Genomic DNA, 57,671 nt, shown 5'->3' with positions numbered 1-57,671 from the left:
GCAGAGAACGAGCCCGAAAAAGCCGATCGCGAGGAGCGTGAGGATGCAGAAGAGACGATAGAGGAGGCGCAGGAGCGCCACGGCGAGGCGCCGGTCTGAGCAAGACGCCTGTCCTGACGAAGCACCTGTCGACGGCTGCTGCAGCCGATTGAACGCCACGCCGCGCCTTTCGACACTCTCGCGTATTCGTCAACGCCACCCGAAACGGGTGGCGTCTTTGTGTCGGTGTTACCGAACGGACATCACTCCGGGATGCCGCCCTCGGTGAGCTTGGCGGGATCGAGCAGCCGTTCCAGCTCCTCTCGGGAAAGATCGGTCTCCTCCTCGGCAACGTCGATGATCGGCCGGCCGGCCTGATAGGCCTTCTTCGCTACGGCCGCCGCCGCGTTGTAACCGATCACCGAGTTGAGCGCGGTCACCAGAATCGGGTTCCTGGAGAGCGGGCCTTCGATATTGTCGCGCCGCACGTTGAACGTGGCGATGGCACTGTCTGCCAGCAAGCGGCTGACGCTGGTCAGCAGCTGGATCGAGCCCAGCAGATTATGCGCGATCAGCGGCAACATGACATTGAGCTGGAAATTGCCACTCTGTCCGCCAATGGTGATGGCGGTGTCGTTGCCGATCACCTGCGCCGCCACCTGAGCGGCGGACTCCGGGATCACCGGATTGACCTTGCCTGGCATGATCGAACTGCCGGGCTGCAAAGCCTCCAGCTCAATTTCTCCCAGCCCCCCCAGCGGACCGGAGTTCATCCAGCGCAGATCGTTGGCGATCTTCATCACCGCCACCGCATAGGTCTTGAGATGACCCGACAGCTCCACCGCGGCATCCTGCGATGCCAGACTGGCAAAGAAACTGTCGTTGGGACGAAATTCGAGATGCGTATCGCTGGCCAGACGCTGAGCCACCTTCCCGGCAAATTCCGGATGTGCGTTGACACCCGTCCCTACCGCCGTGCCGCCCAGGGCCAACCGAGTGATACGTTTCAAGCCATCGTTCAGACGCTCGATCGACTGGCCGACCTGGCTGGACCATCCCCCCAGTTCCTGGCTCAGCCGCACCGGCATCGCGTCCATGAGATGCGTACGTCCGGTCTTGACCACATCGTCGACCGAGGCTGCCTTGTCATCGATGCAGGCGCGCAGGTAGGTCATCGCAGGCACCAGGCGCTCACGAACCTGAATCGCCGCCGCCAGATGGATGGCCGTGGGGATCACGTCGTTGCTCGACTGCCCCATGTTGACGTGATCATTGGGGCCGACCTCGAGTCCGTCTCGGCTCGCGAGATGCGAAATGACCTCGTTGACGTTCATGTTGGTCGAGGTGCCCGACCCCGTCTGAAACACATCGATCGGAAACTGGCCGGCGTGCTTGCCTTCGATGATCTCGTCGGCCGCCGCCACGATGGCCCGGGCTCTGGCATCGTCCAGCAACCCCAGCTCCAGATTGACCTGTGCCGCGGCACGCTTGATGTGAGCCACGGCGGCGATGAACGCCGGCGGCAGCGGCTGGCCGCTGACCGGGAAATTGTTCACGGCGCGCTGCGTCTGAGCGCCATAGAGCGCACGTTCGGGGACTTCCAGTTCGCCCATGCTATCGCGCTCGACTCGTGTCTGGGCCATGACCTTCTCCTAACAGTGACGGATGAAATGCGAAAGAGGTAGCCATCACGCTGGCTACCCCTTCGGGACTCCTTCAAGACTAGCAGTCGGTCCGCAACCTGCCCTACTCGAGACTCAGTCGAAATCGATGATCTGACGAATCGCCTCCCCATTGGCCAGGCGGTCGAAGCCGAGATTGATCTCGTCCAGTTTCAGCCGGTGAGTGAGCAAGCGATCCACCGGCAGGCGGCCGGATTGATAGAGCGCAATGTATTCGGGCACATCCAGCGACGGCACGTGACCGCCCAGGTAGGAGCCCTTGAGCGTGCGCTCCTCGGCGACCATGCGCGTCGGGCTGATGGCGAATCGCACGTCAGGATGCGGCAGGCCGGATGTCACGGTCGTGCCGCCACGGGCGGTCGATTCGTAGGCAAACTCCAGCGCCCTGGCCACACCTGCGAATTCGGCGGCGATATCCACCCCACCGCCACTGATCTCGCGTACCTGCTCCACCGCATCCGCGTCGCCGCTGTTGACGATATGGGTGGCCCCCATCGCCCTGGCCGTTTCCAGTTTGTCCTGCGCGATGTCCGCCGCGATCACCTGCCGCGCGCCGCCACCGACAGCACCCATGACCGCTGCCAGCCCGACCCCGCCAAGACCGACGACGAGTACCGACTGACCCAATCTCAGCCCAGCGGTGTGTACCAGCGCCCCGACACCCGTCAACACGGCGCAGCCGAACAGCGCCGCGATATGGAACGGAAGTTCGGGGTCGATCCTGGTCAGGGAGCGTCGAGAAGCCACCGTGTACTCGGCAAAGCCGGAGACGCCAATGTGGTGATAGATCTTCTTCCCGCCCTTGTGCAGGCGCATTCCGCCGCCCAGCAGATGTCCGGCAGTGTTGGCCGCCGCACCGGGCTTGCAGAGCGCCGCGCGTCCGGACAGACACGACGAACAGGCGCCACAACTGGGCGCAAACGAGAACACCACATGATCGCCCGGAGAAAGATCGGTCACGCCCTCGCCGACTTCGGCCACTTCGCCGGCAGCCTCGTGGCCCAGCACCATGGGCAACGGGCGCGGTCGATCTCCATTGATCGTGGACAGATCCGAATGGCAAAGCCCCGCGGCGCGCATCTTGACCAGCACCTCACCCGGGCCAGGCCCGTCCAGCTCGACCTCCTCGATCGACATCGGCCGCGATTCCCGATACGGACGCGGTTTCTTCATTTCATGAATCACGGCGGCATGGATTTTCATATCAGCATCCCATTTCACGGATCGCCCTGGCTCGCTTGAACGAGCCGGGTGTGGTTTACGTTCGTCTGCCTGGCGGCATGACCAGAGAGGAGTCGTGATGAAGAGCCATGATCACGAGTAGTATTCGGGCGCATGACGGAATGTCGGCCATGCCACCGGGTCATGCCCGGTCACCACGAGTGCGCCGGTCTTCTCCACCAGGGCATGCAATTTGCGCACGGATCGTACCGTGTCCACGGTCGAGGCTAGAAAGCCCGGCAAGGCCTTCTCCTCCCAGTGATCGGTGGTGTATGCCGCGTCCACGGCCAACAGCACCGGCCCGGTCTCGGGCAAGCGAAGCAGGAAACTGGCATGCCCGGGTGCATGGCCGGGCGTGAAGATGAAACGAACGGTGCCGTCGCCGAAGACGTCGTAGCCGTCGTCGCCATCCTCGAGCAGATGCCACTTCAATCCGGGGCGGTCGAAGTCCGCGCGAATATAGCCACCGGCGGAGAACCAGTCCGGGGCCATGGCATACTCGTATTCGCGACGTCTGACGATATGAGTGGCATTCGGGAATCGGCCCGTGGCACCGGTATGGTCCAGGTGCAGATGACTGTGCAGGACATAGCGGATGTCCTCGGGTTCGAGGCCGAAATTCTTCAGCGCCTGGACGCAACCTTCCTCCTCACGCATCACGGGCCAGTAGACCGCGGTGATATCGCCCCAGTGCTTCTCGGGATCGCTGGCGCACTCGACGGCACAGCCACCATCGATGACGACATTTCCCTCCGGGTGCGTGATGAGATACCAGGGCACGGGGATCTCGTACTCATCCAGCCCCGCATTCATCTTGATATTGCACACCCGGCACTTGAGCGTGCCGGTCTGGAACATGTAAAGACGAGGGGTAGTCATGACGCACTCCTGGTTTGTGCCACATGAAGACGACATTGACGCCGACTGCGGTGCGAGTACGGCGAGAGATGCAACATCCGCCAGCGGCCCCGACACTCGCAGCCGGGGGATCGGACATGTCAGAGTAGGACACCGCCAAACGGCGTGACCAGCGGACTTTGGTCCCAGACAGCCCCCGCGGCGTGTCGGCACCTCACCCAGTCCCGACCGGTCATGCCCACTTTCAGAAAACCGATCGAGGAGTCTCGGCCATGTGGCATCGTCAACCCTTCACGCTCACCGCGCGCCCGCGCGGCTTTCATCTGGTCACCGACGAGGTCCTGGCGGCCCTGCCGCGGCTGGCCGAGATCCGTATCGGCCTGCTCCATCTGCAGTTGATGCATACCTCGGCATCGCTGACGCTCAACGAGAACGCAGACCCGGACGTTCGGCACGACATGGCGCTGTTCGCCGGCCAACTGGCACCCGAAAACCTCTCCGGCATGAAACACACCTTCGAGGGTCCGGACGACATGCCCGCTCACGTGTTGGCCAGCCTGTTCGGGACCGAGCTGACCGTGGCGGTCGAGGACGGCAGGTTGCTCACCGGTACCTGGCAAGGCATCTGGCTGGGCGAACATCGCCAACATGGCGGTGCCCGAAGGATCACCGCCACATTGATGGGAGAGTAACGAAAGATTCTGCCAGCTCAATGCGAGTGCCGCGGCACCTCGGCGCCGCGGCAGCCGCGCAGGAAGTCGAAATCACAGCCCTCGTCGGCCTGCAGCACGCGTTCGATATAGAGCTGGCGATAGCCACCGGTACTGGCAATCTGGTTCGACGCCGCCATCGGATCGGCCGTGGCCAGGCGGCGTGCAATCTCGGCGTCGTCGACTTCCAGCTCGAGCTTGCCGCTGTCGCAGTCCAGGCTGATCCAGTCGCCGTTGTGGACGGCCGCCAGCGGTCCGCCGGCCGCGGCTTCGGGCGCCACGTGCAACACCACCGTGCCGTAGGCCGTGCCACTCATGCGGGCATCCGAGATCCGTACCATATCGGTGATGCCCTGCTCGAGAATCTTGGGCGGCAACCCCATGTTTCCGACCTCGGCCATGCCGTGATACCCCCGCGGTCCACAGTGCTTCAGGACCAGGATATCGTTGGCTTCGACCTCGAGTTCGGGGTCGTTGATCCGCGCCTTGTAGTCGTCGAAATTCTCGAACACGACCGCGCGACCGCGATGTTTCATCAGCTCGGGGCTGGCTGCAGAGGGTTTGAGTACCGCCCCGTTGGGCGCCAGATTGCCGCGCAAGATGCAGATCCCGCCGTCCTTGCGCAGCGGATTGTCCAGGGGACGAATCACCTCGTCGTTGTAGTGCGGCGCATCCTGCACGTTTTCCCAGAGCGTCTTGCCGTTGACGGTCAACGCGTCCTTGTGGGGCAGGCGATCCGCCTCGCCCAGCCGACGCAGCACGGCCGGCAAGCCTCCGGCGTAGTAGAACTCTTCCATCAGGAAGCGCCCGGAGGGCTGGAGATCGACGATGGTCGGCGTGCCGCGACCGATACGGGTCCAGTCGTCCAGCGGCAGATCGACACCGATGCGCCCGGCGATCGCCTTGAGGTGGATGACCGCGTTGGTCGAACCGCCGATCGCCGCATTGGTGCGAATCGCGTTCTCGAACGCCTCTCGGGTCAGGATCTTCGAGAGCTTGAGGTCTTCATCGACCATTTCGACGATGCGATTGCCGGAGAGGTGCGCGAGAACGTAACGGCGGGAATCGACAGCCGGAATCGCCGCATTGTGGGGCAGGGAGACGCCCAGCGACTCCGCCATGCAGGCCATGGTGGATGCCGTACCCATGGTGTTGCAGGTGCCGGCGGAGCGAGACATTCCGGCTTCGGCGGCCATGAAGTCATGGATCGAGATCTTGCCGGCCTTGACCTCTTCCGACAATTTCCACACCACCGTACCCGAACCGATATCCTTGCCTTCGTGCTTGCCGTTGAGCATTGGCCCGCCGGTCACCACCAGCGTCGGGATATCACAGCTAGCCGCTCCCATCAGCAGCGCCGGCGTGGTCTTGTCGCAACCGACCAGCAGCACCACGGCATCCATGGGGTTGCCACGGATCGCCTCCTCGACATCCATGCTGGCGAGATTGCGGGTGAACATCGCCGTCGGCCGCAGATTGGATTCTCCGTTGGAGAACACCGGGAATTCGACCGGATAGCCGCCCGCCTCGAGCACCCCCTTCTTGACATGTTCGGCGAGCTTGCGGAAGTGCGCGTTGCAAGGCGTCAACTCCGACCAGGTATTGCAGATACCGATGATCGGCTTGCCCTGGAATTCGTGATCCGGAATGCCCTGATTCTTCATCCAGCTGCGGTACATGAAGCCATTCTTGTCGGCGGTACCGAACCACTGGGCCGAGCGAAGCTGGGGTTTCTTCTGGGACTCTGGTTTTTGGGAAGGTTTCTGGGACTTGTCCGATGAATCGCTCATCTGTTTTTCTCCTCAAGCCACCGTCAGTACGGTGGCGGTCACGGCAGTCATCAAACGTCGTTGTCACTGGCGCTATCAACACGCGCCATAGATGCGGCTATCCGTACTTGCTACCAGTACTTGCTCTCCGTACCTACAACAGGGAAAACACCAACCAGGCCAGGCCAAAGGCCATCAAGGAGATGCCGGTGGAGATCACCGTCCACGTCTTGAGCATGGTCTTGGTATCGACACCGAGGAACCGCCCGACCAGCCAGAAACCGGAATCGTTGACGTGGGAGTAACCGATGGCTCCAGCCACGATGGCCACGGTGATACAGGCCGCGGGCAGCCCCGCCAGTGTCGGATCGCCCAGCACCACTGGCGCCATGATGCCCGCCGCCGTGGTTCCGGCCACCGTGGCCGAGCCCTGGGCTATCCGGATCACCGACGCGATCACGTAGCCGGCAAGGATCACCGGCAGCCCGAATGCTTGCAGGCTATCCGCCAGTGCGTCGCCGATACCGCTGGCAGTCAGCACGCCACCGAACATGCCACCGGCACCGGTGATCAGAATGATGCTGCAGACCGGAGACAGCGCCTGTTCGACGATCTCGTTGATGGAGTCCATCGCCCCGCGTTCACTGGCGCGGATGACCAGCAGCCACATGGCGATACAGGTGCTGATCAGCAGCGCGATCGGCGTCTCGCCGATCACCATCAACGCCGCTACCAGCGGATTGTCGCCATCGATCACGCCGCTCTGCCCCAGCGTCGACAGCCCGGTGTTGAGAAAGATCAACACCAGCGGCAGCAGTAGCACCAGCAGCACCGTACCGAAGGCCGGGCGCTTCTCGGGAGGAATCTCCTCGCTTTCCGCCCCCATGAAGTTCGGTACCGGTTGAAACGGCGAGCGCTTGGCCAGCATCAACGAGAGCCGATAGCCCATGGCGTACCAGGTCGGAAGGCCGACCAGCAGCGCGATGAACAGGACCTGACCGATGTCGGCGTGCAGAAAGACAGCGGCAGCGACCGGGCCCGGATGCGGAGGCATCAGCGCGTGCATGACCAGAAAGGCGCCCGCCGCCGGAAGGCCGTAGAGCAACAGGGACGCTTTCAGCTCGCGGGCGACCGAGTAGATCACCGGCAGCATCACCACGAAGGCCGCATCCAGAAAAATCGGAAAGCCGAACAGCAAGCAGGCAATCGACAGGCCGAGCGGCGCCCGTTTGCTGCCGAAAAAGTGAATCAACGTGTCGGCCAGCACTCTTGCGCCACCGGAAACGGCCACCAGCCGACCGAGTACCGCGCCGAAACCGATCAGCAGCGCGACGTTGCCCAGTGTCTTGCCAAAGCCCCCCAGCAGCGTCGGAAGCAGGTCGGCGACCGAAATCCCGGTCGCCAAGGCCGTTCCGATACTGACGATGACCAGCGCGAAGAAAGGATGCAGACGCACCCGAATGATCAAAACCAGCAGAATGGCGATGGCCGCAACGGCGATTCCCATCAGCCCTAGCGTAGACAGGCCGGCTGCCGCTTGTGTCGTGTCTTGCATGGCGTTCTCCTGACGGCTGCCACGGCTTGAGCGTGGCAAGCTCGCCGTGGAATGCGGCCACCTTAGCGACTTCGACCAATAACCATGAAATGCCAATAACCGACATTAACGATACCCAACTGGTTATCACGACAGTCACACCAGGCGAGAAGTCACTCGTTCGTCATACCTGTCGTTTTGCCAGACCCGACCAAAGTTGCAGGTTTTGCCCAGCGGTCCTGTCAGCCACCGGCCCGACGGGTCTGTTTCCAGCGATCGAACATGACGGCGAGCAGCAGGATCGCCCCACGCACCAGGTATTGATAGAACGTGGGAACGTTCAAGAGCCCCATGGCGTTCTGCACGCAACCCATGATCAGGACGCCGACCAGCACGCCGGTGATCGATGCGACCCCCCCGGACAGTGAAACCCCGCCCAGTACGCAGGCCGAGATGACCGCGAGCTCCAGCCCCTGAGAGGTATTGGGATCCCCGAGCCCCATGCGCGAGGTCAGCAGTACGCCCGCGATACCCGCGACCAGGCCCTGGAGCGCGAATACCATGATCTTCAGACGCCGTACATTGACCCCGGCCAGACTGGCCGCTTCGGCATTGCCTCCCGTCGCCAGCGTGTTACGGCCGAAGGCGGTCATGTTGAGCACGACACCAAACACCAGAAAACAGACGATCATCGTCCAGACCGGCAGCGTCAGTCCGAGAAACGCGGCGCTGCCGAGATCGAAGAAACCCGGCACGGTGATCATGACCGCATCACCGCCGGAGGTGATATAGGCCAGCCCCCGCACGAATTCCATCGCGGCCAGTGTCGCGATCAGCGAATTGATGCCGAAACGGGCAACCACGAATCCATTGAAGGCGCCCACCACGGCGCCGGCCAGAACGCCGACCAGCACACCGATCACCACGCTGCCGCTGGTGGAGGTCACCATCGCCGCGACCACCCCGGAGAAAGCGACGATCGACGCTACCGACAAGTCCACTTCCCCCAGTGCCAGTACCATCATCATGGTGGTGGCGATCGTGCCGATCAGTGTTACCGACAGCAGCAGACCGACGATGTTGCGACCGGTCAGGAAGTCTGGCACCAGCACTGAAAGCCCGATGAACAGCAGGATGAAAACCGCAATCAGACCGGAGGTATCAAGCAGCGTCCTCAGCGGTTTGGGGAGTCCGCGACGGGTCTCGCGTGGCATTGCCTCGGATGTGGCAACTTTGTCATTCATGGTCCTGAACCCTCTTGAGCTTCACTGCGTCTGGAAAACGATCCACTTCTGCGGGATATCGCCCCTGTCGGATGACACCAAGCATCGATTTCAGGCCGGCAACGCCAGCCCCAGCAATCGCTCGGGCGTCGCCTCGTCTCGTTCCACGATGTCGATCAACTCGCCGTCTCGCATCACGCCGATGCGATCGCAGATAGAACTGACTTCCGCCAGGTCGCTCGAGATGACCAGAATTCCCTTGCCCTGGTCGGCGAGGTCATACAGCAGCGAATAGATATCCCGCCGCGCGCCGACGTCGATGCCTCGGGTCGGTTCGTCCATCACGAACAGATCGATCTCCTCGGCCAGCCAGCGTGCCACGATCACCTTCTGCTGATTCCCCCCCGACAGATTGGCGATCGGCGTTTTCGGGCCCGGCGTTCGGATCCGTAACTGACGGATATAGTCCTGGGTATTGCGGGTTTCACGCTGCGGGTTGCGAAAACCGCCCCAGCGCTTGAAGAAGCGGCGGCAGCTGATATTGAGATTGTCCGAGACGCTGGCGACGGGAAAGATGCCCTGGGACTTGCGATCCTCCGGACACATCGCGATGCCAGCGCGGATGGCTGCCTGAGGCGAGCCGAACCGTTGTGGCGTACCGTCGAAAGAGACCCGGCCCGCAGTGGCACGCTCCACGCCACAGACCAGACGCATCAATTCGCTGCGCCCCGCGCCCACCAGGCCGAACAGTCCGAACACCTCGCCACGTCGCATCTCGAAACTGACCGGGGCCTTGACGCCTTTCCCTTCGATCCCTTCGAGCCGCATCAGCACCTCGCCCTGTTGGCGTGGACGGTAGCCGTAGACATCCTCGATCTCCCGCCCGACCATCTCGCTGACCAGGATGTCGTGATCGAGCCCTTCCAGCGTGTCGTGGGTGCGGATGTGGCGGCCATCGCGAAACACGGTCACCGCATCGCACATCTCGAACACTTCCTCCATGCGATGGGTGACGTAAAGCACTACCCGGCCCTCGTCGCGGAGCCGCGAGACGATCCGTTTGAGATGACGGATCTCCTGTACCGACAGCGAGCTGGTCGGCTCGTCGAAGGCGATGATACGGGCGTCACGCAGCAGCGCACGCCCGATTTCGATCATCTGCTGCTGACCGATAGAGAGCTCTCGAACCTTTGTCGATGGATGGATATCCCCTTCGCCCAGCTCTTCCAGGATCGTCATCGCCCTTTCGCGCAGTCGCCGCCGGTCGAGGAACCCATGTCTTACCGGTAGCTGACCCAGCAGCAGGTTCTCGGCCACCGAAAGATTGGGTGACAGCGTGAGCTCCTGGTAGATGATCGAAACGCCGTGCCGCAGCGCCTCGCGCGCGTTGGCAAAGACGATGGGCTCGTCGCCGATCCACAGCTGTCCACTGGAGACTCGGTTGACGCCGCTCAGTACCTTGAGCAGCGTCGACTTGCCCGCGCCGTTTTCACCCATCAGGGCATGGACCTCCCCTCCGCGAGCGGAAAAACTGACCCCGTCCAGCGCGCGAACCCCGGGGAACTCGACGGTAATGCCGTCGATGCGAAGGTGAGCTTGCGCCATGCCAATCTCCTCAACGGTATGTCGGTCGGCGGTTTCCCGAGCCGACATCAAAGGCCCAGGTCTTCTCGAACCTGCTCCCAGTTATCCCGCGTCATCAATGTACCGGTGGTTTCGGTATTCGCCGGCGGCTGCTTGTCCTCGGTGATCCAGGTATAGAGGTTGTCGGCGCTCTGGCGGCCGTGCATGGTCGAACTCACCGCAATCGTGCCGTAGAAACCGGTCGGTTTTTCTCGCGAGAACTCGGCAAACGCCGCGCCGGAACCGTTGATGCCGACACCGATCACCTGATCCGGCGAGAGACCATACTGCTCGCTGGCGCGGACACCGCCCAGAACGCTCTCTTCGTTGAGCGCGTAGATCACCCAGTGCTCGAAATTGCCGTTCTTCGACAGTACCGGAGAGGCGGCAGCGAAGGCGCTGCTGGTATCGGTATTCTGCTGCGGTGCATCGAAGATGTTGTCCTTGACGAAGCCGGCATCCACCAGCGCGTCGGTCGCACCATCGGTGCGCGCCTTGGCAGTCGGCAGCTCATTGTTGCTGATACGCAGTGCCGCCACGCTCTTCGGATCCCAGCCGCGCGCCTTCATCTCCTTGGCGATCGTCTCGCCCACCTGTTGGCCGATCTTGTAGCCCGACATACCCAGATGCGGCACGGACTCCATCGGCTTGCCGTCAGCGCCGAGGAACTGATCATCGACGGTCACGACCTTCATGCCGTACTGTTTGGCACGGTTGGCGATGGCCGGTCCCAGGCGAACGTCCGGCGGACAGATCACGAACCCTTGGGCCCCTTGCGAATTGAGATTGTCGATGGCGCTGAGCACCTGCTGACCATCTTCACCCGACAGCCGGACCACCTCGAACCCCTTCTGCTCGCCCAGTTTGCTGGCGGCATCCTGTTCATTGATGAACCACGCCTGTTCCGGCTTCTTGACGATAAAACCGATCTTGACGTCATCCTGGGCGTAAAGCGGTGAAGCCCCGATGCCCAGGGTGGAGACACCGAGTACCAGTAGGGACGATTTCACGAAGCGAATCATTGACCACCTCCAGCCCTCGAGGGCTATGGGTTTGTTGTTGGTAGCGCATGCACATCACGGCTGAAACGACAGTAAACAGTCGTCCGATAACCGGGTAATAACGACAGTTGGGAAAAGCGATACCAGATTTGCTATCAGCAAACAGAGAAGGCAAACGGGAGGCGGGACACAACCCATCGGGACGATTTTTCATCCCGACTAAAGTCGCTTTACGACTTTGGTTAAAACAGGCGTTTTATCCCGATGCCACAAGCCGCCACGAGGGCGGCCTGGATCTTTCAGGGTCGGTTTACGGCGTTCGATGACTCAATACGAAGCAGCTTCGGGCGTCTGCGTCGTCGAGAAGCGATAGACGGTCCGGGAGTGATACGTTTCATCCGGCTTCAGGATCGTCGAGGGAAAGTTGGGCTGGTTGGGCGAGTCGGGGAAATGCTGCGTCTCCAGCGCCAGACCGGAGCGATGCGTATAGGGACGACCGCTTTGACCGACGAGGCTACCATCGAGAAAATTGCCGGAATAGAACTGCAGGCCCGGCTCGGTGGTGGCAACCTCCAGCACCCTGCCGCTCTGCGGCTCGACGACCTTCGCCGCCAGTGTCGGACGATCGGCTTGACCGGGATTCTTGCTCAGCACGAAGTTATGATCGTAGCCCTTGGCGTAGGCGAACTGGGTGTTCTTCTGCCCCATCCGCGCACCGATGGCAGTTGGCTGGCGAAAATCGAACGGCGTACCGCTGACATCCGCGATCTCGCCGGTCGGAATCAACGTTTCGTCGATCGGCGTGTAGGCACTCGCATTGATCATCAGTCGATGGTTGAGGATGGTGCCGCTGCCCTCGCCCTGCAGATTGAAATAACTGTGCTGGGTCAGGTTGACCGGTGTCGCGCGGGTCGTCCTCGCGCGATAGTCGATCGCCAGTTCATTGTCGTTGGTCAACGTATAGCTGACTCGCGTCGAGAGCCGGCCGGGGAAACCCTGTTCGCCATCCGGGCTGGTGTAGGTCAGTACCAGCCCCCGCCCCTCGGCCGACGAGAAGGGTTGCGCGTGCCACAGCCGTTGATTGAACCCCGTGTCACCGCCGTGCAGGGTGTTGGGACCATCGTTGGTCGGCAGCTGGTGGGTCTCCCCGTCGAGAGTGAAGCGGCCATGGGCAATGCGATTGCCGTAGCGTCCAATCAAGGCACCAAAGTAGGGGTTGGCCTGCCGGTAGGTGTCGGAGAGATAATCATCGAGCGAATCGAACCCCAGCACGATGTCATCCATTCGGCCCGCTATGTCAGGCGTCTTCAGCGACACGATGATGCCGCCGTAGTTGATGACCCGCATCTCGATCCCGTTGTCGTTGGTGATACGGTAGCAGTCGACTTCGCGGCCGTCGGGCAGCTGACCGAAGGCCGACCGCTCGATGCCGGGAGGCAAGGCACTGGAGGGTGGCGAATCCATCGACGTCGTCTGCGCCTGAGCGTGTAGAAAGACCTGGCCGATCATCAGTCCAAATAGACCGACGCCCAGGCACCGAGGGAGAGAAAGGATATGGCGTGTCATCGCAAGCTCCTGTTTTTCGTTTCAGCTTATCGCTTCTGGTTATCGTTTTTGATGTTCGGACCGGCGTATCGATACCGATGACGATCGCTTAAACCGTAGACCGACCGGCCCGTTCTGACTATGCGGGAACACGCCACCATGCCTTGTAAAAACGTCGAATACGCCACCGAGATCGCTTCATGAAATTTCATTCTGCCGACCTGCTCCCCCCGGACTGGTTTCTACGTGTGCGGCTCAAGTTCCGCCATCTTCAGCTGTTCGTGGCACTGGACGATCACCGCAATCTCCACCGGGCCGCGGAACGGCTGGGCATGAGTCAGCCGGCGGCATCCAAGCTGCTGGGAGACCTCGAGCATCTGCTCGGCGTTTCGCTTTTCGATCGGCATTCGCGGGGGGTGACCCCCAACTGGTACGGGGAAAGCCTGATCCGCCACGCCCGCGGCATGCTGACGTCGCTGGCTCAGGCGAGCGACGAGATCAACGCGCTCAGCGAAGGGAACGCCGGGACGGTATCGATCGGCACGGTGCTGGCGCCGGCCGTCACCCTGCTGGCAAGCGCGGTCGAGCGGGTGCACCGCGACAGCCCGCATCTGGAGGTCAACATCGATGTCGACGTCAGTCGCAACCTGGTACCGAGGCTGCGCGACGGCGAGTTCGACTTCGCCATCGCCCGCATCCCCAGCGGGATGCCGGCCGGCGATTTCGTGTTCGAGGAGATCGGGGAGGAAGCGCTATGCTTCGTCTGTCGAGCTGGCCACCCGCTTGCCTCGCGGGACACTTTCGACCTGACATCGATGCTGGATTATCCGTGGGTGCTTCAACCCCCCGGTGCGCTGATGCGCCAGCGCGTCGAGCATCTGTTTCTGCATCACAAGCTGGCGCCTCCGCAACGCATCATCAACACGCCGGATATCTATATGGCCCTGGCCATGGTCGACAAGTCGGATTCGGTCACCGTGACCACGCAGGAAGTCGCGGATCTGCTGTGTACGCAGCCGCGCTTCGCAATCCTGCCGTCGACGGATGCGCTGAGCGTGCAGCCGTTCGGACTGATCAGCCTGCGCGAGCGTCGAATGTCGCCTGGCGCCGCAAAACTGATGGGCACGCTGCATCAGATGATTCGCGAGCGACGTGCGCTCGACCCGAAGGAAGCTCGCGCCGCATCGCCTCACTACCGGGATGTCACGCTCTGAGAAGGGCGCGGTCCAGCGCCGTTTACCACTCCAGCGCTTGCTTGACGAAGGGAATCGTCAGTTTGCGCTTGGCCGACAGCGACGCCTGATCGAGCCTCGACAGCATCTCGAACAGCGGATCCAGCTGACGCGGCCCGCGGTGGAGAATATAGCGTCCGACCTCCGCCGGCAGCTCCATTCCGCGCACCTTGTCACGTAGCTGGAGCGCGGCCAGCCGCTGTGCATCGTCCAGCGGCTGGGCGTGGAATACCATCCCCCAGTTCAGTCGAGACGCCAGATCCGGCAGCTTGACGTCGAGCTGCCGTGGCGACCGGTCGGCGGCGATGATCAGCCGCCTGCCGGCATCGCGCAGGCGGTTGAAACCGTGAAACAGCGCTTCCTCCCACCGTTTGCGCCCCACCACCCGCTGAAGATCGTCGATCGCGAGCAGATCGAGACGCTCCGGCTCCTCCAGGATATCCGGTGGGAAGTGCCCCAGCGTTTCCAGCGGAAGATAGAGCGCTCGCTTGCCCTGGGCATCCGCGTTGTGACATGCCGCCTGCAGCAGATGGCTACAGCCCACGCCCTCGGCGCCCCACAGATAAAGAAACGACTCGCCACCCTCCTCCAGCTGGCCAGTCAGGTGGGACACGAGAGAAGCGTTGTCTCCCGGCAGATAGTTGGCAAAGGTCGCGTCATCGCGTAGCCCGACGCCGAGCGGCAGTTGAGACGGCCCTGGTCTCATCGGGATTCATCCCCTCGGCTCTGTCTCTGATCCAGGCCCAGGCCCAGGCCTGGAAACGTATCAGCACCTTGCGAGCGGTGGCAGAGCTGACTGCCTCGGTAGCGATCATGGACGGCGCATCGTGTCGCCATGATCGTCGCGGCGACCGGCAACGCCGCCGCGATCGCGTCCCAGGTTTGAAGTCTTGTCATTGTGCTCCCGTCGTCCTTCGACTGCCCCCTCAATGCAGGCAATGCTACAATGCGCCCCGCTGAACATCATCCCTATTCATTGGCTCCGCGAGAAAGGTCCTGTCATGACGCGCTCTTCTTCCGATACCCCGAACGCGCCCCGTTCGCTCAGCCCCCAGTCTCTGACCTACCGTGACGCCGGTGTCGATATCGACGCGGGCAATGCGCTGGTCGAGAGGATCAAGGGCGTCGCCAAGCGCACCTCGCGGCCGGAAGTCATGGGCGGGCTCGGCGGGTTCGGTGCCCTGTGCGAGATTCCCAGCGGCTATCGCCAGCCGGTGCTGGTCTCCGGCACCGACGGCGTCGGCACCAAGCTGCGCCTGGCGATGGACCTGGGCCGTCATGACACCATCGGTATCGATCTCGTCGCCATGTGCGTCAACGATCTGGTGGTCGCCGGTGCCGAGCCGCTGCAGTTTCTCGACTATTACGCCACCGGCAAGCTGGATGTCGATATTGCCGCCGACGTGGTTACCGGCATCGGCGAAGGCTGCAGCCAGGCCGGCTGCGCGCTGGTGGGTGGCGAGACGGCGGAAATGCCCGGCATGTACGAGGGCAGCGACTACGATCTGGCCGGTTTCTGCGTGGGCGTGGTCGAGAAATCCGAGATTCTCGATGGCAGCAAGGTCGGCGCAGGCGACGTGCTGCTGGGGCTGGCCTCATCCGGCCCGCACTCCAACGGCTACTCATTGATCCGCAAGATTCTCGAGGTCGGAGGCGGCAAGCTCGACCAGACGCTCCAAGGCAAGCCGTTGGCGGACCTGCTGATGGCGCCGACTCGGATCTACGTCAAATCACTGCTGTCGCTGATCCGCTCCAGCGGTGTCGACGTCCACGCGCTCTCCCATATTACCGGCGGCGGGCTGCTCGAGAACGTGCCGCGGGTATTGCCGGACCACCTGGCAGCGCGAATCGACGTCAGCCGCTGGCAGCGCCCCGCCGTGTTCGACTGGCTGCAGCAGCAGGGCAACGTGGCGGAACGTGAAATGTACCGCGTGCTCAACTGCGGCATCGGCATGATCATCGCGGTCGATCCCGATCAGGCCGATCAGGCGGTCGCTCATCTCGAGGCCAGCGGCGAAACGGTCTATCGTCTGGGCGACATCGTCAGCCGCGGCGCCGAAGACGACGCCGTGCAACTGGAGAATCTTCCGGCATGAGCGGTGACTATCCTTCACAACAGCAAGATACCCTGAACGACTTCGAGGCGGCCGCCGCCGAAAAACCGAGGGTCGTGGTGCTGATCTCCGGTAACGGCAGCAACCTGCAGGCTTTGCTGGACGCCCAGGCGCATGACGAACTGGGCGGCGACATCGTTGCCGTGGTCTCCAACAAGGCCGATGCCTACGGGCTCCGGCGAGCCAAGGATGCCGGCGTCGATGCGGTGGCCCTGCCGCACCGCGAATACGATTCCCGCGAGGCTTTCGACGCCGCACTGATCAAAGTGATCGATCGCCACGAGCCCCACCTCATCGTGCTCGCGGGTTTCATGCGGATTCTGACGCCAGGCTTCGTCGATCACTACCGGGGTCGCATGCTCAACGTCCACCCGTCGCTGCTTCCCGCCTATCAGGGCCTGCACACGCATCAGCGCGCGCTGGCCGATGGCGTCGAAGAACATGGTGTCAGCGTCCACTTCGTCACCGAAGAGCTCGACGGCGGCCCGGTCGTGATCCAGGCCGTGGTCAACGTCGAGCCGAATCAGGACATCGATGCGCTGATCGAAAAAGTCCACGCTCGCGAGCATCTGATCTACCCCATTGCGGTGCGCTGGTTCCTCGAAGGCCGCGTCAAATTGTCTCCGCAAGGAAAGGCGACGCTGGATGACATTCCGCTGCCCCCGACCGGCCTGCGCATGTCTCACGCCGATGCCGCCGAAGAGCTGGACGAAGATCTCGACGACTGACCGTGGGATCAGCGGCCTGACGTCTCCCCTCCCCTTGCCCTGACGGCAATCTTTGCCAGACTGATACTACGCAGTCGCCCGGCGCACTGCCGGGCCACTCGTTTCAGTCAGCGAGAACTTCTGTCGATGACTGTTTTCATCGGCAAAAGCTGTCACTGGCGGAAGTTTCAGCAAGCAAGGAGGAGAAACGATATGGATTATCGTCCGCTAGGCCATTCAGGACTGATGGTTTCGACGCTGACGTTGGGCACGGTGCCATTCGGCGGCGCCAACGGTTTCGAAAAAGCGGCGAGCGTCGACGTCAAAGGGGCCAAGAAGTTGCTCGATATCGCCTTCGACGCTGGCGTCAACCTGGTCGATACCGCCGATCTCTACTCTCTCGGTCTGGCCGAGGAAATCACCGGCAAGGCGTTGGGCAGCAAGCGCCAAGACATCATTCTCGCCACCAAGGGCCGAAGCCCGCTGGGCAACGATCCCAACGCCTCCGGCGCCTCGCGTTATCACCTGATCCGTGCAGTGGAGGCCAGTCTGAAGCGCCTGGGCACCGATCACATCGATCTCTACCAGTTACATAACTGGGACGGCGTCACCCCCATCGAGGAGACACTCGAGGCCATGCATCAGTTGGTCGCCAGCGGCAAGGTGCGCTATTGGGGGACGTCCAACTACACCGGCTGGCAGATGATGAAGACACTCGGCAAGGCCGAGACGCACAACATGATCAAGCCGATCAGCCAGCAGATCTACTACACCCCGGAGTCCCGCGAAGCGGAGTACGAGCTGATGCCCCTGGCGATCGACCAGAATGTCGGCTCGCTGATCTGGGGGCCGCTGGGCGAAGGTTTCCTCACCGGCAAGGTACGCCGGGGTCAGAAGACGCCGCCGAACACCCGCCAGGGCAACGGCTGGCCGGAGCCCTACGTTCACGACATGGAGCGCGCCTACGATATCATCGAGGCGCTGGCCGCCATCGGCGAGGCCCACGGCTGCTCCATTCCTCGCGTGTGTCTGGCGTGGTTGAAGGATCGTCCGGGCGTGACCTCGTTGATCGTCGGTGCCCGCACCGAAGAGCATCTGCGCGACAACCTTGCCGCGGCCGACCTGAACCTGAGTCCGGAAGAGCACCAACGTCTCGAGCAGCTGACTCGCCCGGCGCCGCTCTACCCGTACTGGCATCGTGTGGTCTCGGGCATGGATCGTCTGGATCCGGCAGAAAAGCCGTTCCTTGACGGCTTCGGTGAGACCATCAGGAATCGAACCGATGATCGTTCGGCCTAATGATAATCAGCTAACCGCTTGAAGACGTAAGCGAGGAAGACAAAGCAAGGAAAAACGGCCGACAAATTGTCAGGATTGACGATTTGTCGGCCGTCTCAACGCAGTGTTGCCAACGCGGATAGTTCTTTCAGGTGCGTGGCAACGTTACCCCACGCTGACCCATGTACTTGCCGCCACGGTCCTTGTAGGAGACTTCACAGACCTCGTCGGACTCCAGAAACAGCATCTGCGCCACCCCTTCGTTGGCATAGATGCGCGCCGGCAGGTTGGTGGTGTTGGAAAACTCGAGGGTCACGTGCCCTTCCCACTCCGGCTCCAGCGGCGTCACGTTGACGATGATACCGCAGCGGGCATAGGTCGACTTGCCCAGGCAGATCGTCAGCACGCTACGCGGGATGCGGAAATATTCGATGGTGCGCGCCAGCGCAAACGAGTTGGGCGGGATCACGCAGGCGTCGCCCTTGATATCGACGAAGCTCTTCTCGTCGAACGCCTTGGGATCGACCACCGCCGAGTGGATATTGGTGAACACCTTGAACTCGTCGGCACAGCGCACGTCGTAGCCGTAGCTGGACGTGCCGTAGGAGATCACGCGCTGGTTGTTCACGTGGCGGACCTGATCGGCTTCGAACGGCTCGATCATGCCTTCCTGCTCCGCCATACGGCGAATCCACTTGTCGGATTTAATGCTCATGCAGGTGTCCTTGGGACAGAAACTGCCGTCATCGTGGTGTCACGAATTGGCCGAAATGACTGAAGTGTGTTGATGGGGCAACATGATAGCGGCCCGATTTCTTGAAAGAAAAGGAAAAGAGAGGAAACGGCGCCCTCGTAAAGGGAAGGTTAGGCACGGAACACCACCCGGAAAACGGCGAGCGGGCAGAAGCCTGCGCGGCACAGAGCGCATCCACCCGACCGGCATGGTCAGTCGCTGAACGAAATCGTCGGGCCGCCGGTATCCTGTTCGGCGACACCGCTGGCGACTTTCCGCGCCATGGCCCGAAACGTCGCGGCGACTTCGCCGTCCGGATCGGCGATGACACTTGGCCTGCCACCATCGGCCTGCTCGCGGATCGACAGCTGCAACGGCAACTGGCCCAGCAGTTGCGTGTCGTACTGCTCGGCGATGCGCTCACCGCCACCGGCGCCGAAGATCGGCTCGCTATGGCCGCAGCTCGAGCACACGTGCAGACTCATGTTTTCGACCACGCCCAGCACGGGCACGTTGACCTTGCGAAACATCTCGATGCCCTTGCGCGCGTCGAGCAAGGCGATGTCCTGCGGCGTGGTGACGATCACCGCGCCATCCACCGGCACCTTCTGCGCCAGCGTCAACTGGATGTCGCCGGTGCCCGGCGGCATGTCGATGAACAGGAAATCGAGGTCGTTCCATAGCGTCTGATTGAGCAACTGCTGGAAAGCGCCGGAGACCATCGGCCCACGCCATACCATCGGCTGATTGATATCGACCATGAATGCCATCGACATCGCCTGGATGCCGTGCGCCATCACGGGTTTCATGCTCTTCTCGTCGATCACCTCGGGCCGGGTATTCTCGGGCAGCCCCAGCATCCGGGCCTGGCTGGGCCCGTAGATATCGGCGTCGAGCAGGCCGACGCGATACCCTTCCGCCGCCATCGCCAACGCCAGGTTGGCAGTCACGGTTGACTTGCCGACGCCGCCCTTGCCGGATGCCACGGCCACGATATGTTTGATGCCCTCGATCACGAACCCCTCCTTGCAACGTTCAACGCATGACTGGTGACCAGTATAACGACCCATGGCGCCCATACCCTAGCGGCACGCTCGGAAATAGCGTTCGCGCCTGATCGAAGCAGGCGCCAGCGCGGCGACCGCGACGGATCTCGGGCCACGGCCCTCAGGGGCGTTCGAACTCCTCCAGCACGACGAGCTTGGTGCGAATGAAATCGCTGTGGGTCACATAGAGCAGATCGGCCAGACGCCGGATACGATGCTCCTCGAGCGCGGCCAGCTCGTGGTCGGCGTAAGCCAGCCGCCACATCCCCGCAATCAGCTCGACGCGCTGATCGTAGCTGTAACGTTCGTTGAGCAGCGACACGTACTGAAAGTGATCCACCGCCTGCTCGATCTGCTGCTGCGCCTGCTGAATCAGCGCATCGGCGGCGGCCTCATCCAGCGAGAACTGATCCATCAGGAGCCGGCGCAGCGTCGCCAACTCCTGAGGATCGACTTCGTAGTCGGCGCGCAGCACCTCACTGAACAACGCCGCAACGGCCAACTGTGGCGAAATGGCATTACGATCATCGGATTCCGGCGCGGCCAGAACGCGTTGGAAGAACTGCTGAACGGTGTCGAGCACTGGTCAATCCCCCTGCGGTAAACGGCGATAAAATGGGTAACGTTTTGACACCGAACGCACCAAAGGTTCATCAAAGGAAAACTCGATCGATTCGTCAAAGCCATCTTTCAAAACGAAAAACCCGCAACCGGAGTTGCGGGTTTTCGCGCGGCCGCTGACAGCCAGCGGCTGCCAGTTGCGTCTGTTACGCGCCGTGAGCGGCGAGGAACTCCTGGGTCAGCTTGAGCTCGCTGTTGGAGTTGACCCCGATACCGCGCGTGGTGACGTTGCGGGCGATCTGCTGCGCTTCGTCCAGCGAATGCATTTCCGCCGTACCACACTGATAGATGTTCAGCTCGGGAATCGCTTTCTGATCCGTCAGCGCCAGCACATCTTCCATCGCGGCTTTCCAGGCCGTGCCTACGGTCTGCTCGTCGACGTGACCGATCAGGCTCATATAGAACCCGGTGCGACACCCCATCGGCGAAATGTCGATGATTTCGACACCATCGCCATTGAGGTGCTGACGCATGAATCCGGCAAACAGATGCTCGAGTGTGTGAATGCCGCGCTCGGAAAGAATCTCGTCATTGGCAATGCAAAAGCGCAGGTCATAAACGGTGATATTGTCACCGCCCGGCGTCTTCATCTGCTTGGCGACTCGCACCGCGGGTGCTTTCATCTTGGTGTGATCGACCATGAAACTATCGAGTAGTGGCATGTTGCCTCCTTGTTGACGTGTCCGGCTGACTGTCTACTTTAGCACGCTAATCGGCGCTGTCATGTGCCGGCTCCAGATCGTCAGGTGTCAAGTTCGGGGTAGTGCCGGAACACCCCGCTGTCGTTGAAATCGAGCCGCCGATCCGACGTCAGGTAGGCCGAGAGCCTAGGCCGCTGGCTGACGCGATCGACCAGCGCCGTCACCTCGGGCAGCTCGGGTTCCAGCCGATCCATCGCCCGGGGGAAGGCATAACGCAGCCCCGTCACCACCTGAAACAGCGACAGGTCGACATAGCTGTGCGCCGTGCCTACCAGGTAGGCCTCGTTGCCGGCGTTGACCGACAGTACCCGCTCGAAGTAATGGAGAAACTTGGGCAATCGCTCCTGCACGAAGATCGCCCCACGGCGCTTCGCCTCTTGCTGCTGATCTTCGTAATAGAGCGAAGCGCCGAGCGGATGGTGAGTATCGTGAATCTCGGCCACGAAGTCCGTCAATGTCAGTTGCAATCCATGGGTCCAGAGTCGGCTGGCTTCGTCATCCGGCACCAGCCCGAGCCGGGGACCGAGAAACTGCAGAATGTTGGCGACGTGAGAAATCACCAACTCACCGGCTTTCAACACGGGCGGCGCAAAATGCGGCTGCCCTGCCGCCTGGCCGTGAATGAACTCGCTGACGGCGCCCGCGCCACCGCCGCTGTTGGCGGACTGCTTGCCCACGTCGCGATAGTCCACGCCCGCGTCTTCCAACGCCAGGCGAACGAATTCGCCGCGTCCGGGAATGCCGGGCCAGTAGTAGAGTTCGTAGGTCATTTTTTCTCTCCCCTTGCGATGCGGTTCATCGGTGGATGTCCCCAGCGCCGCTGAAGTACGGAATCGCGACATGGCGCCGAGATCGCCACGGAACAACCCGGCGCGGTAGCAGTCGAGTCGGCGGTGAAATTCGCCCTTCAGCATAGGATAAAAAAACAGGCCCGAACCGCTTGAGTTCGAGCCTGTCGAATGATCGAGGCGCGACTGCCTTGATCGGTTACGGCAAATGAGCAATCGAACGTATCGCTAACTCAGCGACACGCCACGGCCTGGCGTAACGTGCTCTTCACCCACAACCGCTGGTCATCCGGCGTTCTACCCTGATCATTCCACTGCTGGGTGGTCTGGACGCAGAACGAACCGAGATTCTCTACCGCCGGCGCGGCCGCGTCCGGACGCTCGCCGCCAATTCGGAGAACATCGGTATTGTTCGACTGATAATTGGGCGCAAAGGTGTTGGAGGCGCAGCCGGCCATCGCCACGACCAAACCAGACGCCATCAGCATACGGCGCAATGCCATCGTGAATAAGTCCTCGAAAAGCGCCTGACTCTCTCCACGGGCGTGGATGACGAACCGGCGCAGCGCCGGCACGGTTGCCGGCAGCGGCTAGATATCACCGCTTCGATGGTGGCGTCAACGCCTTTTCGCGTCAGGTCGGCCGCGTCGTCCTGACGACCTCGACAGGCGTCAGAACAGCCCCAGCTGTTGATCGGTCAAACTGGCGAAGTCATCTCCCATGAAGGGCAGGATGCCATCGGCGACAGGCGCCAGTTGGCGGCTGACGTAGTGCTGGTAATCGATCGCCGAGCGCTGGTTCTCCAGCGGCTCGGGGCCGGCAACGGTCATCACATAGCGGATCCAGCCACCGTTCTGATATTGCAATGGCCGTTTCATCCGACGATTGAAATCGTCAGCCAACCGCGCGGCCCGGACATGCGGCGGTACATTGCGCTGGTAATCGTCGAGCTTGCGACGCAGCCGTTTGCGGTAGACCAGCATGTCGTCGTTCGATCCCGCCAGCGTCTCCCGGACGGTCTCGCACACATAGTCGCGATAGGCTTCCCCCGCGAAGATCCGTCGGTAGAGCTCGCGCTGGAATGTCTTCGCCAACGCCGACCAGTCGCCACGCACGGATTCCAGCCCTTTGAATATCAGCCGTTCACTGCCATCGGCCTCGCGCACTACTCCCGCGTAACGCTTCTTGCTGCCCTCTTCCGTGCCCCGGATGGTTGGCATCAGAAAGCGGGTAAAATGCGTCTCGAACTGCAGTTCCAGCGCGCTTTCCAGGTCGAAAGTCTCTCGCAGATGCCGCTGCCACCACTCGTTGACAAGCGCGACCAGTCGCTGACCGATCGCATCGGCCGCTTCGGCATCATGCGCGCTGCCCAACCACACGAACGTCGAGTCGGTATCACCATAGATAACGGTATAACCTTCGATTTCAATCAGTTCCCGTGTCCGGCGCATGATTTCATGGCCACGCATGGTGATCGACGACGCCAGGCGCGGATCGAAGAACCGGCAGCCACGCGAACCCAGCACGCCGTAGAACGCATTCATGATGATCTTGAGCGCCTGGGCCAACGGCGCATTGCCGTCGCGCTTGGCCGCCTCGCGACCTTTCCATACCCGTTCGACGATCGCTGGCAAGGCGTGGGTCGAACGCGAAAACCGTGCGCCCAGGAAGCCGGGCACAGACTGGGCCTCATTCGGCGTGCGCAGACCTTCGATCAACCCGACCGGATCGATCAGAAACGTACGGATGATCGAGGGATACAGGCTCTTGAAATCGAGCACCAGTACCGAGTCGTAGAGCCCGGGGCGAGAGTCCATGACGTAGCCACCGGGACTGTCCTCGCCGTCACGGGCCCCCAGTGTCGGCGCGACGAACCCCAGCCGATGCATGCGCGGCAGATAGAGATGCGAAAACGCCGCGACCGAGCCGCCGCTACGATCCGCGGCCAAGCCCGTCACGCTTGCCCGCTCGAGCAGGAAGTCCATGATCCGGGTATGTTCGAAAATCCGCGTGACCAGCTCGCAATCCTTGAGGTTGTAGCGCGCCAGCGCCGGCTTGTCTTCGCCGAACATGCGGTTGATGTCGGCCATCCGCTGGTAAGGATTGTCGATCGCCTTGCCCTCGCCGAGCAGGGTCTGCGCCACGTTTTCGAGACTGAACGACGGGAAGCTCCAGGTCGCAGACCGTAGCGCCTCGATACCATCGATCGCCAGTCGCCCGGGGATAGTGACGAAATGGTGATTGGGCTGGTTGCCATGGGCGCGCCACTCTATCGGCGCTCCGCCACGCCCCAGCAGCAGCGGCACGTTCAAACGTTCGGCGTGACGCTGCAATTGGCGCAGGTCGAACTGGATCACGCTCCAGCCAATGATCGCATCGGGATCGAAGCGCACAAACCAGGCGTTGAGCGCATGCAACAGATCGGCGCGCGTCGCGCAGTAGACCAGCTCGAAATCGCGCTGGCGATCCGCTTCGCTTCCTTCACCCTTCGATGGACCGAGCATATAGACGACCCGCTGACCGCAGCCGTGCAGGCCAATCGAATAGAGCTCGCCGCGCTCGCTGGTTTCGATATCCAGCGAGCAGAGATTCAGCGCCGGGCGGTAATCCGGCGCCGGCTTCAATTGGGCGTCCAGAATCGTACCGTCCTCGATCTCGCGGCCGGTGACCCTGACCGGGGCGGTGATGAATCGCTCCATCAGGTAGCGATCCGGCGGCCGCACATCGGCCTCGAACACATCGATGCCGGCATCGCCGAGACGCCGTTCCAGATTCATCAGCTGACGATGGTGCCGACAATACAGCCCCGCCACCGGTCGCTGATCGAAGTCCTTCAGCTCCAGTTCACGCAGTTCGACATCGCGTTCGGCGCGGATCAGGCGCTCGACGGCCTCGCGCTGATCTGTCGGAAAGAAAGCCACCGAAATCTGAGGCGGCAAGTGCACCAGCCGCGGCCCATCGTCGGTGGCCAGCCACAGCGAGACATCCGTACCGGCCGGCGTGTCCTGCCAGTGACGGGTCAAGATGAAGCCCTGCCTTTCGACGAAATTCCTTTCCACGGAAGTCTCTTGCACGATAGTGGACACTCATCCCGCTCGTTTCAGAAAGTGAGCACCCAGGGCAGTACGTACCCGAGGTAGATCGGTATCAACAAGGGCGCGGCCAGGGTGGTGATCAAAACCGCGATGGCCCCCTTCTCGGGCCGAATCTCCAGCTCCATGGCAATGACGACCACGTTGGCGGCCATCGGTACCGCGCCGATCAGCAGAAACGCCAGCACCAGCGAATCCGAAATGCCCACGCTCGCTCGCAGGAGAATCACCATCAGCAGCGTCGCCAGCGGCCAGACGACAAAGCGCACCAGCACACAGGCAGCCACGAAGCGTCCGTCGAACGCCCGCCACGTGACACGCCCCAGCGTCATGCCGATGATCATCATGCCCAGCACGGTGAAGCAGTACTTGAAGTAGTCGAGCCCCTCTGCGGCGACCTCGGGAAGGTACCAATCGAGTGCGCTGATCAGCATGCCGGCCAGGAACGCGTAGATCAGCGGCAGCTTCGCCAGTCTGACGAGGCTCTCCCTGACCGAAAAACGTCCGCGGGCACTGACGTAGAAGCCGACCGTGAATTCGTAGAGCGAGATGCCCAGCATGCAGAAGAGATAGAGCGTGACGCCCTCCGGCGGCAGCAGTACCAGCGCGATCGGAAAGCCAAAATAACCGGTATTGCCGGTTCCCGCCGAAAAGGCCAGTAACGCCCGCTCCTGATCGGCAAAAAAGCGCGCGGCCACGACATTGACGATCACGCACAAAAACGCTGCCAGCAGCCATACACTGCCCGTCAGGACGAGCTTGTCGGGGCTGGGCTGCCCCTGGGTCAGGCCGTGAAAGAAGGTCAGCGGCGAAATGATGTAGACGAGCAGGGTCGCGATCGGTCGCGGGTCGACTTTCAAGAGCCGCCCGGCCACCCAGCCCAGAGCCACGAAAATGAGCAGCATCCACAGTGACTGTGAGAGGTCGATATCAGCCATCCCGGGCTCCTGACGCGGCGGACTATAGTGGTTTGGCCGCTAACTGTAACACCCGAAACCGGCGCGAGCTGGCTTTCACTCTGGCTGGCGAGATCCGTCCGGCCTGGCAAGACGACGAGGCTGTGTCGAGGCGATGATGCAGAACAGCAGAAATCCCTGAAACGGCAAGCGCCACGACAGCAGCCACTCCGGCACCATGGGAAATAGTTCAGGGTGCAGCCACATGTAGACATTGGCCGGCGTCACGCAGATCGTCAGCGCAACCAATCCCCACCCCGCCAGCGACCGATAGCGCGGCAGCAAGATACCCACGGCACCCAGCAGCTCGAAGAAGCCGCTGATCAGCACCGCCGCCTCGGGCCAGGGCAAACCCGGTGGAATAATCGAGACAAATGCATCCAGCATCACGAAGTGGCCGATACCACCCACCGCGAACCAGATGAAGACGAGAGAGAGGCCTGCAATGCGCCAGACACGACGATGAGAAGCGATGGAAGTCACCAGTCTCGGAAAGTGAATGAACCGACATCAGAAGCATAGAACACTCGCGACCAGGCCTCCCTGCCGGGCCGTCGGGTTCATGGCAGCGCGCCCTTTCCGGCGCAAAGTCACTGCCATCAGTGCTACAATCGTCGACCAAGTTTTCAGCCTATCCATCCCGTGGGGCCTTCGATACCGCGCCGCCTCGGGTTTCGTTACGGGAATGTTCCAGTCGCCATGTCGAACAACGCCTCGCTTTCGCGCCAGATCCTCGTTACCAGCGCGCTGCCCTATGCCAACGGCTCGATCCATCTGGGCCACCTGCTGGAATATATCCAGACCGATATCTGGGTGCGTTTCCAGAAGAGCCGCGGCCACCAGTGCCATTATGTCTGCGCGGACGATGCCCACGGTACCGCGATCATGCTGCGCGCCGAGCAGGAAGGCATTACCTCCGAGCAGCTGATTGCCAAGGTCAGTGAAGAGCACCAGGCGGATTTTGCCCGGTTCGGCGTCGCCTTCGACAACTACCACTCGACCCACTCGGAAGAGAACCGCGTCCACAGCGAGCGCATCTATACCGCGCTGCGCGATGCCGGTCACATCAGCACCCGCGATATCGAGCAGATGTACGATCCGGTCAAAGGGCTTTTCCTGGCCGACCGCTTCATCAAGGGCACCTGTCCCAAGTGTCACAGCGAAGACCAGTACGGCGACAACTGCGAAGTGTGCGGCGGAACCTACACGCCGGCAGAGCTGATCAATCCGGTCTCGGCGATCAGCGGCGCCACGCCGGAAGTAAGGACTTCGACCCACTACTTCTTCAAGTTGCCGGATTTTGAAGACTTCCTGAAACAGTGGACGCGCTCCGGTCGCGTGCAACCGCAGATCGCCAACAAGCTGCAGGAGTGGTTCGAAGCGGGTCTCAACGAATGGGACATCTCCCGCGATGCGCCCTACTTCGGCTTCGAGATCCCCGATGCGCCGGGCAAGTATTTCTACGTCTGGCTGGACGCGCCGATCGGCTATCTCGCCAGTTTCCAGAATCTGTGCGACCGCGAAGGACTCGATTTCGACAGCTACTGGAAGGCGGATTCCCGCGCCGAGGTCTATCACTTCATCGGCAAGGACATCGTCTACTTCCATGCGCTGTTCTGGCCGGCGATGCTCGAAGGTGCCGGCATGCGCACGCCGACCGGCGTCAACTGCCACGGTTTCGTGACCGTCAACGGCGCCAAGATGTCCAAGTCTCGCGGCACCTTCATCAAGGCGCAGACCTACGCCGAGTATCTCAACCCGGAGTACCTGCGCTACTACTTCGCCGCCAAGCTGACCTCCGGCGTCGACGATCTCGATCTCAATCTCGCGGACTTCACGGCTCGGGTGAATTCGGATCTGGTCGGCAAGGTAGTCAATATCGCCAGCCGCTGCGCCGGCTTCATCAAGAAACTCGCCGACGGCCGGCTCTCCTCGACCTGTGCCGAGCCGGAACTGATGGCAAAGTTCATCTACGCCGGTGACGAGATCGCCGCCGACTTCGAGGCGCGCGAGTTCGGCCGCGCCATGCGCAAGGTGATGGAGCTGGCCGACGAAGCCAATACCTATATCGCCGATAAAGCCCCCTGGGTGCTGGCCAAGGAAGAGGGCCGCGAACAGGAAGTGATCGATATCTGCTCGGTGGGCCTCAATCTTTTCCGGACCTTGATGGTCTACCTGCAGCCGGTCGTGCCGGCGATGGCCGAGCAGGCGCGGTTGTTCCTGCAGATCGACAGCCTCGACTGGGAAAGTCGCCAGCACGTGCTGGAAGGCCACGTCATCGGCAAGTTCAAGCCGCTGATGACTCGCGTCGAAAGCGACAAGATCGATGCCATGATCGACGCCTCCAGGGAAGTGCTCGCAGAGGAGAAGAAATTGACCGGGAAGGCCCCATCCGATGCCGAGGCGGACAGCGTCTCCGCCATCGAACCGATCAGCGACGAGATCGCGTTCGACGATTTCATCAAGGTCGACCTGCGGATCGCGAAGATCGAGAAAGCCGAGTATGTCGAAGGCTCCAACAAGCTGCTCAAGCTGACCCTCGATCTCGGTGGCGAAACGCGCACCGTGTTCTCCGGGATCCGCAAGGCCTATGCGCCGGAAGCGCTGGAAGGCCGGCTCACGGTGATGGTCGCCAACCTGGCGCCGCGCAAGATGCGCTTCGGTGTCTCGGAAGGCATGGTGCTGGCTGCGGGCGATGAAGGCGGAATCTATCTGATGTCGCCGGACAGCGGCGCCAAGCCCGGCCAGCGAGTCACCTGATTACGCTCTGTCTGAAAAATGCCTGCGCTCGCCGATTCTTCAGACAGAGCTTGGCCGGCGGCGTCAGACTCTACGAACGCGCGGCTCCGGTCGCGCGTTTTGCCTGGGCCGGATTGCAGGCCTGAATCTCGAAGCGTCCGTGGCAAAAGACTATAATGCCGCGCTGTCCCTGCCAGGGGGCGGTCGTTCGTCCCGCTTTCGGAAATCTCATGACAGTCGCCATTACCGTTGAACGCATCGATGCCGAATTGCCGCAGACTCAATGCGGCAAGTGCGGGCATGACGGCTGTCGCCCCTACGCGGAGGCGATCGTCGAGGGAGAGGCGATCAACCGCTGCCCGCCCGGTGGTGAGGTCACCCGTGATCGACTGGCAACGCTCACTGGCCAACCCCCTCTCGAACTGATCGAGCCGCCCCAGACACCGCTTCTGGCGGTGATTCGCGAAGCCGAATGCATCGGCTGTACCAAGTGCATTCAGGCCTGCCCGGTGGATGCCATACTCGGTGCCGCGAAGCAGATGCACACGGTGATCGAATCCGAGTGCACCGGTTGTGAACTCTGCGTGGCGCCCTGCCCGGTCGACTGCATTGATCTCGTCGAGCATCCCCGGTGGGCCGCTGCCCGAAACGACGCCGAGCAGCAGCGATATCTCGATTGGCGTGCCGACAACGGCCGCCGACGCTACACCGCACGCAACGCGCGTCTGGCCCGCAAGGCCGAAGAGAAGCGCCGCAAGCGGGAGCGACGCGCCGCCGCGGCGCGTTCGCCTGTCGCGCCACCCACGGAAACGTGCGGGCCGTCCGCCGAAATCGATGTCACGGCCCTCAAAGCGCAGAGGGCGACCCTGACGGCACGTCGGAAACGCGTGCAACGCCAGTTGGATAAAGCCGACGAGGCGTCGCGCGCCGCACTGCTCGAGCGCCTGGCCGGGTTCGACGCCCAGCTCGATACCGTGGAGCGCCAGCTGGCGTCGGCATCGCCCGATGACGGCCCGACTCGCGATCACCAGCATATTGCCGTGGCAGCGGCAGAGCAGGCCGTGCGCAAGGCACGTCAGGAACTCGCTCACTTTCAGCGTCAGGGCAATCAGGAAGATGTCGACCGGGCGCGAGACAAGATACGCGCGGCGGAGCGGCTCATCACCCTTGCCAACGAGACTCCGGCCAATCGAATCGAGGCCGGCCAGTCCACGGCCAATCTGTCCGCCGATAGCAGCGGCGACGATGACGGAACGACCTCATGAACGCGACCAAACGTGAACGGATTTTTGCCCGTCTCAAGGCCCATAACCCCAACCCAACCACGGAGTTGAACTGGACGACGCCCTTCGAGTTATTGGCTGCGGTGCTGTTGTCGGCACAGGCAACGGACGTGGGCGTCAACAAGGCGACGGCCAGGCTGTTCCCGGTGGCCAATACGCCCCGGGCGATCATCGATCTCGGCATCGACGGCTTGAAAGCGCACATCAAGACCATCGGCCTGTATAACACCAAGGCCGAGAATCTGATGAAGACCTGCCAAATTCTCGACCAGCGCTACCATGGCGACATCCCGCGAACGAGGGAAGCGCTGGAAGCGCTACCCGGCGTCGGCCGCAAGACCGCCAACGTGATTCTGAACACGGCGTTCGGCGAGCTGACCATGGCAGTGGATACGCACATTTTTCGTGTGTCCAACCGCACTCGACTCGCCCCGGGCAAGAACGTGGTCGAAGTCGAGAACAAGTTGATGCGTCATGTGCCAAGGGCGTACCTCAAGGACGCCCATCACTGGCTGATTCTCCATGGCCGCTACACCTGCCTGGCACGCAAGCCTCGTTGCGGGAGCTGCGTGATCGAGGACCTGTGCGAGTATCCGGACAAGATCGATATCGCCTGACGAACGGTTGACAATCGAACCCCAAGATCAGGGGCTGGATTCCGGCTCCTGCCCAGCGTCCAGATTTTCCGACTCCGGTGTGGGCAAGGCATCTTCGCCACTGGATTCCGGTGCGACGGGGGCGGTTTCCGGCAAACGACTGCCGTCGCCACCCTCGGCATCGCCCTGAACGCCTGCGGGATCGGCTCCCGACGAGGTTTCCTGCGGGGAAGCGGAACTCATTTCCGTGGCTCCGTCGCGACGATAGACCACCTTACGCGTGCCACCATCACAACTGCCAACCACCTCGGCCCCGGCAAAGCTTTCGCCCTCTCGGACGACATCATCTTCCACCTGAGCGTTATCGACGATCTCGAGCAGAAAGTGTCGCGCCCCATTGTCACGGATGGTCTGGTCGATCTGCGCTTTCAGGCGCTCACAAGCCAGCCGGGTTTCCGGCTGCTGATCGAAAGGCGATTGCTCCGCCTGGCCCTGCGCCCACGCCAGTGACGATCCCAGTGCGGCACCGCTCAACAATCCGACCATGACGGCGGTCTTTCCGATAAAGGCACGCATAGAAACTCCTCGACCCATTTGCCGCGCGAGACTGGCATGTCGTTCGCCAACTCGCACACGAGTGATACCCAGCCACGCGTGACCCGTCTCGACAGCTCCGCTATCGAAACATCTCACAGTCGAAATTCCCCTCCTTTCTCGATCGCTCGCTGATAGGCGGGCCGCTCGCGCATCTCCTCGAGCACCCTCTTAATATTAGGATAATTGGATAAATCGGTACGACTTTCTGCGGCCAGAAGCGGAAAGCTCATCTGGATATCGGCGGCGCTGAAATCGTTTCCGGCAAACCAGGCATAGTGTTCAAGCTCGCTTTCCCAGTAGTCGAGATGCAGACGGAGCTGCGGATCGAGGAATTTCTGACGGACCCCGGCGGCGAGCAACTTCCCGATCGGACGGATGATCGCGGGCACCGGTGGCTTACCCAGCTTCGAGAACACCAGCTTCATCACCAGCAACGGCATGGCCGAACCTTCTGCGTAGTGAAGCCAGTGGATATAGCGCAGACGTTCGGGTGTGCCCGCTTCCGGCACCAGCGCATCGCCATCGTAGCGGGCGACGAGATATTCGACGATCGCCCCGGACTCGGCCACCGTGTAGGCGTCGTCGGTGATCACCGGCGACTTGCCCAATGGATGCACCTTCTTCAATTCGGGTGGCGCCAATAGCGTTCCGGGGTCACGACGGTACGTTCGAATCCGGTACTCGGCCCCCAGCTCTTCAAGCAACCAGAGAATACGTTGCGAACGGGAGTTTTCGAGATGATGCACGGTAATCATGGGCGGCCTTCCCTGCCGGTAGTTCGAATGCTTCGAGAATCCAGGGGCTTGTCAAATTGCCGGATGGACTGGAACGAGCTGACTTAACCATAGGAAGTTATCGGTAAAGCCGCCAATCGCAAAAACGGCGCCGTAATGGCGCCGTCGGCAGGATCAGTCGGACATCATCAATGCTCCTGCTCGAACATCTCGTCGCCGATATCATCGATGTAACGCTGGCTCTTGGCGACCGTCAACTCGACACAGGCATCTTCGCCAGGGACGACATCGGAGCGCTCGAACCGGCGCTCCAGCGTTTCGCCACCTTCGACCGGCTTGCGAATCCAGCCGCTGACCCGGTACTGACCGCCGGCATCCTGCGGCTCGGGTACGATCAGGAAGCCCTTGTACTCGACCGGCTCCCGCGCCGGTGCGGACGTCGACTTCCCGCTCGCCGACTTGGGCTCCGAACCGCCACCCAGCAGGCTGGAGAACAGTTTCTTCAACATACGTTGCTCCCGATACGCATACCGACGACTGCATCGGCATCATTGATGGGGCCGGAGCGCCGAGCCATTTCAGCTGGCGGAACGACCTTTGCCTGCCGCGATCCGCAGACGCAGCGCGTTGAGCTTGATGAAGCCCTCGGCATCCTTCTGATCATAGGCGCCGGCGTCATCTTCGAACGTCGCGATCGACTCGTCGAACAGCGACTGCTCGGACTGACGACCGACCACGATGGCATTGCCCTTGTAGAGCTTCATGCGAACCACACCATTGACGAATTCCTGGGTTTCATCGATCGCCGCCTGCAACATGCGACGCTCCGGACTCCACCAGTAGCCGTTGTAGATGACCTTGGCGTACTTGGGCATCAGCTCGTCCTTGAGATGCGCCGCCTCGCGATCGAGCGTCAATGACTCGATCGCCCGGTGCGCGCGCAGCAGGATGGTGCCGCCGGGGGTCTCGTAACAGCCACGGGATTTCATCCCGACGTAACGGTTCTCGACGATGTCCAGACGGCCGATACCATTGTCGCCGCCCAGCTTGTTGAGCTTGGCCAGCACTTCGTGCGGCTTGAGCGATTCGCCGTCGATCGCCACGACGTCGCCTTTCTCGTACGTCAGCTCGATATAGGTGGGCTGGTCCGGCGCCGCTTCCGGCGAAACGCTCCAGCGCCACATCTCCTCTTCCGCCTCGGCCCACGGATCCTCGAGGATGCCGCCCTCATAGGAGATGTGCAGCAGGTTGGCGTCCATCGAGTACGGCGACTTCTTCTTGCTCTTGGAGAAATCGACCGGGATGTCGTTGTCTTCGCAATAGGCCATCAGCTTCTCGCGCGAGTTGAGATCCCATTCGCGCCACGGGGCGATGACCTTGACGCCCGGCTTCAACGCGTAGGCGCCCAGCTCGAAGCGCACCTGGTCGTTGCCCTTGCCGGTGGCACCGTGGGAAATCGCATCGGCACCGGTCTCGTTGGCGATCTCGATCAGACGCTTGGCGATCAGCGGTCGCGCAATCGAGGTGCCGAGCAGATACTCGCCTTCGTAGATCGTATTGGCGCGGAACATCGGGTAGACGTAATCGCGGACGAACTCTTCCCGCAAGTCCTCGATGTAGATCTCCTTGACCCCGAGCGCCTGCGCCTTGGTTCGGGCCGGCTCGACCTCTTCCCCTTGACCGATATCGGCGGTGAAGGTGACCACTTCACAAGCGTAGGTCTCCTGCAGCCACTTCACGATCACGGAAGTGTCAAGGCCGCCGGAATAAGCGAGGACGACCTTTTTGACATCGGACATGCGACAGCTCCTTAGCAATATGGAATTGATGGGCGAGGTTTGCGGGATGCAGCGATCAGTGACCGGGCAAATCGTGGATTATAGCGTCCCGAAGCCGCGGCGAACACCAAGCCAAGGGACGCCAATGACCTGAACTGCTAGACTCTACGCGATTTCATCATCACTACCACATCAAGGGAATGGGAGTCATCGCATGTCGGACGCCAGCACGAAGGAGCTGATGGCGCAGCGTTTTCGCGGGTATCTCCCGGTGGTGGTAGATATCGAGACCGGTGGATTCAATTCCGCCACGGATGCACTACTGGAAATTGCCGCCGTGCCGTTGACGATGGACGCGCAAGGCAATCTGCTGCCCCTCGATACGATCGCCTTTCACGTCGAGCCATTCGAGGGCGCCAATGTCGAACGGTCCGCCCTGGATTTCACCGGCATCGATCTTTCCAGTGCCTTCCGCAAGGAAATTGCGGTGAGCGAGAGAGAAGCCCTGGATGGCATCTTCAAGCCGATTCGCAAGACCATCAAGTCCCACGACTGTACGCGAGCGATTCTGGTAGGCCACAACGCCTCGTTCGACCAAGGCTTCCTGAACGCCGCCATCAACCGCTGCAACATCAAGCGCAACCCCTTCCATCCATTCTCGAGCTTCGACACCGCCACGCTGTCGGCACTGGCCTATGGCCAGACCGTATTGGCGCGCGCCTGTCAGGCTGCCGGTATCGATTTCGACAGCTCCTCGGCGCATTCGGCGAGCTACGACACCGAACGCACCGCAGAACTCTTCTGCGCCATCATCAACCGCTTCAAGGATCTCGGCGGCTGGAATCTGGCCATGAAGGAACAAGGGCTCGACGAGATCTGAATCCCGAAACGGCTGAATCTCGAAACGACTGAACCTCGAAACGAAAGACGCCCCGTGCGATGACGGGGCGTCTCGGAGACGAGGCTCGAAAGGATGACTCAGCTGTCGCTGGAAGCCTCGGCCGACTTGGCCGCAGCCGCCTTGACCATCGGCTCCAGCTCGCCGTTCTGATACATCTCGACGATGATGTCGCAACCGCCGACCAGTTCACCATCGATCCACAGCTGAGGGAACGTCGGCCAGCTGGCGTACTTCGGCAGCTCGGTACGAATATCCGGGTTATCCAGAATATTGACGAACGCGAACTTCTCGCCGCAGGCCATCAGCGCCTGAACCGCCTGGGCCGAGAAGCCGCACTGCGGCAACTGGGGCGACCCCTTCATGTAAAGCAGAATCGCGTTGTCACTGATCTGCTGCTTGATCGCTTCGATGGTATCGCTCATGAGACGTCCTATAGCGGGAAGAGAAGGTCGATGCCGACTCTTCGCGTGTACGCGAGTGTGAATGACCGTATTCCCATTCTACTGATGACATCGTCTGAAAACACCCCCGCTACCCTTTGAAGCTCCGGCCGGGCCATTGCGCCGCCCGCGGGGGCTGGTTAGGATGATTGGCTTTCGCACGGATCGGCCACCACCGCAGCAAACGCATGACCGGCCGATCCCGGCGCCGTCTCGCCAAACGCCCTTGCCGGCGCTTGGGGCGCGGCGCTTTTTTCGTTTTTCCCGAGTCGACCGCGTGGGTAGCCCGCGATTGCGGCCGACGATCTCGAATTCGCCGTGCGGCGCGCCTGGATATTGCCGCATGCCTTGTAGCCAATGTCTCAACGTCAAGCCACGACAGGAAGCCGCCCATGAGCGCACGCCATTTTCTGACCCTGCTGGATCTCTCCGCCGACGAGCTGGCCTACCTGATCCAGCGCGGGATCACGATCAAGAATCGCCTGAAGGCCGACGGCCCGGTCTACACGCCGTTCAGCAATCGCACCCTGGCGATGATCTTCGAGAAGTCATCGACCCGGACTCGCGTCTCGTTCGAAACCGCCATGGCACAGTTCGGCGGGCATGCACTGTTCCTGTCATCGCGTGATACCCAGCTCGGCCGGGGCGAGCCGATTGGCGACACCGCTCGCGTGCTCTCCGAAATGGTCGATGCGGTCATGATCCGGACCTTTTCCCATGCGGGGCTCGAGGCGTTCGCCGCCGCCAGCTCGGTGCCGGTAATCAACGCGCTCACCGACGACTATCACCCGTGTCAGCTACTGGCCGATGTCATGACCTGGACCGAGTGCCGCGGGCCGGTGAAAGGCAAGACGGCGGTCTGGATCGGTGACGGCAACAACATGTGCCACTCCTGGATCAACGCTGCACGTCGGTTCGATTTCCAGTTGAGGATCTGCTGCCCGGAGGGTTACGAGCCGCGTCAGGACATTCTCGATGCCGCCGGCGAGCATGCCGTCATCGTCCGCGCCCCGAGCGACGCCGTTCGCGGCGCCGACCTGATAACCACGGACGTCTGGGCTTCGATGGGGCAGGAAGAAGAGCAGGCCAAGCGCGAACGGGACTTCGCCGGGTTCCAGGTCACCGAAGCCCTGTTGGATCAGGCCGCTCAAGATGCCCTCTTCCTGCACTGCCTGCCGGCGCACCGCGGAGAGGAGATCAGCACCACGCTACTCGACGACCCGCGAGCGGTCGTGTGGCAGGAAGCGGGCAACCGGCTGCATGCTCAGAAGGCGCTGATCGAGTTTCTGCTGCTCGGCCAGGTCGACTGAGAGCTTCTACGTCGCCCCCGCCGCGCGCACTGGCACGCGGCGTCTCCTGCCGCGCGTTCCGACGGAACCGAATCCCCTGCTTCATTTTCCTGTCGCGTTTCCCGCTTCTCGTTGTTTGCAGGATGTTAAATGGCAGAGCCTTTAGCGTCATCGGCACTGGAGACATCGCGCTCCCTGACCAATACTGGTGACATCGAAGCGAGGTCTTCTCTGGATACCGTATTTCTGGATCCCGGCGTTTCTGGAAGAAACAGGTTTTGGACCCACGGAAGGAGAGCAGAATGATTCGAGTGGTTTTATTTCAGGATGGTGCCCCGATCGGCCATCCCTACTGCGATAGCAACGGTGTCATGACATTGCCGGTCGCCCCGCGCCCGGAAGAGGACATCATGCTGGATGGGTTTCCGATCAAGGTGCTCAACGTCACCTGGATGCTGGGAGCACAGGATTACGATCTCCGCATCGACGTCTCGCACCGAGAGCGTTAGGGACTCGCGATGGACGTCAGGCACTCGCAATAGGCGTCCGGTACTTGCGATAGGCTTCGAGCACTTGCGATAGGCTTCGAGCACTTGCGACAGCCGCCATGTTGTCGACATGGCCCGCCTCGAGCGCCAGTCACCCGGATCGATGACTGCGCTCGACCGAAGAACGCGGACCCAGGGTCGAGCCCGCGCTGGCAGCCGTCACTCGAGGTTATCAAGCCCCTTCTCGGCCATCGCCACGGCGCGAAACAGCGCACGACGCTTGTTGAGCGTCTCGTTCCATTCGTCGTCGGGGTCGGAGTCGGCCACGATCCCGCCACCGGCCTGTACATGCAGCTCGCCATCCTTCAGTACGGCGGTACGAATGGCGATCGCCATGTCCATGTTACCGTGCCAGGAAAGATACCCGACCGCGCCGGAATAGATGCCGCGCTTGACCGGTTCGAGTTCGTCGATGATCTCCATCGCCCGGATCTTGGGCGCGCCCGAGAGCGTACCCGCCGGGAAGGTCGCCCGCAGCACGTCCATCGCCGACATGCCCTCGCTGAGCTTGCCGGTGACGTTGGACACGATGTGCATGACGTGAGAATAGCGCTCGATCGCCATCCTGTCGGTCAATTCGACGGTTCCGACCTGGCTGATGCGGCCGATATCGTTGCGCCCCAGATCGATCAGCATCAGGTGCTCGGCAATCTCCTTGGGATCGGCCAGCAGCTCCTCTTCCAGTGCCTTGTCCTGCTCCGGCGTGGCGCCGCGCGGCCGCGTGCCCGCAATGGGGCGCACGGTCACTTCGCCGTCTTCCAGCCGGGTCAGAATTTCCGGCGAGGAACCGATCACATGATGATCGTCGAGATTCAGGAAAAACATGTAGGGAGACGGGTTGAGACTGCGCAGCGCACGGTAGAGATCCAGCGGCGGCGCCTGGTAAGGGATAGACATGCGCTGGGACGGCACGCACTGCATTACATCGCCCGCCAGCACGTACTCCTTGATCCTGGCGACCGCGTCCTTGTAACCCTGCTCGCTGAAGCTGGCATGAAAATCGTCCTCGGCCACGTCCGCACGCCCCGTTCCCGGGCTCAGCGTGTTGAAAGTGGCACTGCGGAGCTTCAGCTCCAGCGTCTCGAGACGCTCGATGGCGTTGGCGTAGGCGTGAGGCGTCTCCGGGTCGGCATGCGTCCACAGCTGAAGACGACCCGAGAGATTATCGAAGACGACCAGATCGTCGCACACCATCAGCAGAATATCCGGCACCCCGATGGGATCGGGCTTTTCGGCAGCGAGCGCGGTACGCAGCTTGGGCTCTATGTAGCGGATGGTGTCGTAGCCGAAATAACCGACCAGGCCGCCATCGAAGCGCGGCTGATCGTCGAGCTGGGGCACCTTGAAACGTGACTGGAACCGCTCGATCCACGCCAACGGATCCTCGACCTCGCTGGCGCCGTGCTGTTCTCCGTCGACGATATGTCGAACGGTAAAGCCACGAACCTCGATGCGCTCCCGGCTGGGCAGACCGATGATCGAGTAACGGCCCCACTTCTCTCCGCCCTGCACCGACTCGAGCAGAAAGGTCCAGGGCGCGTCGGCCAGTTTGAGATAGGTGGAAAGCGGCGTATCCAGATCGGCCAGCACCTCTCGGGTGACCGGAATACGGTTGTAGCCGGCTTGTGCCAGCTCGGCAAAGCGATCAGGGGTCATCATGGGACCGGGCTCCAGCAGTGAAAATCAGCAATCGGCAATCGAGGGAATCGGCTGACAGTCACCATCGCCAACACGTGACGTGGCGAATCGACGCGCTGGGGCTGAAAAGACGTTGGGTATCCGGTCGCATGTCAAAGCTCGGTCGAAGGAGGAACGGGAAAACACCGGGAAGGTACACAAAACCGGCGCCACATCTGCCGTGGCGCCGATTCGGAAACCCTAAACGAGTTCCCGGAGCGATTCAACTACGCCATCCGGGCGGCTGGAGACCACCGGTTCGCCGTGATTGTACCCGTAGGACACCGCCAGCGTGCGAAAGCCCGCGCGCCTCCCCGCCTCCACGTCATGGCGCGAATCCCCCACCATCAGACACTGCGCGGGATCGACCCCGTACTGCGTCGCCAGATGCAGTAACGGCGCCGGATGCGGCTTTTGCTGCGGCAGCGAATCCCCGCCCAGCGTGGTACGAAAATAGCGGCGCAAATCCAGCGCTTCGAGAATCGGGTCGATGAACGCCGCCGGCTTGTTGGTGATCAGGGTGACGATGAATCCCTCCGCCTCGAGGGCATCCAGCGCCTCCCTCACGCCGGGATACACGCGGGTCTGATCGCAGGGCGCCGCGTGATAATGGCGCAGAAAGTGATCGTGACTCGCTTCGATCAGTGACGCATCTGGCGCCTCGCCCACGACACTGGCCAGCGCGCGCTCCACCAGCTTGCGGGATCCATTGCCGACCCAATCGCGAACCCTGGCCTCGCCCACCGGCTCGAAGCCCTGCTCGACGAGCATGCCATCCACTGCCGCAGCCAGATCAGGGACGGAGTCGATCAGCGTTCCGTCGAGGTCGAATGCCACCAGGCGAATATCGTGAAGCAGCGGATGCATGAGAGCTCCCTTGTGAGAACGGGCCGGAAGATGGGCGTGCGGGCACCAGCTTACCCAAGACGGCGTAAGTTTACGCAACCCACGGATGCCAAGCGGCACTGATCGGCGTATCCTTTGGCCTATCTTTCGTCGAATCGACGGGTGCCGTTTTCCGTGAATGCGCAGTCTCACAGTCCGATATCGTCATCACTCGGCTCTTGCTGTGCCTACTTTTCGCCGGTTACCGGCTTTGCGGACATTCAACGCGACTTCCCGATTCGACAATGCTCGTTTTCCTCGAATGTTCTGGTTTCTTTCCTTTCCGATTTTCCGTCTGGAGCTTCCCATGACCACACCACGTATCGTCGTGGTCGGTGGCGGTGCGGGTGGACTCGAGCTGGCGACCCGTCTGGGTCGCAAGCTCGGCAAGTCCCGGCGTGCCGATATCGTCCTCGTAGATCGCAATCCGACCCACATCTGGAAACCGCTGCTGCACGAGATCGCGACCGGCACGCTCGACTCCGGACTCGATGAAGTTTCCTACCAGGGCCACTCGAAGAGTCACGGCTATCGCTTCCAGCGCGGCACGCTGAGTGCCATCGATCGCGACAACCGGACCCTCACGCTAGAGGCGATTCACGATCACGAAGACGTGGTCGTGCTGCCGGCCCGCCAGCTCGAATATGACTATCTGGTCCTGTCGGTGGGCAGCGTCTCCAACGACTTCGGTACCCCCGGCGTTGCCAGGCACTGCCACTTCATCGACAGCCCGCAGCAGGCGGAGAGCTTTCGCCGCAACATGCTCAATACCTTCCTGCGCTACAGCGACCCCGAGCGCAGGACGCATCCCAAGCTGACCGTGGGACTGGTCGGTGCGGGCGCCACCGGTGTCGAGCTGGCAGCCGAACTCTTCGGCGCATCGCGCATGCTGCACAGCTACGGCTTCACCGCGATGGATAGCGGCAAGCTCGAGGTTCACCTGATCGAGGCGGCGCCACGCATTCTGCCGGCCCTGCCCGAGCGGATCAGCCGCGCCGTTCACGGCGAACTCGAACGTCTGGGGGTCAAGATTCACGTCGATACTCGAGTCACCGAGGCCAACGCCAACGGCTTCATCACCGCCGATGGCGAGCCGCTGGAAACGGATCTCAGCGTCTGGGCCGCCGGCATCCGCGCGCCCGAATTCCTGTCGAACCTGGGTCTCGCCACCGAGCGCAATCACCAGATCAAGGTCAGCCAGACACTGCAGAGTCTGGACGACGAGCGGATCTTCTCCTTCGGCGACTGCGCCTCCTGCCCTCAACCCGACGACAAGCGCGTTCCCCCGCGCGCTCAGGCCGCCCACCAACAGGCGACTCACTGCTATCACAATCTGCGCGCGGCGATGGACGGCAAACCGCTCAAGCCCTTCGTCTACCGGGATCGGGGCTCGTTGATCTCGCTGGCCCATTTCGAGGCGGTCGGTAGCCTCATGCGTGGCGCGTCGGCGCGCAGCCTGTTCATCGAGGGCCGGCTTGCCAAGTTGTTCTACGCTTCTCTCTATCGCATGCATCAGATGGCGATTCACGGCATCTTCAAGACCGGCATGACCGTCATCGTCGATGGCCTCAACCGCTACATCCGCCCGAAAATGAAATTGCACTGATGCGTTGACCCCGAATTCGATACACCAGCGGAGAGACAACATGGATCGTTTCTACAATGCCCCCGGCGATGTCGTCGACGACATTCTCTATGCCGCGGCAGCGACTGCCCCGCTGCGCGTCGCCGAGCCGGATAGCGGCTTGCGCATTCTGGTTCGCAGCGACTGGGACAAGCACGCTCAAGGGCGGCGCCAGGTCGCGGTTCTCTCCGGCGGCGGCGCGGGTCACGAACCCGCTCACGCAGGATATATCGGCGAAGGCATGCTGACCGGCGCAATCTCCGGGAGTCTGTTCGCATCGCCCAGCGTCGAGGCCGTGCTGGCCGCGATTCGTGAAGTCTGTGGCGATGCCGGCTGCCTGCTGGTGGTCAAGAACTACACCGGCGACCGGCTCAACTTCGGGCTCGCTGCCGAGCGCGCCAGGAGTGAAGGGTTGAACGTCGCGATGGTCATCGTCGCCGACGACGTGGCCATCGAGAACGCCCCGCAGCCCCGAGGCATCGCCGGTACCCTGCTGGTGCACAAGCTGAGCGGTTATCTCGCCGGCCAGGAAACGCCGCTCGACACCATCCGCGAACGCGCTGGAGCGCTGTGCCACCAAATGGCATCGCTGGGCATGGCGCTGAGCGCCGCGGCGCAGCCAGGTCAGGACGCCGCCGCGCGCGCCCCGGAGCTGGGGCTAGGGATTCACAACGAGACCGGCACGCGAGAGGTCGATCCGAAAAGCGCCGACGACGCCATGACCCTGGTTCTGGATCCGTTGCGCAACGCGCTTGCCGATCGCCAGCTCGACGGGCCCTGGATCGCGATGCTCAACGATCTCGGCAGCTGCTCCACCCAGGAGATGGGCGTACTCGCTGCCAGCCTGCTGCGTCAACTTGGCATCGATCAGGTAGCGCACTTGATTGGCCCGGCGCCGCTGATGACCTCGCTGGATATGCACGGTTTCTCGCTCACGCTGCTGCCAGCGGAAGATGACATCGTCATCGCGCTAGCGGCGCCGACGAGCGCTCCCGGCTGGCCCGGATTGCGTGCCATCCAGACCCCTGCGCATTTTTTGCCGGATACCCATCAGGATCATGAAGCGCTGGTCGAGAATGCCCCGCAGGACGCCAGCACTTCCGCCGCCCTCGAACGGATCATCGACGCCCTGCGCCAGTCGCGTAAGGAACTCGATGCACTGGACGCCAGGAGCGGCGATGGCGACGCTGGCACCAGCATGCAGAGCGGCGCCGACGCGATCGCCAGGGCACTGCAGGCCGGACGGCTGAATACCGCCGCGCTGCCGCAGCTGTTTGCCGGCATCGGCCAACTGCTCTCGCGGGACATGGGTGGCTCCAGCGGCGTGCTGCTGTCGATCCTGATGACCGCTGCTGGCGCGTCGCTGGATCGTCGCGGCGAACTCGCCAACGCGCTGGCCGAGGGCGTCGAAAAGATGCAGGCCTACGGTGGCGCCAGACTCGGCGACCGCACCATGCTCGACGCCCTGATCCCCGCCATCGAATCGCTGCAGCGGGGCGAATCGCTCATCCAGGCCGCGCAGGCCGCTCGCGATGGCGCCCAGGCCACTGCCGCGCTGACCCACGCCAACGCCGGGCGCTCTGCCTACGTGCCGGAGAGCGCCCTCAAAGGCGTCGTCGATCCCGGCGCCGAGGCTGTCGCGCGGGTGTTCGAGGCACTAAGCCATTCGGTCTCGTAGATCGTAGGACAGCGCTACCGAAAAGACCTACGCCATGTCCACTTGAATCGGCCACTTCGACGCCTCCGGGGCCGCGCTGAAAGACGAGGGACAAGCCGGGTCTTGTGACATGGATGTCACAAGAGGCGCGCCCGGACAGGGATGTCCTTGCGCGCCGACCCGAAGCGCAGGCCATCGTCTTTCAGGGTTTCGCGGACCAGCGGCGTCAATCAAGAGGGGGAGCGCGAGGGGGCGAGCGTTAAGCCCCCTCGTAACCACGAGCGGAACGGTCGTCGATGCTCGAACAGTCGTAAGCTAAAAAAGCTGGGATGTGGCACTTTGCCAAAGGGAGAAGCAGCCCTTCAGCTCCTCTACCCTTTTCACACCTAATCCGTGATCGGCTTAGGCCACCACGCCGGCAGCAATGCCTGCGATTCGCGCTTCGCAAACCGATCGTCGAGCAGATGAATCACCCCTTCATCCGTGCCGGAGCGGATCACGCGACCAGCGGCCTGCACCACCTTCTGCATGCCGGGAAAGAAGTAGGCATAGTCGTAGCCATGACCGTAGAGCGCCTGCAGCCGTGCGCGCATCTGCTCGTTGACCGGGTTGACCTGGGGTAGTCCCAGCGTCGCCACGAACGCCCCGATCAAGCGATCGCCCGGCAGATCGATGCCCTCGCCGAAAATCCCGCCCAGCACCGCGAATCCCACGCCTTCCCCGCTCGTCTCGAACCGCCCCAGAAACGCCTCGCGGGCGTCATCGTCCATGTGCGAGGCTTGCCGCCAGAGCGGAATTTGGGGATGACGCTCGGCCAGCCGATCGGCGACCTGCTCCAGATAGGCGAAGCTCGAAAAAAACGCCAGGTAATTACCGCGCCGTGCCTGGAACTGTTCGGCGATGCGATCCGCCAGCGGCGTCAGCGACGCCTCCCGGTCAGCATAACGAGTCGATAGCCGCGCGGCGATTTGCACCTCGAGCTGCGAGTCTCGAAACGGCGATGCCAGCGACACCCAGGGGGCACCTTCGGGTACGCCCAGCAGGTCACGATAGTAGGCTTCGGGAGCCAGGGTCGCGGAAAACAGGGCGCCGCCATGGGCAGCGGCAAAACGCGGCGCCAGGAACGGCGCCGGCACCACGTTGCGTAACGTCACCCGAGCGCCGGCATTGCGCTGCCGGCCCCGTGCGGACTGCCGCGTCACGTCGCAGATCGAATGATCGCCGAACATATCGGCGACGCGACAGAAGTGCTGGGCGTCGAACGCGAACCGTTGCAGCTCGCTATCCAGCGCGATCGGCTGCTCGCTCTGGTACTCGACGATCTGCGAGACGGCCTGTTGCAGTGCATTGATCAACTTGCCGGGCAGCGTCTCGAGCACGCGATACTCGACGTCACTTTCCTCTGCCAGCGCTTGCCAGACGGACGCCACTCGCGACAGCGGCCTCCTGAGCGGCGCCGGCAGCGTCGGCTTCAGCCGCCGGAAGGCGGCATGATCCAGCGTGGCGCTATACATGCCCCGCCCCCGCTCGACCAGATTGTGCGCCTCGTCGACGAGCAGACCGACCTGCCACTGCTGCTGCTGACTCAGGGCGTAGAGCATGGCGTGGAAATCGAACCAGTAGTTGACGTCGCCGATGACGACGTCGGCCCAGCGCGCCATCTCCTGACCCAGATAGTAGGGGCAGACTTGGTGACCGAGCGCGATCTCTCTCAAGCCGGCCCGATCCAGCCAGCCGCGCTCGACCGCCGCCACGCGCGCCGCGGGCAGCCGATCGTAGAAACCGGCGGCCAGCGGGCAGGAGTCACCGTGACAGGCCTTGTCCGGATGCTCGCAGGCCTTGTCGCGGGAAGTCAGCGTCAGTACGCGCAGGGGCACCGCTTCGGCTGCGCTATCAATATCGATATCGTCGCACCCGAGCTCGTCCGGGCCGGCCCCCTCGAGCCGTTGGCGTTCGGCACCTAACGAACGCAATGCATCGAGAGCCAGGCGCTGGCCGGTGTTGCGCGCCGTCAGAAAGAAGATCTTGTCCAGCGGCTCGCCCGGCATCGCCTTGAGCATGGGGAACAGCGTACCCAGCGTCTTGCCGATACCGGTGGGCGCCTGCAGCATCAGCCAGCGGCGGGTGTGAATCGACTTGTAGACCGTTTCTGCCAGCGGCCGCTGACCGTCGCGGAATCCGGCGAACGGGAATCGCAGCGCCTGCAACGCGCGATCACGCCGCCGCCGGTGGGCCAGTTCCTGCTGCGCCCAGGCCAGAAACGCCTGACAGAGTGTCTCGAACACCTCTCGCAGTTCATCCGCCGAACAGGACTCGCTCAATGGGGTTTCGCGCTGGCTGACGATATCGAAATAGATCAGCGCCACCGTCAGTTGATCCAGGCCCCGCTCGACGCAGAGCAGATGACCGTAGACCTTGGCCTGCGCCCAGTGCAGCGCCCGCTGGTTGGCCGGCTGGCGGGAGAGATCGCCACGATGCGTCTTGATCTCCTCCAACCGATTGGCGACGGGATCGTAGCCGTCGGCGCGCCCGCGAACCTCCAGATGACGATAGCTACCGCGCAGGGCGACTTCACGTTCGTAGCGTTCGCCGCGTCGTTCCCCGACCAGTTGATGGCCGGCAATGCCCTCCTGTGCCGAGGGCGACGGCGTGAAGCGCAGATCGAGATCGCCGCGCTTGGCCGCGAAGTCGCACAGGGCGCGCACGGCGATCCGGTAGCTCAAGAAAGCACTCCCGTCATGCTCTCGCCGTCGTTCGCGGCTGTCGTCTCGCCGTTTCCGGCCTCCCAGGTGACGTAGCAGACGCTGACCGGCATATCGTGACGGGCACAAAACTGAAGCCAGCGTTTCTGATTGTCCTGCAGGCGATCGCCGGGGCCTTTGACCTCGATCATGCGATACGTCGGCGACTCGCTCGCGCGGGCGTCCGACGAGTCATCGGCAACGCCCGGCCAGAACTGGATCAGGTCAGGCATTCCGGCGCGATTGGCGCGGATATCGCCGAGCAGACGCTCGAACCAGAGACGAAGATGACTGGCGGGAATGCACTGCAGGGCCAGCTCCAGCACGCGCTCGTCGAGCGCTTCCCAGAACATGAACGGTGACTGGATGCCGTGTTTGTCGTGATAGCGGCGGCGAATGATCTCCGCGTAGTCGCCCTGCTCGAGCGTCTCCAGGCAGCCATCGATCAGCTCGCGACGGCGGGCCTGAAAGTCCACCTCGAACAGATCGGTCGGCCCGCTATGAAACGGGTGGAAGAATGCCCCGGGCAGTGGCGCGAAGATCGCCTCCCAGCAGAGCAGTCCGAACAGGCCGTTGACGAGCACGTTCTCCACATAGCAGACCGGCGCCTCGTCGCGAGAGAGATGGCGGGCCACCGCCAGCTCGACGCTGGATGCCCGAGGCAATATCAGATCGAGACGTGGGGGTTCCGGTGCTTTCGTGCGTCTGGCTGAAACCACGCCCAGTTTGCGCCGCAGCCGCGGCAGCACGCGTTCCAGCGCCTGACTCTCAGCGGCACTGACAGGCGCTGTCTCGGCCTGCCCGGCCAGTGTCAGCGCATCGCTCAATTCCTGCTGGGCTTCGAGCACGCGAATCTGACGGAGCCGAGCTTCCGGCGCCGAGCAGTCTCGATAGAGCGCCAAAGCCTGACCGAGCTCGCCCTGGCGCTCGAGACGATAGGCCAGCTTGTAGATCAGCCGGCCTCGCCGACGCTCAAGCCAGTTGTTGTCGAACGCGATTCGCGGGATATCCGGCAGCAGCGACTCCATCGGCTCGTCGGCGTCGAACCGCTCGCGACAGCGGTGAAGATGATGATAGGCCTCCAGTTCCTCACGCCGGGAGAACGCTCGCGAGGCGGCATCCAGCTCGACGGCCTCGAAGCGATAGACGCCGAGTTCCGCCAGTACGAATTCCGACCAGTGCTGACGCAGGTTGCCGAAAAACATCAGTCGAAAGCGTTCGCACATGGCGTCGACGTTCAGACGATAGTGACGCTCTTCCAGGGTCGGCAGCCACTCGGCCAGCGGACGAGGATCCGGCGACTGCGCCTGCAAAACCGAAAGCCAGACACGCTTGCCGGCACTCTTGCCGATACCGAGCTCCCCGAGCCACGGGCCCATATCGGCCGCGATTTCCGCTCGAGTCACCAGCGTGAACAGGGTTTCCAGCGTCAGCGGCGCGCGCTCCTCGATCCAACCGGCCTCGAGCAGTGGGCCCGCCACCTGATGGCTGTCGCCGATCTCGGCATAGACCAGGCGACTGGCGCGAAAATCGGCGCCCTTGCGCATGACCATCCGCACCAGCAGCGCCTGAGAGGCTTGAGGCAAGCGCTCGAAAGCGGCGATGAACGCCGATTCCTCGGCGCTCAGCAGATCCGCGTAGCGCGACGTCAACCAGTCGAGCACGCGGCGGAAGTTGGCGAGATAGTAAAGCGGATCTTCGAGCGTCGGCAGCGCCATGGGGTCCCCAGCGTCGGACTCAAAACACTGGGTAAGTATACAGACCCTGCATGAACGTTCGAAGCCTTGGCGCGGCTACTCCCCCAATTCCGTCTTGAGCTCCTGCCATAGACGGCGATAGGCGTGAGTGGCGCGGCTGCGAGGTGCCAGATCCGCCAGCGGCCGGTTTTCGAGACTCATGCGCTCGATGTCGCTGGCGTAGGGGATCCAGTTCTCCAGCGTCCGCCCCAACGCCTCGGGCGGGGAATCGATCCACTCGCAGTGCAGACGCCGACGTCGATCGACCAGATTGAAAAACGGCAGGACGCGTTCGCGCTGGCGCTTCTTGAGCTCGAGATGCGCCAGCATCCGCGAGAACGCCTGCACCGACAGCGGGCTGGGAATCGTCGGCACCAGGATGCGATCGGCGGCGCGGATCAGCTGTTCGGCCAGCGTGGAGAGCCCGGGTGGGCAGTCCAGAATCATCAGCGCGTACTCCTCGCTGAATGGCGCGATCAACCGTTTGAGGTGCTTGTCGCCCTCGGCCTTGTCCTCGAGGATACGATCGAGCTCGCGCAGTCGCATATCCGCCGGCAGCAGATCGAAACGCTCCCAGGGGGTGTGCTGCACCTGCTCACCCAGCGGCGACTTCCCCGACAGCAGCTTGCCGACCTTACGGCTCATGCCGTTCTCCCCGCCCAGTATCCAGGTCGAGGCCCCCTGGGCATCGAGATCCCACAGCAGTACCGGCAGGCCATCGCGATTGGCTTCGCGGGCCAGGTTGACGGCGGCGGAACTCTTGCCGACGCCGCCTTTGAGGTTGTGCAGTGCCACCACTTTCATGATCGAAGCGTTCCAGGTCGACGTCGTCGGACGGTGACTGGAATTCTACGGTGCCGCGGGATCCGGGACGATGACAATCTGGTGACAGAACGATGACAGCCGATGTCGCTCGATCCAGCGCCACTTTGCTGCTGCGGAGAGACGCTTGATCGAGGCCTCGAGCCGGAGCGCGTCGCCGTGACTGCCGACCGCCTGGGCGTGGCGCAGAGTCAGCGGCCCTTTGCCGCGCAGCGCCCGTGCGCCACGGCCGCGGGCGTGCTGAGCGAACCGTCGGGCGACATCGGTGGTGATGCCGGTGTAGAGCGCGCCATTGGCCATCTCGACCAGATAGAGATACCACTGGCGCGGCTCGACGGGCGGCGTCGATGCTTCGGCGGTCGTCGACATGCCCTGTCAGCTCGCGGCGAGGGCCGAGCGCATCTTGCCGATCACGCCGTCGTAGCGATTGGGATCATCGAGATTTCGCGCCTTGAAGATCGCCGAGCCGGCAACGAACGTGTCGGCCCCCGCTCGGGCGATCTCGGCGATATTGTCCGGGCCCACGCCCCCGTCGACTTCCAGCCGGATCGGCAGGCCGCTGGCGTCGATGCGCCGACGCGCCTCGCGCAGCTTGTCGAGCGCCGCAGGTATGAAGGATTGCCCGCCAAAGCCGGGGTTGACGCTCATGATCAGGATCATGTCGACCTTGTCCATAACGTAATCCAGGTGGGAAAGCGGCGTTGCGGGATTGAACACCAGCCCCGCCTTGCAGCCGTGGCTGCGAATGAGCTGTAGCGAGCGGTCGATATGCTCGGACGCCTCCGGATGGAACGTCACGTAGCTGGCCCCGGCATCGATGAAATCCCCGATAAGCCGATCCACCGGCTTGACCATCAAATGGCAGTCGATAGGCGCGGTGATGCCATGCTTTCGCAGTGCCTCGCACACCATCGGCCCCATCGTCAGGTTGGGTACGTAATGGTTGTCCATGACGTCGAAATGGATGATATCGGCGCCCGATGCCACCACGTCCTCGACCTCCTGTCCCAGACAGGCGAAGTTGGCGGACAGAATCGAGGGGGCAATCTTGAAATCGCGCATGAGCGAAAATCCTTATGCAGGCTGGCTTCTGGCGCTCATTCTAGCGCACGCACCGCCACCTTTGGCCGATCCGGACGTAAAACCGCTGCGCCACCGAAGTCGACGAAGCGGTTGGCGTCGACTCTTTCTATACTGCATCTGGCCTCGACCGCGCGTATCCCGTCGGTCACATACAACAACGATGCTTCTGGGGGACATTTCATGCCTCGCTTCATTGCTGCCGCGCTGCCCGCTCGCCGGGTCATCGCGTTCTCCGTCTTCTGCCTGACCACCGCTGTCTCGGCGACATTCTCGATGGCGTTTTCGCCGCCGGCGCTAGCCCAGTCGGCGATCCTCGAGGGCGAGCGCTTTCATCCCCAGGTCGGCGAACATGCCATGGTGGCAACCAGCCATTACCTGGCTTCGCAGATCGCGCACGACGTGCTCGAAGGCGGTGGCAATGCCGTCGATGCCGCCGTTACCGCCGGGTTCGCGCTGGCGGTGACACAGCCCCGCTCGGGCAATATCGGTGGCGGCGGCTTCATGCTGATTTCGGACGAAAGAAGCGACAAGGTCATCGCCATCGACTATCGCGAAAAGGCACCCGCCGCGGCCTACGAAACCATGTTCCAGAACGAACAGGGCGAGGCCGTCTCCGAGCTTTCGCGCGACACCCACAACGCGTCCGGCGTGCCCGGCACCGTCGCCGGCCTGGCCATGGCTCTCGATCAGTACGGCACCTTGAGTCTGGCCGAATCGTTGGCGCCTGCGATCAAACTGGCCGACGACGGCTTCATCATTCCGCCGCGATTCGCCGAAGGACTCGAGCAGTCCCGGCAGCGGCTCATGCAGTGGGACTCCACCCGCAAGGTGTTCTACAAGCCGGACGGTTCGCTCTATCGTGCCGGCGAGCGATTCCGCCAGCCCGATCTGGCCGCGACGCTCAGGCGCATCGCCGAAAATGGCCCCCGTGAATTCTACGAAGGCGAGACGGCGCGCTTGATCACGGCGGAAATGCGGCAGCACGGTGGCCTGATGACGGCGAAGGATCTGGCCGATTACCAGCCGACGGTTCGCGAGCCGGTACATGGCACCTATCGCGGCTACGACATCTATGCCATGAGCCCGCCCTCTTCCGGCGGCGCGCATATCGTGCAGATGCTCAATATCCTCGAGGGTTACGACATTCACGCCATGGGCTTCAATTCGGCGCGGACGATCCATGTGATGAGCGAGGCGATGAAGCGCGCTTATGCCGACCGGGCCGAGTATCTCGGCGATACCGATTTCGTCGATGTGCCGCTGAAGGGCATCACGTCGAAGGCTTACGCCGACGAACTGCGAGCGCAGATCGATCTCGACCGCGCAACGCCGAGCAAGGAAATCGCCGCCGGTCAGCCGCTGCCTTATGAATCCAACGAGACCACGCATTTCTCGATCGCCGACGATAGCGGTCTGGCCGTCTCCAATACCTACACCATCAATTTCAGCTACGGCTCGGGTATCGTCGTCGACGGCGCCGGCTTTCTGCTCAACAACGAAATGGACGATTTCTCGGCCAAGCCCGGTACGCCCAACGCTTACGGTCTGATCGGCGGCGAAGCCAACAAGATCGAACCGGAGAAGCGCATGCTCTCCTCGATGACACCGACCATCGTCAAGAAGGATGGCAAGAACTTCCTGGTGACCGGTAGCCCGGGCGGTTCACGCATTATCACCACCACGCTCCAGGTCGTGATGAACGTGATCGACCATGGCATGAATATCCAGAGCGCGGTCAGCGCCCCCCGAATTCACGACCAGTGGCTGCCGGACGAGATCCGTATCGAAGACGGCATCAGCCCGGATACCATCGCCCTGCTCGAGGCCATGGGACACACCGTCAGCCAGCAGCAAGCGATGGGCGCGGCGCAGTCCATTCTGATCGGGGACGACGGCACCTTCACCGGCGGTGCCGATCCGCGACGCTCGACGTCATCGGCCATGGGTCTTTGAATGAGCCTCTGATCCGACGCCTTACCCAAGGTTTGGAGGGGCTGCAACGGTTTCGAGGGGCTGCGGGTCGCTGGCGTCTGATCAGCTTGATGCGGCCGGGAACGTCTCATCCGCAAAGGAGTGCCGATGCCGATCGTCATTATTGCCATCGCCGAATGGTTCGGTACCGCGCTGTGGTTCACGCCCAACGCGGTGATCGACGATCTTCAACAGCTGTGGCAACTCTCTCCCGGCGACCTGGGGTGGCTGACCGGCGCGGTGCAGTTCGGGTTTCTGCTTGGCACGCTCAGTCTCGGTCTCAGCGGTCTTGCCGATCGCACCCGGGCCAGCCGGCTATTCGCGCTGGCATGCCTGATCGGCGCCCTCTCCAACGCTTTGCTGCCTTACGCCAACGGTCTGGGGTCGGCAGTCGGGCTGCGCGTGGTGACCGGGATGTCGCTCGCCGGCATCTACCCCATCGGCATGAAACTGATGGTCGGCTGGGCACCGGGTCGCACCGGGCTGGGCCTGGCATGGCTGGTCGGCATGTTGGTACTGGGCACTGCGATGCCCCATCTGCTGTCCGGCATCGGCTGGAGTGGAGGTGGGCTCGTGGATCAAAGTGGGGGTGGACTCGTGGATCAAAGTGGGGGCGAACTCGTGGATCAAAGTGGCCGCGGGCGGGCAGGCGACAGTGACGACTGGCGGCTGACGCTCTGGATCGCCTCGCTGCTGTCGCTGGTGGCCGGCATGGCTGTCTGGCGACTGGGTGATGCCCCGAGCGGGCCGAGGACATCTGCCACTACGTCATCGCGCCTGGCCGGTCTGGGGGCGTTCCGGATCGCCGATTTCCGCCGTGCGGCCGGCGCCTACTTCGGCCACATGTGGGAGCTCTACACCCTCTGGACGCTCATTCCTCTGCTGCTGATAGCCGTAGATCCGACGATCTCCTCGAGAACGCTGGCGATGACATCGTTCGCCCTGATCGCGATCGGCGCCCCTGGCTGCTGGTTCGGCGGCTGGATGAGTCAGCACATCGGCAGCCGCCGAGTCGCCGCGGCGGGGCTGGCTGGCTCGGCGCTCTGCTGCCTGTCGTACCCATGGCTGGCGCCTCACATCGGCTACGCCACGCTGGTCGGTTTTCTGGGCCTGTGGAGCCTGCTCGCCGTGATCGATTCCCCGCAGTTCTCGGCGCTCTCCGCCAATGCCTGCCCAGCCACGTTGGTCGGTAGCGCGCTGACACTGCAGAACGCCATCGGCTTCGCCATCTCGGCCGCCTCGATTGCCCTGCTGGTGCCGGCGCTCCCCACATGGGAGGCGACGATTGCCTGGTGGCTGCTACCCGGGCCGCTGCTGGGTCTGGTCGGATTGAAGCGAATCGGCAAGCCATCCCGAGTGGCGCAAAGCTGCGCTTGATGAGAGGCGGCTTACCGAAGCGACGAGGCTTATGGAATTCCTACGCACGAATATAATAAAAGGTTCTATTAAAACAAATTGTCATTCCATTCAGATTTACCTAGCCTTGCCATCATCGCCAATCATTCGCAGGGAACTGACATGTTCGGGTTTTCCAGACCTCGCTCGCTATTCGCCGCCTCCACCGTCGGCCTGGCCTTGACGCTGGGTGCTCTGTCGCCTGCGCAGGCGCAAGACGAGCCGCGTGAACTCCTCAACTCTTCCTACGATATCGCCCGAGAGCTGTTTGCCGCGGTCAACCCGAAATTCATCGACTGGTGGCAGGCCCAGCACGACGAGACCGTCAGCGTGCAGCAGTCCCATGGTGGCTCCTCGACCCAGGCACGCTCGATCATGCAGGGACTGCGTGCCGACGTGGTGACCTTCAACCAGGTCACCGATGTCAACGTGCTCGCCGACGCCGGCCTGGTCGCCGAGGATTGGCAGGATCGATACCCGAACCACGCTTCGCCCTACTACTCCACCACCGCGTTCCTGGTGCGCAAGGGCAACCCCAAGCAGATCGAGAACTGGGACGATCTGGCCCGCGACGACGTCTCGCTGGTGTTCCCCAACCCCAAGACCTCGGGCAACGGACGCTATACCTATCTGGCGGCCTGGGGTTACGCCGATCAGGCCTTCGACGGCGACAAGGCGAAGATCGAGGAGTACATGAAGACGTTCCTCGGCAACGTCGAGGTGTTCGACACCGGCGGCCGCGGGGCGACGACGACCTTCGTCGAGCGCGGGATCGGCGATGTGCTGATCACGTTCGAGTCCGAGGTCAACAACATCCGCAACGAATACGGCAAGGACGACTACGAGGTGGTGGTACCGCCGGTCAGCATTCTGGCCGAGTTCCCGGTGGCCGTGGTCGACGAGTACGCCGAGCGTAACGGCAACGAGGATCTGGCCAACGGCTATCTCGACTACCTCTATACCGAGGAAGCGCAGCGCCTGCTGGCCGGGTTCAACTATCGGGTCAACGACGAGAAGGTTGCCGCCGAATTCAGTGACCAGTTCCCGCAGACCGAACTGCTGAGGGTCGAAGATGTCTTCGGCGGCTGGCCGGAAGCGATGAAAACGCACTTCGCCAGCGGCGGAGAACTGGATCAACTTCAGCGCCGATGATCGCCCAGGCTCTCACGCGACGTCGCGAACGCCGAGTACTGCCGGGTTTCGGTCTGTCTCTCGGCGTCTCGCTGACGTTCGTCTCGCTGGTGCTGCTGCTGCCCCTGACCAGCCTGGTCGGGCAGCTTTCGCAGTTGAGCTGGTCGCAGTACTGGTTTCTGATCACCGATCCCCGCCTGCTGGCCAGCTACACGGTCACACTCCTCGCCGCCGCGGTGGCCGCCCTGTTCAATGCGGTCTTCGGGCTGCTGATGGCATGGGTGCTGGTGCGCTACGAGTTCCCCGGCAAGCGTCTGGTGGATGCGCTGATGGATCTGCCCTTCGCCCTGCCCACGGCGGTCGCCGGCATCACGCTGGCGACGCTCTACTCCAGCAACGGCTGGATCGGCCGGCTGCTGGAGCCGCTGGGCATTTCGGTCTCCTACACCTGGATCGGCATCGCCCTGGCGATGGCCTTTACCAGCATCCCGTTCGTGGTCCGTACCGTGCAGCCGGTGCTGGAAGACCTGCCTGCCGAAGTGGACGAAGCCGCGATGACCCTCGGCGCCAGCGATGGCCTAGCGTTTCGCCGGGTGATTCTGCCCTACCTGTGGCCGGCGCTGGTGACGGGTACCGGCCTCGCCTTCGTACGCTCGCTGGGGGAATTCGGCGCGGTGATCTTCATCGCCGGCGGCAAACCCTACGAGACCGAAATCACCTCGCTGATGATCTTCGTCAAGCTGCAGGAGTACGACTACGCCGGCGCTTCGGCGGTCGCCTCGATCGTGCTCGCGACCTCGCTTGCCCTACTGCTCGCGATCAACCTGTGGCAGGGACGTTTCATCAAGCGACTGCATGGAGGGCGCGGCTGATGATCCGAATCGGTGATGCACCGAGTGTCCGCCGCCTGTTGATCGGCATCGCCCTGACGCTGACGGCACTGTTACTGCTGCTGCCCTTGGTGGCAATCTTCGCCCAGGCGTTGATGAGCGGCATCGATGTCTACTGGCAGAATCTGAGCGACACCTACACCCTGGCTGCGATCGGCCTGACGCTGCTGGTCGCGGTGATCACGGTGCCGGTCAATCTGATCTTCGGGGTGTTTCTGGCCTGGCTGGTGACTCGCTTCGCGTTCCCGGGGCGACGCCTGCTGCAGACGCTGATCGATATCCCGTTTGCCGTATCGCCCGTCGTCGCCGGCCTGGTCTACCTGCTGCTCTACGGACGCAATGGCTGGCTCGGCGGCTGGCTCGACGCCCACGATATCCAGATCATGTTCGCCTGGCCGGGGATCGTGCTGGTGACGGTGTTCGTCACCTGCCCGTTCGTCGCCCGTGAACTGATTCCGCTGATGCAGGCCCAGGGTTCGCGTGAAGAGGAAGCCGCGGTGACGCTCGGTGCCTCCGGCTGGACGATCTTCCGTCGCGTCACACTGCCGAACATTCGCCACGCGCTGCTCTACGGCGTGATCCTGACCAATGCCCGCGCGGTCGGCGAGTTCGGTGCCGTCTCGGTGGTCGCCGGGGCGATCCGCGGCCAGACCAACACCCTGCCGCTGCAGGTCGAACAGCTCTATCAGGACTACAACACCGTCGGTGCCTTCACCAGCGCCTCGCTGCTCGCGCTACTGGCACTCCTGACGCTGGCCGCAAAGGCCGCACTCGAATGGCGCGCCGCGCGCCGGGAGACCGCGACATGAGTATTCGCCTCTCGCAGATCGACAAGACCTATGGCAATAAGGGCCGTGGTTCCAAGGGCCGTGGTTCCAAGGGCCATGGTCATAAGGACGACGGCCGCACCCGCGCCCTCGAGCCCATCGATCTCGACATCCACGATGGCGAGCTGATCGGGCTGCTCGGCCCGTCCGGCTCCGGCAAGACCACGCTGCTGCGCATCGTGGCCGGGCTGGAGCAGGCCGACGGCGGAACGATCCACTTCGGCGAGCGCGAGGTGACCCACGTTCACGTGCGCGATCGGCGCATCGGTTTCGTGTTCCAGCACTATGCGCTGTTCCGCCACATGAGCGTGTTCGACAACGTCGCCTTCGGCCTCACCGCCATGCCGCGTTCGCAGCGGCCCTCGAGCGGGGAGATCCGCACCCGGGTGATGCAGCTGCTCGAGATGGTCCGGCTTCAGGACTTCGCCGAACGTTTCCCCGCCCAGCTCTCCGGCGGTCAACAGCAGCGCGTGTCGCTGGCCCGCGCCCTGGCCCTGAAGCCGGACGTGCTGCTGCTCGACGAGCCGTTCGGTGCGCTCGACGCCAAGGTCCGCCAGGAGCTGCGACGCTGGCTGCGCCATCTCCATGAGGAGCTTCATTTCACCAGCCTGTTCGTGACTCACGATCAGGAAGAGGCGCTGGAACTGTCGGATCGCGTGGTGGTGATGAGCAATGGTCGGGTAGAGCAGATCGCGACGCCGGATACGCTCTATCGCCAGCCCGCCAACCGCTTCGTGTTCGAGTTCCTGGGCGACGTCAACCGGCTCGAGGGCGATATCGAAGACGAAGTACTGACCTGCGGCAATGCACGCGTGGCGGTGCCCGGCGTCGAAGATGGTCGCCGGGAACTGCTGCTGCGCCCCCACGAGATTCGCCTGGACGACCAGCCAGGGCCCCGTGCCCATCTCCCGGTCAGCGTTACCGCGGTGGTGCCGGTGGGCGCCGAGGTCCGTATCGAACTGGAGGCCGATTGGCTCGGCGAACCGTGGCTGGCAACGATCAGTCATGCGGACTTCGAGCGTCTGGCGATCACCCGCGGCAAGCGGCTCTACGCGCAACCCAGCCGCCTGCACCGCTTCGATACGCCGCGCCCGCAGACGCTGGCGCCGCTGTCGATTTCCTGATGACGGTCTGGCGCTCTGGCGCTCTGGCCAAAGCTTCATCCGCATTCCGGAAACGACCGGGCAGTGTCTATAATGGACCCGTACGCTCCCACGATTCGAGAGGTTCACTGTTATGCGTCAATGGTTTGCACTCAAGTGTACGGCCACATTGCTGTTGCTCGGTCTGCTGACGGCCTGCGCTCAGAGCCCGCAGATTCTGTCCGTTAGCCCCAAGGTCAGCGGCGGCTTTCCGCATGCCGGCAACGGTCAGTCCGTATCGCTGGAGATCGTCGACGGTCGCAAGAGTAGCGTCATCGGCACGCGATCCGGCACGGCATCGGCAACCTCGACGATTACCGTCGAGGCGAATGACGTGATCCCCAAGATTCGCGCGCAGGCGGAGAATGCCCTTCGCAGCATGGGATTCAACCCGACCAGCCAGAGCGGCAACGGGCCCTCGCTGACCCTGACCCTGGCCGAGCTGGATTACATGCGTGGCACTGCCGAGCAGCCGTTGCTGGGTGCCTCGCAGCTGCAAGCGATCATTCAGGCCGAGGCCGCCAACGGTGGCGATACCTACACCGGGCGCTATACCGCCAAGCGTTCGCAGAGCTACGCGCTCAAGCCGGACTGGGACACCAACAACCGCATGGTCAGTGAACTGCTGAGCAACGCGCTGGATCGCACGTTCCGCGATCAGCAGCTGGCCAATCTGCTGGCGCGCTGACTGCCCTGGAAACGCGCTTCAGCGAAGACGACGAACCGACGGAAACGACGAACCGACGGAAACGACGAACCGACGGAAACGACA

Annotated in this window: 52 protein-coding genes (1 of these 52 running past the window's edge); 21 read left to right on the top strand and 31 right to left on the bottom strand. The window is 62.6% G+C overall.

The window, feature by feature from the left end; genetic code table 11:
- Positions 1-99, top strand: partial view of an endonuclease/exonuclease/phosphatase family protein gene (locus tag BTW07_RS15880; protein WP_075571155.1) — the end only. The gene continues 978 nt to the left of window position 1, outside the view; the window shows 99 of its 1,077 coding nt (coding positions 979-1,077); the start codon falls outside the window, past its left edge; its stop codon occupies positions 97-99.
- A 143-nt stretch (positions 100-242) separates the two neighbouring features.
- Here BTW07_RS15880 and BTW07_RS15875 read toward each other — a convergent pair whose 3' ends face one another.
- From BTW07_RS15875 to attM, 3 genes are all read right to left on the bottom strand, one after another.
- Entirely contained in the window at positions 243-1,622 is a 1,380-nt protein-coding gene (locus tag BTW07_RS15875) for a class II fumarate hydratase (protein WP_075571154.1), read from the bottom strand.
- A 114-nt stretch (positions 1,623-1,736) separates the two neighbouring features.
- Entirely contained in the window at positions 1,737-2,864 is a 1,128-nt protein-coding gene (locus BTW07_RS15870; RefSeq protein WP_075571153.1) for a zinc-dependent alcohol dehydrogenase family protein, read from the bottom strand.
- Between the two features lie 111 nt (positions 2,865-2,975).
- A complete protein-coding gene (attM, locus tag BTW07_RS15865) occupies positions 2,976-3,761 on the bottom strand; it encodes an AttM family quorum-quenching N-acyl homoserine lactonase (protein WP_075571152.1) in 786 nt (261 codons plus the stop codon).
- Positions 3,762-4,012: 251 nt separating this feature from the next.
- Between attM and BTW07_RS15860 the strand changes: the two genes are divergently transcribed.
- Entirely contained in the window at positions 4,013-4,432 is a 420-nt protein-coding gene (locus BTW07_RS15860) for a secondary thiamine-phosphate synthase enzyme YjbQ (RefSeq protein WP_075571151.1), read from the top strand.
- Between the two features lie 17 nt (positions 4,433-4,449).
- Here BTW07_RS15860 and BTW07_RS15855 read toward each other — a convergent pair whose 3' ends face one another.
- The 6 genes from BTW07_RS15855 to BTW07_RS15830 all read right to left on the bottom strand — a co-directional run bounded on the left by BTW07_RS15855 (position 4,450) and on the right by BTW07_RS15830 (position 13,166).
- Complete coding sequence (locus tag BTW07_RS15855; RefSeq protein ID WP_075571150.1) at positions 4,450-6,240, bottom strand: IlvD/Edd family dehydratase; 1,791 nt, start codon at positions 6,238-6,240, stop codon at positions 4,450-4,452.
- A 133-nt stretch (positions 6,241-6,373) separates the two neighbouring features.
- Positions 6,374-7,774 (bottom strand): GntP family permease, encoded by a 1,401-nt coding sequence (locus BTW07_RS15850; RefSeq protein WP_075571149.1) that lies wholly within the window; start codon positions 7,772-7,774, stop codon positions 6,374-6,376.
- A 221-nt stretch (positions 7,775-7,995) separates the two neighbouring features.
- Positions 7,996-8,997 carry an L-arabinose ABC transporter permease AraH gene (araH, locus tag BTW07_RS15845; protein WP_075571148.1) on the bottom strand — a complete coding sequence of 334 codons (1,002 nt, stop codon included), beginning with the start codon at positions 8,995-8,997 and terminating at the stop codon, positions 7,996-7,998.
- A gap of 90 nt (positions 8,998-9,087) precedes the next feature.
- On the bottom strand, positions 9,088-10,581 hold the full coding sequence (gene araG / locus BTW07_RS15840) for an L-arabinose ABC transporter ATP-binding protein AraG (RefSeq protein WP_075571147.1): 1,494 nt from the start codon (positions 10,579-10,581) through the stop codon (positions 9,088-9,090).
- Positions 10,582-10,628: 47 nt separating this feature from the next.
- The gene (locus tag BTW07_RS15835; protein WP_083941948.1) at positions 10,629-11,621 is read right to left on the bottom strand and encodes an arabinose ABC transporter substrate-binding protein; all 993 of its coding nucleotides are present in this window, start codon (positions 11,619-11,621) and stop codon (positions 10,629-10,631) included.
- Positions 11,622-11,927: 306 nt separating this feature from the next.
- Positions 11,928-13,166, bottom strand: coding sequence for a galactose-1-epimerase (locus BTW07_RS15830; protein WP_083941946.1), 1,239 nt, complete (start codon positions 13,164-13,166; stop codon positions 11,928-11,930).
- Positions 13,167-13,345: 179 nt separating this feature from the next.
- Between BTW07_RS15830 and BTW07_RS15825 the strand changes: the two genes are divergently transcribed.
- Positions 13,346-14,359 carry a LysR substrate-binding domain-containing protein gene (locus tag BTW07_RS15825; RefSeq protein ID WP_075571146.1) on the top strand — a complete coding sequence of 338 codons (1,014 nt, stop codon included), beginning with the start codon at positions 13,346-13,348 and terminating at the stop codon, positions 14,357-14,359.
- A 22-nt stretch (positions 14,360-14,381) separates the two neighbouring features.
- Here the strand turns inward: BTW07_RS15825 and hda are convergent, their stop codons facing one another.
- A complete protein-coding gene (hda, locus tag BTW07_RS15820; RefSeq protein WP_075571145.1) occupies positions 14,382-15,083 on the bottom strand; it encodes a DnaA regulatory inactivator Hda in 702 nt (233 codons plus the stop codon).
- Between the two features lie 295 nt (positions 15,084-15,378).
- Here hda and purM point away from each other — a divergent pair, with 295 nt between their 5' ends.
- The 3 genes from purM (at position 15,379) to BTW07_RS15805 (ending at position 18,497) form a co-directional block, all read left to right on the top strand.
- Positions 15,379-16,473, top strand: a complete 1,095-nt coding sequence (gene purM / locus BTW07_RS15815) for a phosphoribosylformylglycinamidine cyclo-ligase (protein WP_075571144.1) — start codon at positions 15,379-15,381, stop codon at positions 16,471-16,473.
- Positions 16,470-17,219: a phosphoribosylglycinamide formyltransferase gene (purN, locus tag BTW07_RS15810; protein WP_075571143.1), complete on the top strand. Its 750-nt coding sequence runs from the start codon at positions 16,470-16,472 to the stop codon at positions 17,217-17,219. The genes purM and purN overlap by 4 nt, the downstream gene beginning before the upstream one ends.
- A 192-nt stretch (positions 17,220-17,411) precedes the next feature.
- Positions 17,412-18,497, top strand: coding sequence for an aldo/keto reductase (locus tag BTW07_RS15805; protein ID WP_075571142.1), 1,086 nt, complete (start codon positions 17,412-17,414; stop codon positions 18,495-18,497).
- 127 nt (positions 18,498-18,624) lie between these two features.
- Here BTW07_RS15805 and dcd read toward each other — a convergent pair whose 3' ends face one another.
- The 9 genes from dcd to BTW07_RS15760 form a co-directional block, all read right to left on the bottom strand.
- Positions 18,625-19,191, bottom strand: a complete 567-nt coding sequence (gene dcd / locus BTW07_RS15800; protein ID WP_075571141.1) for a dCTP deaminase — start codon at positions 19,189-19,191, stop codon at positions 18,625-18,627.
- A gap of 230 nt (positions 19,192-19,421) precedes the next feature.
- Positions 19,422-20,279 carry an iron-sulfur cluster carrier protein ApbC gene (apbC, locus tag BTW07_RS15795; protein ID WP_075571162.1) on the bottom strand — a complete coding sequence of 286 codons (858 nt, stop codon included), beginning with the start codon at positions 20,277-20,279 and terminating at the stop codon, positions 19,422-19,424.
- Between the two features lie 97 nt (positions 20,280-20,376).
- The gene (locus tag BTW07_RS15790; protein WP_075571140.1) at positions 20,377-20,838 is read right to left on the bottom strand and encodes a tellurite resistance TerB family protein; all 462 of its coding nucleotides are present in this window, start codon (positions 20,836-20,838) and stop codon (positions 20,377-20,379) included.
- Between the two features lie 184 nt (positions 20,839-21,022).
- Complete coding sequence (gene luxS, locus BTW07_RS15785; protein ID WP_075571139.1) at positions 21,023-21,538, bottom strand: S-ribosylhomocysteine lyase; 516 nt, start codon at positions 21,536-21,538, stop codon at positions 21,023-21,025.
- Between the two features lie 80 nt (positions 21,539-21,618).
- On the bottom strand, positions 21,619-22,347 hold the full coding sequence (locus BTW07_RS15780; protein ID WP_075571161.1) for a glutathione S-transferase: 729 nt from the start codon (positions 22,345-22,347) through the stop codon (positions 21,619-21,621).
- 251 nt (positions 22,348-22,598) lie between these two features.
- Positions 22,599-22,868, bottom strand: a complete 270-nt coding sequence (locus tag BTW07_RS15775) for a hypothetical protein (protein ID WP_075571160.1) — start codon at positions 22,866-22,868, stop codon at positions 22,599-22,601.
- Positions 22,869-23,036: 168 nt separating this feature from the next.
- Positions 23,037-25,424, bottom strand: a complete 2,388-nt coding sequence (locus BTW07_RS15770) for a DNA polymerase II (protein WP_075571138.1) — start codon at positions 25,422-25,424, stop codon at positions 23,037-23,039.
- A gap of 41 nt (positions 25,425-25,465) precedes the next feature.
- Entirely contained in the window at positions 25,466-26,395 is a 930-nt protein-coding gene (locus tag BTW07_RS15765; RefSeq protein ID WP_075571137.1) for an AEC family transporter, read from the bottom strand.
- Between the two features lie 75 nt (positions 26,396-26,470).
- Positions 26,471-26,896 (bottom strand): DoxX family protein, encoded by a 426-nt coding sequence (locus BTW07_RS15760; protein WP_232823734.1) that lies wholly within the window; start codon positions 26,894-26,896, stop codon positions 26,471-26,473.
- A 216-nt stretch (positions 26,897-27,112) separates the two neighbouring features.
- Here BTW07_RS15760 and metG point away from each other — a divergent pair, with 216 nt between their 5' ends.
- From metG to nth, 3 genes are all read left to right on the top strand, one after another.
- Positions 27,113-29,173, top strand: coding sequence for a methionine--tRNA ligase (gene metG / locus BTW07_RS15755; protein ID WP_075571136.1), 2,061 nt, complete (start codon positions 27,113-27,115; stop codon positions 29,171-29,173).
- A 209-nt stretch (positions 29,174-29,382) separates the two neighbouring features.
- The gene (locus BTW07_RS15750; RefSeq protein WP_075571135.1) at positions 29,383-30,417 is read left to right on the top strand and encodes an RnfABCDGE type electron transport complex subunit B; all 1,035 of its coding nucleotides are present in this window, start codon (positions 29,383-29,385) and stop codon (positions 30,415-30,417) included.
- Positions 30,414-31,052 (top strand): endonuclease III, encoded by a 639-nt coding sequence (nth, locus tag BTW07_RS15745; RefSeq protein WP_075571134.1) that lies wholly within the window; start codon positions 30,414-30,416, stop codon positions 31,050-31,052. The genes BTW07_RS15750 and nth overlap by 4 nt, the downstream gene beginning before the upstream one ends.
- 27 nt (positions 31,053-31,079) lie before the next feature.
- On the opposite strand, the gene BTW07_RS15740 is transcribed toward nth, so the two are convergent.
- The 4 genes from BTW07_RS15740 to BTW07_RS15725 form a co-directional block, all read right to left on the bottom strand.
- Positions 31,080-31,607: a DUF1161 domain-containing protein gene (locus BTW07_RS15740; protein ID WP_075571133.1), complete on the bottom strand. Its 528-nt coding sequence runs from the start codon at positions 31,605-31,607 to the stop codon at positions 31,080-31,082.
- Between the two features lie 113 nt (positions 31,608-31,720).
- Positions 31,721-32,383 (bottom strand): glutathione S-transferase family protein, encoded by a 663-nt coding sequence (locus tag BTW07_RS15735; protein WP_075571132.1) that lies wholly within the window; start codon positions 32,381-32,383, stop codon positions 31,721-31,723.
- Positions 32,384-32,550: 167 nt separating this feature from the next.
- Complete coding sequence (locus tag BTW07_RS15730) at positions 32,551-32,871, bottom strand: HlyU family transcriptional regulator (protein WP_075571131.1); 321 nt, start codon at positions 32,869-32,871, stop codon at positions 32,551-32,553.
- A 69-nt stretch (positions 32,872-32,940) separates the two neighbouring features.
- Positions 32,941-34,161 (bottom strand): argininosuccinate synthase, encoded by a 1,221-nt coding sequence (locus tag BTW07_RS15725; RefSeq protein ID WP_075571130.1) that lies wholly within the window; start codon positions 34,159-34,161, stop codon positions 32,941-32,943.
- Between the two features lie 193 nt (positions 34,162-34,354).
- On the opposite strand from BTW07_RS15725, the gene rnt reads away from it, so the two are divergent.
- Positions 34,355-35,020 carry a ribonuclease T gene (gene rnt, locus BTW07_RS15720; RefSeq protein WP_075571129.1) on the top strand — a complete coding sequence of 222 codons (666 nt, stop codon included), beginning with the start codon at positions 34,355-34,357 and terminating at the stop codon, positions 35,018-35,020.
- A 98-nt stretch (positions 35,021-35,118) separates the two neighbouring features.
- Here rnt and grxD read toward each other — a convergent pair whose 3' ends face one another.
- A complete protein-coding gene (grxD, locus tag BTW07_RS15715) occupies positions 35,119-35,463 on the bottom strand; it encodes a Grx4 family monothiol glutaredoxin (protein ID WP_075571128.1) in 345 nt (114 codons plus the stop codon).
- 410 nt (positions 35,464-35,873) lie between these two features.
- Here grxD and argF point away from each other — a divergent pair, with 410 nt between their 5' ends.
- Together argF and BTW07_RS15705 are read left to right on the top strand one after the other, a co-directional pair.
- Positions 35,874-36,791 (top strand): ornithine carbamoyltransferase, encoded by a 918-nt coding sequence (gene argF / locus BTW07_RS15710; RefSeq protein ID WP_075571127.1) that lies wholly within the window; start codon positions 35,874-35,876, stop codon positions 36,789-36,791.
- Positions 36,792-37,072: 281 nt separating this feature from the next.
- Positions 37,073-37,279, top strand: a complete 207-nt coding sequence (locus BTW07_RS15705) for a hypothetical protein (RefSeq protein ID WP_075571126.1) — start codon at positions 37,073-37,075, stop codon at positions 37,277-37,279.
- A 198-nt stretch (positions 37,280-37,477) separates the two neighbouring features.
- Here the strand turns inward: BTW07_RS15705 and trpE are convergent, their stop codons facing one another.
- Together trpE and BTW07_RS15695 are read right to left on the bottom strand one after the other, a co-directional pair.
- Positions 37,478-38,974 carry an anthranilate synthase component I gene (gene trpE, locus BTW07_RS15700; protein WP_075571158.1) on the bottom strand — a complete coding sequence of 499 codons (1,497 nt, stop codon included), beginning with the start codon at positions 38,972-38,974 and terminating at the stop codon, positions 37,478-37,480.
- Positions 38,975-39,196: 222 nt separating this feature from the next.
- Complete coding sequence (locus BTW07_RS15695) at positions 39,197-39,862, bottom strand: phosphoglycolate phosphatase (RefSeq protein WP_075571125.1); 666 nt, start codon at positions 39,860-39,862, stop codon at positions 39,197-39,199.
- A 325-nt stretch (positions 39,863-40,187) separates the two neighbouring features.
- Between BTW07_RS15695 and BTW07_RS15690 the strand changes: the two genes are divergently transcribed.
- On the top strand, positions 40,188-41,486 hold the full coding sequence (locus BTW07_RS15690; RefSeq protein WP_075571124.1) for an NAD(P)/FAD-dependent oxidoreductase: 1,299 nt from the start codon (positions 40,188-40,190) through the stop codon (positions 41,484-41,486).
- A gap of 40 nt (positions 41,487-41,526) precedes the next feature.
- Positions 41,527-43,182, top strand: coding sequence for a dihydroxyacetone kinase subunit DhaK (locus tag BTW07_RS15685; RefSeq protein WP_075571123.1), 1,656 nt, complete (start codon positions 41,527-41,529; stop codon positions 43,180-43,182).
- 365 nt (positions 43,183-43,547) lie between these two features.
- Here the strand turns inward: BTW07_RS15685 and BTW07_RS15680 are convergent, their stop codons facing one another.
- From BTW07_RS15680 to rpe, 5 genes are all read right to left on the bottom strand, one after another.
- Positions 43,548-45,884: an ATP-dependent DNA helicase gene (locus BTW07_RS15680; protein WP_075571122.1), complete on the bottom strand. Its 2,337-nt coding sequence runs from the start codon at positions 45,882-45,884 to the stop codon at positions 43,548-43,550.
- Positions 45,881-47,620, bottom strand: a complete 1,740-nt coding sequence (locus BTW07_RS15675; RefSeq protein ID WP_075571121.1) for a VRR-NUC domain-containing protein — start codon at positions 47,618-47,620, stop codon at positions 45,881-45,883. The genes BTW07_RS15680 and BTW07_RS15675 overlap by 4 nt, the downstream gene beginning before the upstream one ends.
- A gap of 75 nt (positions 47,621-47,695) precedes the next feature.
- Complete coding sequence (locus tag BTW07_RS15670) at positions 47,696-48,442, bottom strand: ParA family protein (RefSeq protein ID WP_075571120.1); 747 nt, start codon at positions 48,440-48,442, stop codon at positions 47,696-47,698.
- Positions 48,443-48,487: 45 nt separating this feature from the next.
- Positions 48,488-48,829, bottom strand: coding sequence for a GIY-YIG nuclease family protein (locus BTW07_RS15665; RefSeq protein ID WP_075571119.1), 342 nt, complete (start codon positions 48,827-48,829; stop codon positions 48,488-48,490).
- A 6-nt stretch (positions 48,830-48,835) separates the two neighbouring features.
- Positions 48,836-49,522, bottom strand: coding sequence for a ribulose-phosphate 3-epimerase (rpe, locus tag BTW07_RS15660; protein WP_075571118.1), 687 nt, complete (start codon positions 49,520-49,522; stop codon positions 48,836-48,838).
- Between the two features lie 294 nt (positions 49,523-49,816).
- Between rpe and ggt the strand changes: the two genes are divergently transcribed.
- The 7 genes from ggt (at position 49,817) to BTW07_RS15625 (ending at position 57,587) form a co-directional block, all read left to right on the top strand.
- Positions 49,817-51,496, top strand: coding sequence for a gamma-glutamyltransferase (ggt, locus tag BTW07_RS15655; protein WP_208605423.1), 1,680 nt, complete (start codon positions 49,817-49,819; stop codon positions 51,494-51,496).
- 126 nt (positions 51,497-51,622) lie between these two features.
- A complete protein-coding gene (locus tag BTW07_RS15650) occupies positions 51,623-52,891 on the top strand; it encodes an MFS transporter (protein WP_208605420.1) in 1,269 nt (422 codons plus the stop codon).
- Positions 52,892-53,032: 141 nt separating this feature from the next.
- Complete coding sequence (gene cysP / locus BTW07_RS15645; protein WP_075571115.1) at positions 53,033-54,061, top strand: thiosulfate ABC transporter substrate-binding protein CysP; 1,029 nt, start codon at positions 53,033-53,035, stop codon at positions 54,059-54,061.
- The gene (cysT, locus tag BTW07_RS15640) at positions 54,058-54,912 is read left to right on the top strand and encodes a sulfate/thiosulfate ABC transporter permease CysT (RefSeq protein ID WP_075571114.1); all 855 of its coding nucleotides are present in this window, start codon (positions 54,058-54,060) and stop codon (positions 54,910-54,912) included. The genes cysP and cysT overlap by 4 nt, the downstream gene beginning before the upstream one ends.
- Positions 54,912-55,739: a sulfate ABC transporter permease subunit CysW gene (gene cysW / locus BTW07_RS15635; protein ID WP_075571113.1), complete on the top strand. Its 828-nt coding sequence runs from the start codon at positions 54,912-54,914 to the stop codon at positions 55,737-55,739. The genes cysT and cysW overlap by 1 nt, the downstream gene beginning before the upstream one ends.
- A complete protein-coding gene (locus BTW07_RS15630; protein WP_075571112.1) occupies positions 55,736-56,881 on the top strand; it encodes a sulfate/molybdate ABC transporter ATP-binding protein in 1,146 nt (381 codons plus the stop codon). Before cysW ends, BTW07_RS15630 begins: the two co-directional genes overlap by 4 nt.
- 112 nt (positions 56,882-56,993) lie before the next feature.
- The gene (locus tag BTW07_RS15625) at positions 56,994-57,587 is read left to right on the top strand and encodes a YajG family lipoprotein (protein WP_075571111.1); all 594 of its coding nucleotides are present in this window, start codon (positions 56,994-56,996) and stop codon (positions 57,585-57,587) included.
- Positions 57,588-57,671 lie beyond the last annotated feature (84 nt).

This window comes from Salinicola socius (assembly GCF_001937195.1).
Lineage (GTDB): Bacteria > Pseudomonadota > Gammaproteobacteria > Pseudomonadales > Halomonadaceae > Salinicola > Salinicola socius.
The sequence above is the reverse complement of the archived record's forward strand: the minus strand, read 5'-3'. Positions and strand labels throughout refer to the sequence as shown.

Coding starts and splice junctions, on each gene's coding strand:
- metG (WP_075571136.1), top strand. CDS start 27,113: ATGTCGAACAACGCCTCGCTTTCGCGCCAGATCCTCGTTACCAGCGCG.
- rpe (WP_075571118.1), bottom strand. CDS start 49,522: ATGCGCGATTTCAAGATTGCCCCCTCGATTCTGTCCGCCAACTTCGCC.
- BTW07_RS15675 (WP_075571121.1), bottom strand. CDS start 47,620: ATGGCGCTGCCGACGCTCGAAGATCCGCTTTACTATCTCGCCAACTTC.
- BTW07_RS15725 (WP_075571130.1), bottom strand. CDS start 34,161: ATGTCCGATGTCAAAAAGGTCGTCCTCGCTTATTCCGGCGGCCTTGAC.
- BTW07_RS15765 (WP_075571137.1), bottom strand. CDS start 26,395: ATGGCTGATATCGACCTCTCACAGTCACTGTGGATGCTGCTCATTTTC.
- BTW07_RS15735 (WP_075571132.1), bottom strand. CDS start 32,383: ATGATTACCGTGCATCATCTCGAAAACTCCCGTTCGCAACGTATTCTC.
- nth (WP_075571134.1), top strand. CDS start 30,414: ATGAACGCGACCAAACGTGAACGGATTTTTGCCCGTCTCAAGGCCCAT.
- BTW07_RS15780 (WP_075571161.1), bottom strand. CDS start 22,347: ATGACCTACGAACTCTACTACTGGCCCGGCATTCCCGGACGCGGCGAA.
- BTW07_RS15855 (WP_075571150.1), bottom strand. CDS start 6,240: ATGAGCGATTCATCGGACAAGTCCCAGAAACCTTCCCAAAAACCAGAG.
- purM (WP_075571144.1), top strand. CDS start 15,379: ATGACGCGCTCTTCTTCCGATACCCCGAACGCGCCCCGTTCGCTCAGC.
- ggt (WP_208605423.1), top strand. CDS start 49,817: ATGGCGTTTTCGCCGCCGGCGCTAGCCCAGTCGGCGATCCTCGAGGGC.
- BTW07_RS15850 (WP_075571149.1), bottom strand. CDS start 7,774: ATGCAAGACACGACACAAGCGGCAGCCGGCCTGTCTACGCTAGGGCTG.
- BTW07_RS15740 (WP_075571133.1), bottom strand. CDS start 31,607: ATGCGTGCCTTTATCGGAAAGACCGCCGTCATGGTCGGATTGTTGAGC.
- luxS (WP_075571139.1), bottom strand. CDS start 21,538: ATGCCACTACTCGATAGTTTCATGGTCGATCACACCAAGATGAAAGCA.
- BTW07_RS15830 (WP_083941946.1), bottom strand. CDS start 13,166: ATGACACGCCATATCCTTTCTCTCCCTCGGTGCCTGGGCGTCGGTCTA.
- BTW07_RS15825 (WP_075571146.1), top strand. CDS start 13,346: ATGAAATTTCATTCTGCCGACCTGCTCCCCCCGGACTGGTTTCTACGT.
- BTW07_RS15775 (WP_075571160.1), bottom strand. CDS start 22,868: ATGGCATTGCGCCGTATGCTGATGGCGTCTGGTTTGGTCGTGGCGATG.
- araH (WP_075571148.1), bottom strand. CDS start 8,997: ATGAATGACAAAGTTGCCACATCCGAGGCAATGCCACGCGAGACCCGT.
- BTW07_RS15630 (WP_075571112.1), top strand. CDS start 55,736: ATGAGTATTCGCCTCTCGCAGATCGACAAGACCTATGGCAATAAGGGC.
- BTW07_RS15730 (WP_075571131.1), bottom strand. CDS start 32,871: ATGTTGAAGAAACTGTTCTCCAGCCTGCTGGGTGGCGGTTCGGAGCCC.
- cysW (WP_075571113.1), top strand. CDS start 54,912: ATGATCCGAATCGGTGATGCACCGAGTGTCCGCCGCCTGTTGATCGGC.
- BTW07_RS15690 (WP_075571124.1), top strand. CDS start 40,188: ATGACCACACCACGTATCGTCGTGGTCGGTGGCGGTGCGGGTGGACTC.
- BTW07_RS15875 (WP_075571154.1), bottom strand. CDS start 1,622: ATGGCCCAGACACGAGTCGAGCGCGATAGCATGGGCGAACTGGAAGTC.
- BTW07_RS15665 (WP_075571119.1), bottom strand. CDS start 48,829: ATGTCGACGACCGCCGAAGCATCGACGCCGCCCGTCGAGCCGCGCCAG.
- trpE (WP_075571158.1), bottom strand. CDS start 38,974: ATGACCCCTGATCGCTTTGCCGAGCTGGCACAAGCCGGCTACAACCGT.
- cysP (WP_075571115.1), top strand. CDS start 53,033: ATGTTCGGGTTTTCCAGACCTCGCTCGCTATTCGCCGCCTCCACCGTC.
- araG (WP_075571147.1), bottom strand. CDS start 10,581: ATGGCGCAAGCTCACCTTCGCATCGACGGCATTACCGTCGAGTTCCCC.
- attM (WP_075571152.1), bottom strand. CDS start 3,761: ATGACTACCCCTCGTCTTTACATGTTCCAGACCGGCACGCTCAAGTGC.
- BTW07_RS15860 (WP_075571151.1), top strand. CDS start 4,013: ATGTGGCATCGTCAACCCTTCACGCTCACCGCGCGCCCGCGCGGCTTT.
- BTW07_RS15705 (WP_075571126.1), top strand. CDS start 37,073: ATGATTCGAGTGGTTTTATTTCAGGATGGTGCCCCGATCGGCCATCCC.
- BTW07_RS15870 (WP_075571153.1), bottom strand. CDS start 2,864: ATGAAAATCCATGCCGCCGTGATTCATGAAATGAAGAAACCGCGTCCG.
- BTW07_RS15805 (WP_075571142.1), top strand. CDS start 17,412: ATGGATTATCGTCCGCTAGGCCATTCAGGACTGATGGTTTCGACGCTG.
- argF (WP_075571127.1), top strand. CDS start 35,874: ATGAGCGCACGCCATTTTCTGACCCTGCTGGATCTCTCCGCCGACGAG.
- cysT (WP_075571114.1), top strand. CDS start 54,058: ATGATCGCCCAGGCTCTCACGCGACGTCGCGAACGCCGAGTACTGCCG.
- BTW07_RS15670 (WP_075571120.1), bottom strand. CDS start 48,442: ATGAAAGTGGTGGCACTGCACAACCTCAAAGGCGGCGTCGGCAAGAGT.
- purN (WP_075571143.1), top strand. CDS start 16,470: ATGAGCGGTGACTATCCTTCACAACAGCAAGATACCCTGAACGACTTC.
- BTW07_RS15695 (WP_075571125.1), bottom strand. CDS start 39,862: ATGCATCCGCTGCTTCACGATATTCGCCTGGTGGCATTCGACCTCGAC.
- apbC (WP_075571162.1), bottom strand. CDS start 20,279: ATGGGTCGTTATACTGGTCACCAGTCATGCGTTGAACGTTGCAAGGAG.
- BTW07_RS15835 (WP_083941948.1), bottom strand. CDS start 11,621: ATGATTCGCTTCGTGAAATCGTCCCTACTGGTACTCGGTGTCTCCACC.
- grxD (WP_075571128.1), bottom strand. CDS start 35,463: ATGAGCGATACCATCGAAGCGATCAAGCAGCAGATCAGTGACAACGCG.
- BTW07_RS15625 (WP_075571111.1), top strand. CDS start 56,994: ATGCGTCAATGGTTTGCACTCAAGTGTACGGCCACATTGCTGTTGCTC.
- hda (WP_075571145.1), bottom strand. CDS start 15,083: ATGAGACCAGGGCCGTCTCAACTGCCGCTCGGCGTCGGGCTACGCGAT.
- BTW07_RS15650 (WP_208605420.1), top strand. CDS start 51,623: ATGCCGATCGTCATTATTGCCATCGCCGAATGGTTCGGTACCGCGCTG.
- rnt (WP_075571129.1), top strand. CDS start 34,355: ATGTCGGACGCCAGCACGAAGGAGCTGATGGCGCAGCGTTTTCGCGGG.
- dcd (WP_075571141.1), bottom strand. CDS start 19,191: ATGAGCATTAAATCCGACAAGTGGATTCGCCGTATGGCGGAGCAGGAA.
- BTW07_RS15685 (WP_075571123.1), top strand. CDS start 41,527: ATGGATCGTTTCTACAATGCCCCCGGCGATGTCGTCGACGACATTCTC.
- BTW07_RS15750 (WP_075571135.1), top strand. CDS start 29,383: ATGACAGTCGCCATTACCGTTGAACGCATCGATGCCGAATTGCCGCAG.